52 protein-coding genes are annotated in these 55895 nt (G+C 39.6%); 29 read left to right on the top strand and 23 right to left on the bottom strand.

Annotated features, from left to right (window positions below; all coding sequences use genetic code 11):
* Positions 1 to 147 precede the first annotated feature (147 nt).
* The 6 genes from hemF to I6F48_RS18345 form a co-directional block, all read right to left on the bottom strand.
* Positions 148 to 1098, bottom strand: a complete 951-nt coding sequence (gene hemF, locus I6F48_RS18320; protein ID WP_197120017.1) for an oxygen-dependent coproporphyrinogen oxidase — start codon at positions 1096 to 1098, stop codon at positions 148 to 150.
* Position 1099: 1 nt separating this feature from the next.
* A complete protein-coding gene (locus tag I6F48_RS18325) occupies positions 1100 to 1663 on the bottom strand; it encodes an L-threonylcarbamoyladenylate synthase (RefSeq protein ID WP_004335153.1) in 564 nt (187 codons plus the stop codon).
* A 25-nt stretch (positions 1664 to 1688) separates the two neighbouring features.
* The gene (locus I6F48_RS18330; RefSeq protein ID WP_165729287.1) at positions 1689 to 2264 is read right to left on the bottom strand and encodes a DNA topoisomerase family protein; all 576 of its coding nucleotides are present in this window, start codon (positions 2262 to 2264) and stop codon (positions 1689 to 1691) included.
* A 114-nt stretch (positions 2265 to 2378) separates the two neighbouring features.
* Positions 2379 to 2855, bottom strand: coding sequence for a DUF494 family protein (locus tag I6F48_RS18335; protein ID WP_197120033.1), 477 nt, complete (start codon positions 2853 to 2855; stop codon positions 2379 to 2381).
* A gap of 8 nt (positions 2856 to 2863) precedes the next feature.
* Positions 2864 to 3955, bottom strand: coding sequence for a DNA-processing protein DprA (gene dprA, locus I6F48_RS18340; RefSeq protein WP_197120018.1), 1092 nt, complete (start codon positions 3953 to 3955; stop codon positions 2864 to 2866).
* 31 nt (positions 3956 to 3986) lie between these two features.
* On the bottom strand, positions 3987 to 5105 hold the full coding sequence (locus I6F48_RS18345; protein ID WP_197120019.1) for a LysM peptidoglycan-binding domain-containing protein: 1119 nt from the start codon (positions 5103 to 5105) through the stop codon (positions 3987 to 3989).
* A gap of 117 nt (positions 5106 to 5222) precedes the next feature.
* Here I6F48_RS18345 and def point away from each other — a divergent pair, with 117 nt between their 5' ends.
* From def to trkA, 4 genes are all read left to right on the top strand, one after another.
* The gene (gene def / locus I6F48_RS18350; RefSeq protein ID WP_007584168.1) at positions 5223 to 5726 is read left to right on the top strand and encodes a peptide deformylase; all 504 of its coding nucleotides are present in this window, start codon (positions 5223 to 5225) and stop codon (positions 5724 to 5726) included.
* Positions 5727 to 5750: 24 nt separating this feature from the next.
* Positions 5751 to 6704, top strand: a complete 954-nt coding sequence (gene fmt / locus I6F48_RS18355; RefSeq protein ID WP_197120020.1) for a methionyl-tRNA formyltransferase — start codon at positions 5751 to 5753, stop codon at positions 6702 to 6704.
* On the top strand, positions 6697 to 7992 hold the full coding sequence (gene rsmB / locus I6F48_RS18360) for a 16S rRNA (cytosine(967)-C(5))-methyltransferase RsmB (protein WP_197120021.1): 1296 nt from the start codon (positions 6697 to 6699) through the stop codon (positions 7990 to 7992). The genes fmt and rsmB overlap by 8 nt, the downstream gene beginning before the upstream one ends.
* Positions 7993 to 8078: 86 nt before the next feature.
* The gene (gene trkA, locus I6F48_RS18365; RefSeq protein WP_004335170.1) at positions 8079 to 9455 is read left to right on the top strand and encodes a Trk system potassium transporter TrkA; all 1377 of its coding nucleotides are present in this window, start codon (positions 8079 to 8081) and stop codon (positions 9453 to 9455) included.
* Positions 9456 to 9536: 81 nt separating this feature from the next.
* Here the strand turns inward: trkA and I6F48_RS18370 are convergent, their stop codons facing one another.
* The 8 genes from I6F48_RS18370 to I6F48_RS18405 all read right to left on the bottom strand — a co-directional run bounded on the left by I6F48_RS18370 (position 9537) and on the right by I6F48_RS18405 (position 17172).
* Positions 9537 to 9752, bottom strand: a complete 216-nt coding sequence (locus I6F48_RS18370; RefSeq protein ID WP_007584177.1) for an EF-hand domain-containing protein — start codon at positions 9750 to 9752, stop codon at positions 9537 to 9539.
* A gap of 77 nt (positions 9753 to 9829) precedes the next feature.
* Positions 9830 to 10042, bottom strand: coding sequence for a calmodulin (locus I6F48_RS18375; protein WP_004335174.1), 213 nt, complete (start codon positions 10040 to 10042; stop codon positions 9830 to 9832).
* A 139-nt stretch (positions 10043 to 10181) separates the two neighbouring features.
* Positions 10182 to 10394, bottom strand: coding sequence for an EF-hand domain-containing protein (locus I6F48_RS18380; RefSeq protein WP_004335175.1), 213 nt, complete (start codon positions 10392 to 10394; stop codon positions 10182 to 10184).
* A 464-nt stretch (positions 10395 to 10858) separates the two neighbouring features.
* Positions 10859 to 11518 (bottom strand): flagellar brake domain-containing protein, encoded by a 660-nt coding sequence (locus I6F48_RS18385; protein ID WP_165729282.1) that lies wholly within the window; start codon positions 11516 to 11518, stop codon positions 10859 to 10861.
* 44 nt (positions 11519 to 11562) lie between these two features.
* On the bottom strand, positions 11563 to 13014 hold the full coding sequence (locus tag I6F48_RS18390; protein WP_121953916.1) for a TrkH family potassium uptake protein: 1452 nt from the start codon (positions 13012 to 13014) through the stop codon (positions 11563 to 11565).
* 96 nt (positions 13015 to 13110) lie between these two features.
* Complete coding sequence (locus I6F48_RS18395; RefSeq protein WP_008171987.1) at positions 13111 to 13725, bottom strand: YigZ family protein; 615 nt, start codon at positions 13723 to 13725, stop codon at positions 13111 to 13113.
* An 88-nt stretch (positions 13726 to 13813) separates the two neighbouring features.
* Positions 13814 to 15136 carry a Xaa-Pro dipeptidase gene (pepQ, locus tag I6F48_RS18400; protein WP_024592280.1) on the bottom strand — a complete coding sequence of 441 codons (1323 nt, stop codon included), beginning with the start codon at positions 15134 to 15136 and terminating at the stop codon, positions 13814 to 13816.
* Positions 15137 to 15285: 149 nt separating this feature from the next.
* Positions 15286 to 17172 carry a transglycosylase SLT domain-containing protein gene (locus I6F48_RS18405; RefSeq protein WP_197120022.1) on the bottom strand — a complete coding sequence of 629 codons (1887 nt, stop codon included), beginning with the start codon at positions 17170 to 17172 and terminating at the stop codon, positions 15286 to 15288.
* 193 nt (positions 17173 to 17365) lie between these two features.
* Here I6F48_RS18405 and fadB point away from each other — a divergent pair, with 193 nt between their 5' ends.
* The 3 genes from fadB to tusA all read left to right on the top strand — a co-directional run bounded on the left by fadB (position 17366) and on the right by tusA (position 21256).
* Entirely contained in the window at positions 17366 to 19525 is a 2160-nt protein-coding gene (gene fadB / locus I6F48_RS18410; RefSeq protein ID WP_197120023.1) for a fatty acid oxidation complex subunit alpha FadB, read from the top strand.
* A gap of 4 nt (positions 19526 to 19529) precedes the next feature.
* Entirely contained in the window at positions 19530 to 20699 is a 1170-nt protein-coding gene (gene fadA / locus I6F48_RS18415) for an acetyl-CoA C-acyltransferase FadA (RefSeq protein WP_007584192.1), read from the top strand.
* A gap of 317 nt (positions 20700 to 21016) precedes the next feature.
* Positions 21017 to 21256 carry a sulfurtransferase TusA gene (gene tusA, locus I6F48_RS18420; RefSeq protein WP_197120024.1) on the top strand — a complete coding sequence of 80 codons (240 nt, stop codon included), beginning with the start codon at positions 21017 to 21019 and terminating at the stop codon, positions 21254 to 21256.
* A gap of 10 nt (positions 21257 to 21266) precedes the next feature.
* Here the strand turns inward: tusA and I6F48_RS18425 are convergent, their stop codons facing one another.
* The 8 genes from I6F48_RS18425 to dnaA all read right to left on the bottom strand — a co-directional run bounded on the left by I6F48_RS18425 (position 21267) and on the right by dnaA (position 31709).
* Positions 21267 to 21959, bottom strand: a complete 693-nt coding sequence (locus I6F48_RS18425) for a hypothetical protein (protein WP_197120025.1) — start codon at positions 21957 to 21959, stop codon at positions 21267 to 21269.
* A 54-nt stretch (positions 21960 to 22013) separates the two neighbouring features.
* A complete protein-coding gene (locus I6F48_RS18430) occupies positions 22014 to 22463 on the bottom strand; it encodes a hypothetical protein (RefSeq protein WP_197120026.1) in 450 nt (149 codons plus the stop codon).
* 74 nt (positions 22464 to 22537) lie between these two features.
* Complete coding sequence (gene glyS / locus I6F48_RS18435; protein WP_197120027.1) at positions 22538 to 24607, bottom strand: glycine--tRNA ligase subunit beta; 2070 nt, start codon at positions 24605 to 24607, stop codon at positions 22538 to 22540.
* A 2-nt stretch (positions 24608 to 24609) separates the two neighbouring features.
* The gene (gene glyQ, locus I6F48_RS18440; RefSeq protein WP_007584197.1) at positions 24610 to 25512 is read right to left on the bottom strand and encodes a glycine--tRNA ligase subunit alpha; all 903 of its coding nucleotides are present in this window, start codon (positions 25510 to 25512) and stop codon (positions 24610 to 24612) included.
* Between the two features lie 142 nt (positions 25513 to 25654).
* Positions 25655 to 28081, bottom strand: a complete 2427-nt coding sequence (gene gyrB, locus I6F48_RS18445; RefSeq protein ID WP_008172005.1) for a DNA topoisomerase (ATP-hydrolyzing) subunit B — start codon at positions 28079 to 28081, stop codon at positions 25655 to 25657.
* 12 nt (positions 28082 to 28093) lie between these two features.
* Positions 28094 to 29188 (bottom strand): DNA replication/repair protein RecF, encoded by a 1095-nt coding sequence (recF, locus tag I6F48_RS18450; RefSeq protein ID WP_008138030.1) that lies wholly within the window; start codon positions 29186 to 29188, stop codon positions 28094 to 28096.
* Positions 29189 to 29203: 15 nt separating this feature from the next.
* Positions 29204 to 30307: a DNA polymerase III subunit beta gene (dnaN, locus tag I6F48_RS18455; protein WP_010555149.1), complete on the bottom strand. Its 1104-nt coding sequence runs from the start codon at positions 30305 to 30307 to the stop codon at positions 29204 to 29206.
* A gap of 13 nt (positions 30308 to 30320) precedes the next feature.
* A complete protein-coding gene (gene dnaA / locus I6F48_RS18460; RefSeq protein WP_010555148.1) occupies positions 30321 to 31709 on the bottom strand; it encodes a chromosomal replication initiator protein DnaA in 1389 nt (462 codons plus the stop codon).
* 518 nt (positions 31710 to 32227) lie between these two features.
* On the opposite strand from dnaA, the gene rpmH reads away from it, so the two are divergent.
* The 20 genes from rpmH (at position 32228) to glmU (ending at position 51353) form a co-directional block, all read left to right on the top strand.
* Entirely contained in the window at positions 32228 to 32362 is a 135-nt protein-coding gene (rpmH, locus tag I6F48_RS18465; protein ID WP_004335215.1) for a 50S ribosomal protein L34, read from the top strand.
* Positions 32363 to 32369: 7 nt separating this feature from the next.
* Entirely contained in the window at positions 32370 to 32792 is a 423-nt protein-coding gene (rnpA, locus tag I6F48_RS18470) for a ribonuclease P protein component (protein ID WP_007584204.1), read from the top strand.
* A 129-nt stretch (positions 32793 to 32921) separates the two neighbouring features.
* Positions 32922 to 33197 carry a membrane protein insertion efficiency factor YidD gene (gene yidD, locus I6F48_RS18475; RefSeq protein WP_008138026.1) on the top strand — a complete coding sequence of 92 codons (276 nt, stop codon included), beginning with the start codon at positions 32922 to 32924 and terminating at the stop codon, positions 33195 to 33197.
* 8 nt (positions 33198 to 33205) lie between these two features.
* Positions 33206 to 34843 (top strand): membrane protein insertase YidC, encoded by a 1638-nt coding sequence (yidC, locus tag I6F48_RS18480; protein WP_165722847.1) that lies wholly within the window; start codon positions 33206 to 33208, stop codon positions 34841 to 34843.
* Between the two features lie 135 nt (positions 34844 to 34978).
* Positions 34979 to 36343, top strand: coding sequence for a tRNA uridine-5-carboxymethylaminomethyl(34) synthesis GTPase MnmE (gene mnmE / locus I6F48_RS18485; RefSeq protein WP_197120028.1), 1365 nt, complete (start codon positions 34979 to 34981; stop codon positions 36341 to 36343).
* Positions 36344 to 37448: 1105 nt separating this feature from the next.
* Complete coding sequence (gene mioC / locus I6F48_RS18490) at positions 37449 to 37898, top strand: FMN-binding protein MioC (protein WP_024591277.1); 450 nt, start codon at positions 37449 to 37451, stop codon at positions 37896 to 37898.
* Between the two features lie 428 nt (positions 37899 to 38326).
* Positions 38327 to 40216 (top strand): tRNA uridine-5-carboxymethylaminomethyl(34) synthesis enzyme MnmG, encoded by a 1890-nt coding sequence (gene mnmG, locus I6F48_RS18495; protein WP_197120029.1) that lies wholly within the window; start codon positions 38327 to 38329, stop codon positions 40214 to 40216.
* 15 nt (positions 40217 to 40231) lie between these two features.
* On the top strand, positions 40232 to 40852 hold the full coding sequence (gene rsmG / locus I6F48_RS18500; protein ID WP_007585988.1) for a 16S rRNA (guanine(527)-N(7))-methyltransferase RsmG: 621 nt from the start codon (positions 40232 to 40234) through the stop codon (positions 40850 to 40852).
* 14 nt (positions 40853 to 40866) lie between these two features.
* Positions 40867 to 41652 (top strand): ParA family protein, encoded by a 786-nt coding sequence (locus tag I6F48_RS18505; protein ID WP_004335235.1) that lies wholly within the window; start codon positions 40867 to 40869, stop codon positions 41650 to 41652.
* Positions 41653 to 41672: 20 nt separating this feature from the next.
* Positions 41673 to 42596 carry a ParB/RepB/Spo0J family partition protein gene (locus I6F48_RS18510; RefSeq protein WP_165729267.1) on the top strand — a complete coding sequence of 308 codons (924 nt, stop codon included), beginning with the start codon at positions 41673 to 41675 and terminating at the stop codon, positions 42594 to 42596.
* 142 nt (positions 42597 to 42738) lie between these two features.
* The gene (locus tag I6F48_RS18515; protein ID WP_165729265.1) at positions 42739 to 43119 is read left to right on the top strand and encodes an ATP synthase subunit I; all 381 of its coding nucleotides are present in this window, start codon (positions 42739 to 42741) and stop codon (positions 43117 to 43119) included.
* 15 nt (positions 43120 to 43134) lie between these two features.
* Positions 43135 to 43992, top strand: coding sequence for a F0F1 ATP synthase subunit A (gene atpB, locus I6F48_RS18520; protein WP_197120030.1), 858 nt, complete (start codon positions 43135 to 43137; stop codon positions 43990 to 43992).
* A gap of 69 nt (positions 43993 to 44061) precedes the next feature.
* Positions 44062 to 44307: a F0F1 ATP synthase subunit C gene (gene atpE / locus I6F48_RS18525; protein WP_442960991.1), complete on the top strand. Its 246-nt coding sequence runs from the start codon at positions 44062 to 44064 to the stop codon at positions 44305 to 44307.
* 41 nt (positions 44308 to 44348) lie between these two features.
* Positions 44349 to 44819 carry a F0F1 ATP synthase subunit B gene (atpF, locus tag I6F48_RS18530; RefSeq protein WP_004335264.1) on the top strand — a complete coding sequence of 157 codons (471 nt, stop codon included), beginning with the start codon at positions 44349 to 44351 and terminating at the stop codon, positions 44817 to 44819.
* A gap of 16 nt (positions 44820 to 44835) precedes the next feature.
* Positions 44836 to 45369 (top strand): F0F1 ATP synthase subunit delta, encoded by a 534-nt coding sequence (gene atpH / locus I6F48_RS18535; protein WP_197120031.1) that lies wholly within the window; start codon positions 44836 to 44838, stop codon positions 45367 to 45369.
* 14 nt (positions 45370 to 45383) lie between these two features.
* Positions 45384 to 46925: a F0F1 ATP synthase subunit alpha gene (atpA, locus tag I6F48_RS18540; RefSeq protein ID WP_007585976.1), complete on the top strand. Its 1542-nt coding sequence runs from the start codon at positions 45384 to 45386 to the stop codon at positions 46923 to 46925.
* 60 nt (positions 46926 to 46985) lie between these two features.
* The gene (gene atpG, locus I6F48_RS18545) at positions 46986 to 47846 is read left to right on the top strand and encodes a F0F1 ATP synthase subunit gamma (protein WP_007585974.1); all 861 of its coding nucleotides are present in this window, start codon (positions 46986 to 46988) and stop codon (positions 47844 to 47846) included.
* Positions 47847 to 47879: 33 nt separating this feature from the next.
* Positions 47880 to 49265: a F0F1 ATP synthase subunit beta gene (gene atpD, locus I6F48_RS18550; protein WP_007585971.1), complete on the top strand. Its 1386-nt coding sequence runs from the start codon at positions 47880 to 47882 to the stop codon at positions 49263 to 49265.
* A gap of 13 nt (positions 49266 to 49278) precedes the next feature.
* Entirely contained in the window at positions 49279 to 49701 is a 423-nt protein-coding gene (locus I6F48_RS18555; protein ID WP_165729264.1) for a F0F1 ATP synthase subunit epsilon, read from the top strand.
* 293 nt (positions 49702 to 49994) lie between these two features.
* Positions 49995 to 51353 carry a bifunctional UDP-N-acetylglucosamine diphosphorylase/glucosamine-1-phosphate N-acetyltransferase GlmU gene (gene glmU / locus I6F48_RS18560; protein WP_101163105.1) on the top strand — a complete coding sequence of 453 codons (1359 nt, stop codon included), beginning with the start codon at positions 49995 to 49997 and terminating at the stop codon, positions 51351 to 51353.
* Positions 51354 to 51380: 27 nt separating this feature from the next.
* Here glmU and I6F48_RS18565 read toward each other — a convergent pair whose 3' ends face one another.
* Positions 51381 to 52223, bottom strand: a complete 843-nt coding sequence (locus I6F48_RS18565; RefSeq protein ID WP_165740119.1) for a LytR/AlgR family response regulator transcription factor — start codon at positions 52221 to 52223, stop codon at positions 51381 to 51383.
* A 144-nt stretch (positions 52224 to 52367) separates the two neighbouring features.
* On the opposite strand from I6F48_RS18565, the gene I6F48_RS18570 reads away from it, so the two are divergent.
* Together I6F48_RS18570 and I6F48_RS18575 are read left to right on the top strand one after the other, a co-directional pair.
* Positions 52368 to 53597: an acyltransferase family protein gene (locus I6F48_RS18570; RefSeq protein WP_165729261.1), complete on the top strand. Its 1230-nt coding sequence runs from the start codon at positions 52368 to 52370 to the stop codon at positions 53595 to 53597.
* An 82-nt stretch (positions 53598 to 53679) separates the two neighbouring features.
* Positions 53680 to 55473 (top strand): choice-of-anchor I family protein, encoded by a 1794-nt coding sequence (locus tag I6F48_RS18575; RefSeq protein ID WP_197120032.1) that lies wholly within the window; start codon positions 53680 to 53682, stop codon positions 55471 to 55473.
* Positions 55474 to 55895 lie beyond the last annotated feature (422 nt).

Below are 55895 nucleotides of genomic sequence, written 5' to 3' on the forward strand. Positions count from 1 at the left end.
CACAGGGCGTGCATCTGTGAAAGTGTTATGGCAAGGATGGCTTAAGTTACAAGCCATCCTGGAAGGCTACGATTTAGCAAAATCTCTTGAGCCAGACTTGTGATCAAGAGACAGCTAATTAGCGCCATTTTGATTACTGTATAATTATTATAATTGCCATTCTCTGGCTATCAGCTCACTTGGCTGACTAGTTAACCACTCTTGCGGGCGTAAGTAATACTGATATAGATTAGCTTCTGGGCTACTTGGCTCTGGTTTATAATTATATTCCCAGCGTGCAAGTGGTGGCATAGACATTAATATAGACTCTGTACGCCCGCCACTTTGTAGCCCAAACAACGTTCCTCTATCCCATACTAGATTAAACTCAACGTAGCGTCCGCGACGATAAAGCTGAAAATCACGTTGTTGCTCTGTGTATTCATCATTTTTGCGACGTTCAATAATAGGTAAGTAAGCATCTAAAAAGCCATTACCCACCGATTGCATAAACGCAAAGCTCTTTTCAAAGCCAAGTTCGTTTAAGTCGTCAAAAAATAAACCGCCTACTCCGCGCGTCTCGTCTCTGTGCTTTAAATAAAAGTACTCGTCGCACCAGGTTTTATATTTTGGATAAACTTCGCTGCCAAATGGTGCGCAAATATCATGAGCAACTTGATGCCAATGTTGTACGTCTTCTAATACTGGGTAAAAAGGAGTGAGATCAAACCCACCACCAAACCACCATATTGGGTCTTCGCCTTCTTTTTCAGCTATAAAAAAGCGCACATTGGCATGACTTGTTGGTACATGAGGGTTTTTGGGATGAATAACTAACGACACACCACACGCATGAAAGCTTCGCCCTGCAAGCTCTGGCCTATGCGCTGTTGCAGAGCCTGGCATTGAAGCGCCAAATACGTGTGAGTAATTAACTCCGCCTTGCTCTATTACAGCGCCGTTTGTAGTTACACGTGTACGACCACCACCGCCTTCTGCACGTTGCCAGTTATCTTCAATAAATTTAGCGCTGCCATCTGCGGCCTCTAAACCTTGGCAAATAGTGTCTTGCAAAGCCATAAAGTATGCTTTTACTTGATCTAATAATTCGCTTTGCATATTAACCTCTAAATATTTTGCCAGTCATGGCGTCTTTTATTGTGCTTGGCTGAGTATTACCACCTAACGGTTCGTCAACGTAAAAACCAACTTGCTCTGCAAATTGCGCTTTAGCTTGCTCAATACTAATAACAGTTTCTTGCCCTGTTAAGTTTGCACTCGTTGATACTAGCGGCTTACCAAACTCTTGGCATAAACGCTTTACTGTTGGATGGTTTGTTACTCTTACTGCGATAGTATCAAACTGCCCAGTTAACCATTTAGGCGTATTTTTAGAAGCAGGCATAACCCATGTAATTGCAGCAGGCCAACTCGAAAAAATATCAGCGCGTTTATCCATTGGTATTTTTGCATCGTCTACGTATTTTAATAACTGCCCGTAATTATCAGCAATTAAAATAAGCCCTTTTTCAACTGGGCGCTGTTTAATAGCTAATAGTGCCTCAACGGCTTGTTGATTATCTGGATCGCAACCTAAACCATATACAGCTTCTGTTGGGTATAAAATAACTTCGCCTTGCGTTAAGCATGTTATTGCAGTGGGCGTATTTGAAAGGTCTGACAAAGTAGTCTCCAGATATAATTAAACGTTATTCAGTTGGGGTGAGCTTATGCATGCAGCTTTTTTGTGGGCATTGCAATAATGTGCCGTTTGCCATATTTCTCTCTATGACGATAGGCCAGTTACATTCAGGACACGGGTGTTCAACCGGTTTATTATTAAGTGTGTATTTACAACTTGGATAGCAATCACAAGAATAAAATACTTTACCAAATTTATTACTGCGCGCGACTAAATGACCTTTTTTGCATTTAGGGCAACTTGGCAAAGTGTCTTCGCTTTGTTTTTCTTCATTTTCGTTAGCAATGTAATGGCACTCTGGATATCCCGTACACCCAATAAACATACCGTAGCGGCCATTTTTAACCACCAGCGGTTTGCTGCACTCAGGACATGCTGAATCTTCAAGAACTTTAATTTCGTTACTATCGTGATGTGCCAACGGCCTAATAAAGTCGCATTGGGGATAACTTGCGCATCCTAAAAAAGGGCCTGATTTACTATTGCGGATCACTAACTCTGAACCACACTGTGGGCATATCTCGTATTCTTTTTCGAGGGCGTGCTTGTTCGCCGAGAAAAGCGAATGGTCGATTTTACTCATGGTGATCCTAATAGGTTAGTGAATTTTCGCCTAATATACCCAAACCACTTAAAGATACAAGCAATGCCGTGCTTATCCGTTTAAGTAATTTGAGTACAATTAAGATAATTATCTCTAATGAAGAAGTTCGCTGGGTTCATCAAAAATCAAATCTTCCATTTGCTCATACGCCTCCTCAGAGCCAGGAACATTAAATAAAATCATAAGTACAATCCATTTTAAATCCTCTAAACTTATGCTTGGTTTATCGAGTGAGGCTAAACAGTCCATTACCATTTCACGAGTCACATTGTTAATAACGCCTATTTGCTCTATAAACATTAAAAAGCCACGACACTCAGCACTGAGCCTTTGGCACTCGCTATCGGTAAATATACGCACGGCATATTTAGGGTTAGCTATTAAATAAGGAGATTCGTCACTGTGTTGTAAGTCGGCCAGTTGCTCTAACCAATCGAGAGCTTTAAATATCTCAGGCTTATTAAAACCCGCGCGTAATAACTCATCGGTTAGCTCATTTTGCTCGGCAAATATATCCGCTTCGCTATGAATGTAATTTTCAAAAAGATATAAAAGAATATCAAAGAATATCAAACATATTACCTTCCTGCGCTTAACTTAATATAACCATCTAGCACGCGCTCAATCTGATCGTCTAATTCTAAATCGAGCAACCTAGCGAGTACTTTGTCTATTGGCCACTGAGCACGACGTACAATGTCGTCTACGCTGGTTACTTCAAAACCAATACTATTTAAAACCTCACATTGAGAATTGGCTTGAATCGGTTGCTCTTTATTACCTAAGTTACTGTCGTAAGTAAAACTCACCTCATCAAGAATGTCGGCTACGTTTTCTACTAGCTTAGCGCCTTGCTTTATTAAAAAGTGACTTGCCTGCGCTAACGGGTTTTTAATAGAACCTGGTACTGCAAACACCTCTTTATTTTGCTCAAGCGCATAGCGTACTGTTATTAACGAACCGCTTTTAATTTCAGCCTCAACAATAAGCACTCCCAACGATAACCCAGAAATAATACGATTACGACGCGGAAAATTATGTGCATTAGCAGCTGTTCCGGGTAAAAACTCACTCACCAGCAGGCCGCTTTCTAATACTTGGTCCGTTAATAGTTTATGGCGTTTTGGATAGTAAATATCAACCCCAGTACCTAGCACAGCAATGGTTTTACCCGTACCAGCAAGAGAGCCTTTGTGCGCAGCACCATCTATCCCTCTTGCCATACCTGAGGTAACTGTAATACCAGCCAAAGTTAACTCGTATGCAAATTCTGATGCTATTTCAAGTCCGGTGGGTGTCGCATTACGACTTCCTACTATTGCAATTTGCGGCGTAGATAATAACGAGACATCACCTCTACAAAATAGTAATAAAGGCGCGCTGGCAATCTGTCGAAGATCCTCAGGATAGAGCGCATCAAAAATACAGACTACGGTAATGCCCTGCTGCGCAATTAATTGCTCATAATGATTTACTTGCTGCCAATTAGTGTTGAGTAAATTACTCGCTTGATTAGCAGTTAATCCAAGCTGTAAAAGCTTGTCATGGGGTAGGTCGAATAACGACCCAAGGGAATAATGTGTAGATAATGCTAAAAGGGTTTTTATACCCAACCCTTTACACATATAAAAGGCAAGCCAGTGGGCTAGCTTGCCAGATGACTGATCCATGCTCTCTCCTAGAGCACCGACTCGCTACTTCTTAATGAATAACTGCAATATCTCCAATGCGAATTGGGTGCTGGTTTTTAGTTATTAATGCATAACTTACTTTGTCATACACTTTAAAGACAATTAGCTCGCCAACTTTTTCTTTAGGCATAGTCCACGCTTTATTTTCTTCGTCAGACTCATCACCAAATAATTGGCTCACATCAGATAAAAGCTTCTCGTATTTACTAGAATCTTCTGGGTAACGAGGGCCACGAGGGCCATCAATAACCGTTGGCGATTGACGTTCTAGATCTAATACATGACCTTCTTCTATATTTTGTTCACTGCCTAAGTTTAGCACCACAACATCCATTGTGCTGAATTCTCTAACTTGGCGTGGAGAAGCAATAATATTACCTGTTACAGGCTCAGAAGGACGGTGTATATTAAAGTACGCAGGAAGCATTTGGCCTTCCATTGCTGGTATTAAAAAATCACCTTGTTGAATTTCTCGTTTAACCGACTCAACGCGTAACGACGACGGTACACCATTGTGTTCATCACCCGTTCTGAATGCACGTGCTATCCCCACAAAAGAAGCACGAGTTGCTAATACTTCACCGGTTAGATCTGTGTAAGGGTCACCTTTATGGTAAATGGCATATGCTTTATGTACTTGTAAGTCGCCTTTAGCATATAAAATGTGGCCTAACGTTTGTGTTTTAGTATTTTCGTTAGCACCTAAAATATAAGGCTTACCTTTAATATCATCACTGTTCATTGCTTGCTCGTAACTGATATAAGGTTTAATCATTTCAAGCGGCAAAGTAGTAATAGCATCACGCCCTTTTGGTGTAATCCTCCCTTGAGGAGATAACTTTCTATAGCCTTTATTGATCACTAAACGTGGGTTTCCATCTGCATCGTATATAAGCGCCAATGCATCACCGGGGTAAATTAGGTGCGGGTTGTCAATTTGTGGATTCATTTGCCAAAGTTCAGGCCAGAGCCAAGGCTCATCTAAGTAGATGCCAGAAATATCCCAAAGCGTATCGCCTTTTTTTACAACATACTGTTTTGGTGCATCTTTTTTTATTTTAAGTACATCAGCTACTGCGGGGAATGCAGCGCTTAATGTGAGCATGATTGCAAGTAATGGAGATTTCATTGAGCTTCCTTGTATTGTTTTTTCATTATTATTGCCCAAAACCTGTTAAAGGTGAACGCGAATGGCTAAAATAAGAGCATACAATACCCTAAATTAAGCACAAGTGAAAAGGTAACTATGGCTAGGTTAGAAGTTTTAAGATTTCCAGATGAACGTTTACGTACTATAGCAAAAGATGTTGCACAAGTTGACGACACAGTACGTCAAATTGTAAAAGACATGCTAGAGACAATGTACGATGAAAATGGCATTGGGCTTGCAGCCACGCAAGTAGATATTCATCAACGAATAGTCGTTATTGATGTATCAGAAGAGCGCGATGAGCCACTGGTATTAATTAACCCACAAATCATCAAAAAAGACGGCTCTACCGTTAGCGAAGAAGGCTGTTTATCAGTACCTAACTCGTACGCAAAAGTAGACCGCGCAGAAACAGTAACAGTCGCTGCACTTAACGAAAACGGTGAAGAATTTGTACTAGATGCAGATGAATTACTGGCTATTTGTATTCAACACGAATTAGATCACCTTCAAGGTAAGCTGTTCATTGATTACTTATCTCCATTAAAGCGCCAACGTATTCGTAAAAAGCTTGAAAAAGAAGCCAAGTTTGCAGACTAGTAATAAGCACCTTAGGAAAACTCAGTGACTCAACCATTACGCATTATATTTGCCGGTACGCCGGACTTTGCCGCACGTCATTTACAAGCGCTGATTCAAAGCGAACACCAAATAGTGGGTGTATATAGCCAGCCAGACCGCCCTGCGGGTCGTGGTAAAAAATTAAAAGCCAGTGAAGTTAAAGCGCTAGCGCTTGAGCACGACTTACCGGTTTTTCAGCCTCAATCATTAAAAAATGATGAAGCACTCGCTGAGCTAACAAGCTTAAACGCCGACATTATGATTGTTGTAGCGTATGGCTTAATTTTACCTAAAGCTATATTAGAAGCCCCACGGTTAGGTTGCTTAAATGTGCATGGTTCTATATTACCGCGCTGGCGCGGTGCTGCACCTATTCAACGCGCAATTTGGGCAGGCGATGAGCAAACTGGCGTAACAATAATGCAAATGAATGAAGGGCTAGATACCGGCGATATGCTACATATAAGCCGATGCCCTATTAGCACCACCGAAACCAGCGAAAGTTTATATACAAAACTTGCTGAGCTAGGCCCAGACGCGTTGATTGAAACCGTTAATAAATTAGCAAATGGCGAGATCACACCTGAACCTCAAAATGATGAACTTGCTAACTACGCTAAAAAGCTTTCTAAAGAGGAAGCTAATATCAACTGGTCAATGAGTGCGCTGCAAATTGAGCGAAACATTCGCTCTTTTAATCCATGGCCTGTGTGCTTTACCCAAATGGGTGGGCAAACAGTAAAGATTTATCAAGCGCAGGTTGTGCAGCAATTAGGTGATCCTGGGCAAATTTTGTCAAGCGACAAAAATGGTGTAGTAGTAGCATGTGGCGAACATGCTTTATGTATTACGCAATTACAACCGCAAGGTAAAAAACCAATGGCAATTAACGACTTTTTAAATGGTCGTAGTGACTGGGTTACTCCTGGCACAATATTAGGCGAAAACAATGAGTAATGTTCCAAACGTACGAGCGCTTGCCGCTGAAACTTTATATAACGTAGTTGATAAAGGCGCATCGCTTAATCAAGAACTTCCATTTGCAAGCCAAGGCTTGCCGCCTAAAGATAAAGCGCTGCTACAGCAAATTTGTTACGGCGTTTTACGCTACTTACCTAGCCTTGAAAATTACTGCCAACACTTAGTAGAGCAGCCATTAAAAGGTAAACGTAGAATATTTCAGTTTTTATTATACGTAGGTATTTATCAACTGCAGCATATGCGCGTACCACCGCATGCTGCCATTTCAGAAACGGTAAACGCACTGGCTCAACTGCGCGCTTTAGGATTAAAAGGGCTAATAAACGCCATTTTACGTAGTTTTCAGCGCCAACAAAGCGAACTTGAAGAAAAAGCAAAGCTGATCCCTGTGTGCTTATACAACCACCCAAATTGGTTTATCAAACAAGTTAAAGAAGCCTATCCAGATAGCTGGGAAGAGATACTTGCAGAAAACCAACAACAAGCACCTATGTGGTTACGTGTAAATCAATCGCAATTTAGTACACAAGAATACAGCGATATGCTTAGCGCTAACGACATTGAACATACCTTAAACCCAGACTTTATAGATGGGATTAAGCTTGCCAAACCACGCGATGTATTTTCATTGCCTGAGTTTGATACGGGTGCATGTTCAGTACAAGATGCAGCAGCCCAACTTGCAGCACGCTTTTTAGAACCTAAAGCAGATGACTACATTTTAGATGCCTGTGCAGCACCTGGCGGTAAAACATGTCATATATTAGAGCTTGCTGATGCAGAAGTACTTGCACTTGATAGCGACGCAACTCGCCTTGAACGTGTTAAGCAAAACTTAACGCGTATTGGCTTAGGTGCAGACCTACAATGTGGCGATGCTTCACAACCACATACTTGGTGGGACGAAAAGTTATTTGATCGTATTTTGCTTGATGTACCTTGTTCGGCTACTGGCGTAATTCGCCGTCACCCTGATATAAAATGGTTACGTCGCGCATCAGACATCGAAGACTTATCTAAATTACAAAGCGATATTCTTGATAGCATTTGGCCTCTGTTAAAACCAGGCGGCACATTGGTATATGCTACGTGTTCGGTTCTTCCACAAGAAAACCAACAGCAAGTTGCTAAGTTTTTAGCTAATAACGATGACGTAGAGCATATTCCGCTACACGAAAACGATACCGTAACAACTCCTGGTTTACAGTTATTACCCGGTGAAAGTGATGGATTTTATTACGCTAAACTAGTTAAAAAAGCCTAATAGTCGTACACTGAATAGTTAGCCATTTATGAAATATTAAATGGCTATTTTTTTAATTAAATTATGGTCAATACCACGGGTAAATAATGAAAATAATTATACTCGGTGCCGGGCAAGTTGGTGCTACGCTTGCTGAAAACTTAGTTGGCGAACAAAACGAAATTACCGTTGTTGATATAGACGGTAACCGATTACGTGAACTTCAAGATAAGTACGACTTACAAGGGGTTATGGGCCACAGTGCGCATCCTGATGTATTACGCCGTGCAGGCGCTGAAGATGCCGATATGATTATAGCGGTAACCAGCTCAGATGAAGTGAACATGGTTGCATGCCAAGTGGCATACAGTATTTTTAAAACCCCCACTAAAATTGCCCGCATTCGCTCAGAGCAATATTTAAAATACCGCGAAAAGCTATTTCAAAACGATGATTTACCAATCGATCATTACATTGCCCCAGAAGCACTGGTCACTAAGTATATTCGCCGTTTAATTGACTACCCTGGTGCTCTGCAAGTATTGCAGTTTGCCGATGGCATGCTCTCGTTAGTCGCCGTAAAAGCTTACTATGGTGGTTTATTAGTAGGTTATGCGTTATCAGCACTTAAAGAACATATTCCTAATGTAGAAACTCGTGTTGCCGCTATTTATCGCCAGGGTAAAGCAATCAAACCACTGGGTACCACCGTTATTGAAGCCGACGACGAAGTATTCTTTATTGCCGCAACAAAACATATACGCGCAGTAATGAACGAGCTACAAAAACTTGAGCGTTCGTACAAAAAAATTATGATCGCTGGTGGCGGTAACATTGGTGCAGGCCTTGCCCGCTCACTTGAAAAAAATCACACCGTTAAATTAATTGAGCGCAGTAAAGAACGTGCCGAGCAGCTCTCAGAAATGCTCGACAACACGGTCGTTTTTTGTGGTGATGCATCTGATCAAGAACTACTTTCAGAAGAACATATAGAACAAGTTGATGTATTTATTGCCGTAACCAACGACGATGAAGCAAATATTATGTCGGCCATGCTTGCAAAGCGTATGGGCGCACAGAAAACCATGGTGCTTATTCAACGTGGAGCTTACGTTGATTTAGTACAAGGCGGCGAAATAGATATTGCCATATCACCGCAACAAGCCACTATATCAGCGCTATTAACTCACGTACGACGTGGTGATATTGTTAATGTGTATTCACTGCGTAAAGGTGCGGCAGAAGCTATTGAAGCCGTTGCCCATGGTGATGAAAATACATCTAAAGTGGTTGGCCGTGCAATTGCCGATATAAAACTTCCAGCGGGTACCACTATTGGCGCAATAGTACGTAATGACGATGTACTGATAGCCCACGACGATACAATTATTATGTCGGGCGATCATGTCATCATGTTTTTAATCGACAAAAAACACATTACCGTTGTAGAAAAACTATTCCAAGTAAGTGCTATATTCCTTTAACTAGTTACTCTAATTAGTTAATTTAATACACAAAAAAGCCGCTGATTAAGGCGGCTTTAATGGAGTATGCTTAAATATTGATTACTGTACTTTTGAAAACTCTTCTTTAGAGATTTCACCATTACCATCAGTATCCAAATCATCAAAAATCTTTACAAGCTGAGGGTTAACCTTCGCTTCTTCCATTGTAATAGCACCGTTACCATCTGCATCAAAAGAGGCAAAATCTACTGCGGCATATGCTGCTGATGAAGATGCTAAAACGATAACTGCAAGTGTTGTATTTAATGTTTTCATAATAATATTCCTAGTAATATGGGAAGTCCTTTTCAAAGATCCCTGACTGTGAAAAATGTTTAATCTGAAAAGATTAATTAGTAATTAGCGAATTCTTCTTTAGAAAGCTCGCCGCTACCGTCGGTATCTAGCTCAATAAATTCAGCCATTAAATCTGTATCGACTGCCGCTTCGCTTGGGCTAATTGTGCCGCTACCATCGATATCAAGGCTGTCAAAATCTGATGCTGCAAATGCAGCGGAAGAAGATGCTAGTACTATAAGTGCTAATGCTTTATTTAAATGTTTCATAACTTAATCCTTCAATGTTCTATCAAAAAAATTGCTTCGTTTAACTTAAAACGTAATTTTTCACTTCCTTGTTATCCTCTTTCGTAAGCTCCCTTGCCTACTTAGGTGTCTTTGGCAACTCAGGATAAATACTTTTTAATTAAGCTTCTGAAAATTCTTCTTTTGATAACTCACCATTTTGGTCAGTATCAAGCTCAGAAAACATGCTCATTAGCTTTGCATCAACTGATGCTTCTGCTTGGCTAATTGTGCCACTGCCGTCTACATCCAGTGTGTCAAAATCTGTTGCAGCAAAAGCGGCTGAAGAAGATGCAATAGCGATAAGTGCTAAAGTTTTATTAATGCTTTTCATAATATGTATCCTTCAAATTTATGTGTGTGCGATTAAGTATTTCACTTTGAATCACGATTTCGTTCAGTACACTTAGACTATTACAACTTAGATGCCAACATTTAAAAGCTATTAATTTTCAATAAGTTAAATATAAAACGTACAACAAGAAGGCGTTTTTAGAATAGTTATTGTTGCCCTTTAGCAACACGTTTTAAAGAGATGACATTAAAGTCATTAAAAACATATAGTTATGTTTATATAAAAAGATACATTTTTAAGTGTACGGTTTTAAAAGGAGGGATTTTAAAGAATAATTGAGATAAATTTTAACGAGGAAGCTTTAATAACAAAAAATAAGCTGTAAAAAATAATACGTAATCAGTTGTTTTATTTAAATAATAATTTTAATTATGAAAGAGAAAAAAACATTTTATAAATACTGACGTAAAATGCCTTTTTGTTGCAAATAAGCGAAAACCTATTTATTCAACGGTAGGCTCAAGCGCAGAAGGGTCTATAAAATGCTCTTTCATAAAGGCTTTCATTTCATCCTCGCTTGCTAGTAGCTTAATTCCACAGTGCACACCTGCGGCATGCTCTTTAACACTGCAAATTTCACCTTCAAAATCTTTATCACTGCTATTAAGTACGACAGTGCATTGCATATCTTTAATACTTTCAACTTGCTGATCGCCTCTAATATCAAACATTACACCAGTGAGTGAAATGTCTTTAATAAGGCCTTCAAGTACCCTATCGTCACTTAGTTTTAGCTTTGCAGGTAATAAGGTAGGTATGCGTGTTTGTGAGCGTAGCGCAAATAACTGCACTTGCTTTGGAAAGTTTATAAACACGAGTTTAGCGGGATGAGAGGCTACCGACATAATTTGCTGGCGAAACGCAATAACTTGCCCACCACTACCTTCAATAAGCGCTCTTACAACAACCATTACGCCATCACGTAAATAGTCACTCGCCACAGGTAAACGCTTTGCATTGGGATAATTTAAAATAATAAACTGTTTATCGAGTAAACCAACTAATTCAGTTTTAACACGCTTACTGCTTGTAGGTGTTAATATTTCTAGGTCGACTAAGCTGCCTACACTTATATGCTTTAGCTTTTCTAAATTTGTTGGCATATCCCTTTCCCACTAACTTGTATTTTAAAATTCAAATGGCTCGTTTAACCACGCCAAAATGTAGGCGTAAATAGTACTAATAAAGTAAATATTTCTAAACGACCAAACACCATTGCAATGGTAAGCAACCATTTAGCACCATCGGTTATAGCGCCATAATGCGATGCTACATCACCCAGACCTGGACCTAAGTTATTTAAACAAGCCGCAGTGGCTGAGAACGCAGTTATGTTATCCATACCCGTGCCCATAAGCGCTAACATAATAATAATAAACACCAACGCATACGCAGAGAAAAATCCCCACACGGCCTCTACTACTTTGTCTGGCAACGCCTTTCGACCCAGCTTGATTGAATATATAGCCCGTGGGTGCACCAAACGATTAAGCTCACGCACACCCTGCAAGTACAGTAAGAACACGCGCACTACTTTCATACCACCACCAGTAGAGCCTGCACAACCACCAATAAAGCTCGAAAATATAAGTAAAATAGGTAAAAACAAAGGCCATGTTGAAAAGTTATCAGTAGCAAAGCCTGCTGTTGTACTCATAGAAACAGCTTGAAATAATGCCTGATCGAGGGTTTCATCGCCATTAGCAAATATTTCATTAGAGGAAAGTACGGTAAAACAAATAACCACCAGCGCTAATTGAATACACAAAAACACCTTAAACTCAGGGTCTCGAATATAAACTTGTACGTTTCGACTCGCCACTGCAGCGTAGTGCAGGGAGAAGTTAACAGCGGCAATAATTAAAAAGAACACACAAATAAAGTTAATTACAGGGCTGTCAAAGTGCCCCATGGAAGCATCGTAAGTAGAAAAACCACCTATCGCGACCGTTGAGAATGCATGACATATCGCATCAAACCACTCCATCCCTGCTGCCCAATAAGCCAGCATACAAGCAATAGTCAGCGACACATAAATATACCAAAGGTGCTTTGCTGTATCGGCAATTCGCGGGGTCATTTTGGAATCTTTTACAGGCCCAGGTATTTCAGCGCGATATAACTGCATACCACCAACACCTAGCATGGGGAGTATAGCGACAGCGAGTACGATTATACCCATACCGCCAAACCACTGGAGTTGCTGGCGATAAAACAACACCGACTTAGGTAAGTACTCAATACCGGTAAGTACTGTAGCGCCGGTGGTTGTTAAGCCAGAGAATGCTTCAAACACCGCATCGGCGAGCGATAAATTAGGTTCTTGTAAAAATATAAGCGGCAAGGACGCAAACGCCCCAAGTACCAGCCAAAACAAAACAACAATTAAAAAGCCTTCACGTGCTTTTAAGTCACCGTTTTCATGGCGGTTTGGGTAGTAAGCCATCATGCCAATAACAACACTAAAGATAAATGCTAAAACAAAAGGAACACCACCACCGTCTTTATATATTAAAGACACCAGTGCCGGAGGCACCATGGTAATACTAAACAGCGCAACAAGTTGGCCAAGAATTTTTATGATGGTACGAAATTGCATTTAGCTTGTCGCTTTTATTATTAGTAAATTCAGGCTGAGTAGTATCAACCAAATTAAATAGGGTCAGTATGCATTACATGCAATTTGTGTAGGTTATTACTCTTTAATAGTTAACTCAACTGCGCCGTGACTTAAATCAAAAATATCTTTGATTGCTTGCTGAGCTTCGCGGCTATCTATTGTAATCACCCATTCAATATTAGCAGTAAATTGCTTATCAATATTAAGCACTTGATACTTTGTTTTTAATAACTGCTCAATCGCACCTTGCATGCTGTACTCGCTACTCCCTGTAATTTCAACACTGGGAACTTTAAGTACCGTTTGCAATTTTACTAATGCATTATTTAATGAGCCACCATAAGCACGTACTAACCCGCCCGTGCCTAATTTTATGCCGCCAAAGTAACGTGTAACAACAGCTGTGATTTCGCCAAGGCCTGAACCCACCAGCACATTTAACATAGGTTTTCCTGCAGTGCCATTTGGTTCACCATCGTCCGAAAAACCATAAACATGGCTGCCACCGGGGTTGCCTGCCACATGTGCCCAGCAGTTATGACGCGCATCGCTATACTTTTCTTCAATGCTTTTAATAAATGCTTTAGCTGAATTTAAATCGGGGGTATGTGCAATGTGAACTATAAACGTACTTTTTTTAATTTCTTCTTGATGAAAAACGTCAGTAGCGGGATATTTATATTCAGACATATTTTAAACTTGTAAAAAGGGGGCCAAAAGGCCCCTTTAAATAATGTACGTATTTTAACGTGTATAAACTAATTAGTGTTAACTAGAATTAATCGAGCGCTAAATCTCGTGTCATATTCTCTAAGCTATCTTCGTGAACAATAATGTTATCTTCAATACGAATACCGCCAAATGGTTTAAATGACTCAACCTTTTCCCAATTAATAAATTGCTTATTATCGGTTTGCGCTAAATCACCAAGCAGTGAATCAATAAAATATAAGCCTGGCTCAATGGTAAACACTTGGTTTTTTTCAATCAGGCGAGTACAACGCAAAAATGGATGACCTTCAGGCGATGGTTGATGTGCGCCCTTTTCGTCACTCATAAAACCGCCCATATCATGTACTTGTAAACCAAGATGATGCCCTAGCCCATGTGGGAAGAAAGTAGAGGTAATTTTACGCTCAACAATTTCCTCAGCGGGTAGGTTAACAATTTTAAAGTCACTGAGTATTTGTGCGATACGGTTATGGCACTCAACATGTAAGTCACCATAAAGCATACCCGGCTTTAAACCTTTACCTAGTTCTATTTGTTGAACTGTCATAGCTTGTACAAGCTCAGCAAACTCACCCTGCTTTTTAAAATCATACGTACGAGTAATATCAGCAGCATAACCATTAAAGTTTGCACCAGCATCAATTAAAAATGAGTTATGAGTGTGTGGCGCTTTTGGATCAAAGTGCGTGTAGTGCAAAATAGCGCAGTTTTCGTTAAGCGCAACAATGTTGCCGTACGGCATTTCATTTTCGCTTTGACGTGTTGCCATTAAGTACGCTTGCTGAATATCGAACTCGCTACCACCATTAAAGAATGTGTCGCGTGCAGCTTTATGCCCATCTACTGCAATGCGGTTAGCGTTGCGTAAACATTCAAGTTCGTACTGCGTTTTATAAGCGCGGTGGTAATGAAAATAGTTAAGTACAGGCTCAGGGTTCATAATACTAAAACCAAGTGCTTGCGCTACTTCAATATATTCGCCCATGTAAGCGTATTTAGCTTTGTCGTATGGTAATAACTTTTCAACTTGATCAGGCTGAAGTAATAGCTCTATATCAAAGTACTCAGCCCAAAAGTCGCGAGGCTCGTCTGGTACTTTATGCCAAAAATCTACTGGACGATAAAATATTAGTTTTGGTTTGTCGCTGCCATTTACCACAATCCAGCAATGAGGATTATCAATAACCGGTAACCACGCTTTAAACTGTGGATTAACTTTAAATGGATAATACATATCATCTAAAAACTGGCGCTTAGCTTGGCCTGAATGAATTACTAATCCTTCTAACCCTTCGCTATTACAAATTGTACGAGTACGCTGTTGCAGTGTTGCAATATGTTCGGCGTATAAAACGGCTAATTTATCCATTGTTAATCCATCTGTTAAATTTAACTTGCTCTGAGTCTACCACTTAAACACTAAGCGCTCAAAAAAGGGGGATATTTAACATGTAAACATCCCCCTTATTAATACCTATACCTATCGTGTTAAGTTATTGGTCGATTGGTATCATATATTCAACCGCCCATTTTCATTTCGAGTAGCGGCGCTAATACATTACCTTCTCGGCCCATTCTTGTATGGTAAACCTGTCTGTACGCAAATACATTTTTTACGTAATCACGGGTTTCGCGATACGGAATAAGCTCTACCCATAACTCAGCCGGAATAGCGTCATCAGGTAACCAACGCTTTATACGGTGATAACCCGCATTATAAGAAGCTGTTGCCAGCACTTCATTGCCATGGTTTTTCTTTTTTAAGTATTGTAAGTAACTCGTACCCAACCTAATATTTGTTTTAGGTTGATATAAACGACTACTTGTCACACTGCCTTTATTTACATACTCAGCAGTACTAGGTAATAACTGCATTAAACCACGTGCATTAGCATGCGAGCGTGCATCTGGCGCAAAAGAGCTTTCGCGCCTTGCAATAGCAATACTCCAGGCAACATCTATCTTGCTACGTTTACTGTAGCGCTCAAAAACATCTTGAAACGCAAACGGAAAACGTTGCTCTACGTTATCCCACGCTTTAATTTTTGCTAAAGTAAAAATAGTACTGTCGTGCCAACCTAAATCGGTAGATAGTTGTGATGCTGCTAGCTTTTCTTCATCGCTAGACGTATCCGTTAAATAATTCCACTCACGGCGCGCCGACGTAAAGCGCTCAATATCGTAAAGTGCTTTTGCGCGCTTATAACCTGGTGCATTCCTTACTTTATCTACAAGTACCTTATCAACAGCTAAAGGTTGATTATTTAAATCAACAGGTAAACCCAAACGCGCAGCTGCTAAAAAGCCGTAATAATCACGATTAGCCGCTACGGTTTTCCAAATGTCGTCGGCTTTTTGTTGCTCACCACGTTTTGCATAGCTGTAAGCTAACCAATATTGTTGGCCAAGGCTTAAGTTTTCTTTACCTGTAAAAAACGCAGCGATACCTTCCCAATCTTGGGTTTTGAGCATATTGCCCAGTTGCCATTGAATAAGCTTGCTGTCTAGTCGCTCTTTTGGCACTTTATTTAGCCAAAAGCTCGCTTGTTTATGCCCGCTTGAAGCAAGCGACAATGCAAAAGTGTAATACACACCCGCTTTTTCCTCATCACTGTACTTAAATATTTTTTCTAACTTTTCCCACGCCTTCAAAGCAAGCTCTTTATCGCGCCATATTAAACGCTTAACACCATAAAGTGCTATTTGGCCTTCTTTAGCTGACTTATTTTTATATCTATATAATCCAGCTGCAGCGCTTGGATCTTTACGTACTTTTAAATATAAATCTGCTAAGTAGCTTTCATTTTTAGGTAACAGCGTTTTTAAATAAGGTAGTAAGCTTTGCGTACCGCCATCAGCAGCAAGTGTAACGCGCTTCCAAACGGTTTCTTCTTTCATGTAGCCTTTTTTACGCCACTGTGAAAATAAACTATCGCACTCATTTGGCTGCGACTTACCCACAGCCCATAGGTCGGTTACCTGATTAAATATTGCTTTTTCAGGTGCGCCCAAATCCAGCTGAAAATCTAAATAAGTACAGGTAAGCCCAGTATTAGACGTTTCACGGTAATTACGAATATAAGCTGCTTTTTTATTTTTCTTTTTTAAATACTCTAACCATGCTTTACGTACCGGCCACTCAAGCGGAGTATGTTGATATATGTTTAAATAGTCTTCTATCTCTGCTTGATACTTAATATTTGGATGGCGCTGCCAATATGTTTTTTCAACGTAAGGTTTCAGCGGATGATTTAAGCCACTAACCGCTTCTTTAAAGTCTTGGTAGCTTCCGTACCTTACTTTTTTTTCGGCATCTAAAAATGCATCGTTATCGATACTTGCCTCGGCAGAATAAAGAGGGAAAATGAATGCAGCTGCCGCAACACTTAATAAATATTTTTTCATAGTGTCCTTTAATAAAAAATTAAAGTAGTGAATAAAAACTTTTCAACCACCTTAGCACCAAACCAGCTATATTTTAACCAGTCGATTGTAACCGAGTTAAATTTTTCGTTGCATTTTTAATTTAAAGCAAGCACACTGATTGAAATGCAAACTCATCGTACCAGTCTTAGTTCGTCAACTAGGGAGAATAATAATGTTATATAAAAGCGATTCCTTTGAAGTTAGCTTCCTAAAGGAAAGCATCGCCGAGTTTAAGTTTTGTGTTGCAGGTTCTGTAAACACATTATCTCAAAAAACTCTTTCAGATTGCGCGGCAGCATTAAAAGAATTAGCCGCTAATACTGATATCAAAGGCATGATTTTTACCAGTGATAAAGAGCACTTTATTATTGGTGCCGATATCTTCGAATTTTTACCAACGTTTACTAAACCAGAAGCAGAATTAGTAACGTGGATCAAAAACGCAACAGACGTTTTTGATGCAATCGAAGATTTACCATTCCCAACCCTAACCGCTATAAACGGTATGGCACTTGGCGGTGGTTGTGAGTGGGCACTTGCTACCGATTATCGTATAGCAAGCGAAACTGCTAAAATGGGCCTACCAGAAGTTAAACTTGGCATAATGCCAGGGTTTGGTGGCACAGTGCGCTTACCACGTATCATTGGCGCCGATAACGCAATGATGTGGATTACCTCTGGCGCAGAAAATCGCGCAGCAGATGCCCTTAAAGTAGGTGCGTTTGACGCGGTAGTTAGTACTGACAAACTTTTAGAGTCAAGTGTATCAACGCTTGAACTTGCGATTGCTGGCAAGCTAGATTGGCAAGCAAAACGTAACGTAAAACTACAGCCACTTAAATTAAACCGTGTTGAGCAAGGCATGAGCTTTGCAATGGCAGAAGGTATGGTAATGGGTAAAACCAAAGGCCACTATCCTGCACCGGTTATGGCTGTACGTACTATTAAAGCAGCGGCAAACTGTACTCGCGATGAAGCAATGGCAATCGAAAATGCCAACTTTGCTAAATTAGCACGTACACCAGAAGCAGCAGCTCAAACAGGTATATTCCTAGCTGACCAATACATTAAAGGTAAAGCACGTAAATTTGCTAAGCACAGCGATGTAGAAATTAAACAAGCAGCTGTATTAGGTGCAGGTATTATGGGCGGCGGTATTGCATACCAGTCTGCTTATAAAGGCACACCTATTATAATGAAAGACATCCAACAAGATGCGCTTGATTTAGGTATGGGTGAAGCGTCTAAGTTATTAGGTGCAAAAGTTAAGCGTGGCCACATGCCAATGGAAAAAATGTTGGCAACTCTTAGCAAAATCAAACCAACACTTAACGATTCAGACCTACAAAGCGCCAACATTATTGTTGAAGCCGTTGTAGAAAACCCTAAAGTTAAGCAAGCAGTACTCGCTGATCTTGAAAAGAACATGCCAGAAGGCACTGTACTTACTTCAAACACATCGACTATTTGTATTGATTTACTAGCAGAAGCGCTAGATAAGCCAGAAAATTTCTGTGGTATGCACTTCTTTAACCCAGTGCCAAAAATGCCATTAGTAGAAATTATCCGTGGTGCAAAGACCTCAGATAAAACAATTAATGCAGTAGTTGATTACGCGCTTAAATTAGGTAAATCACCAATTGTTGTTAACGATTGCCCAGGCTTTTTTGTAAACCGTGTTTTATTCCCTTACTTTGCAGGTTTTAGCAAATTAGTGGTTGAAGGCGCTAACTTTACAAAAGTAGATAAAGTAATGGAAAACGTATTTGGCTGGCCTATGGGTCCGGCTTACTTACTTGATGTTGTAGGTATTGATACAGCGTTCCATTGTACTGGCGTAATGGCTGACGGTTTCCCTGAGCGTATGGCTCGTGCTGATAAAGACCCTGTGACTATTTTTGCCAACGAAAAACGTTTTGGTCAAAAGAACAAAGCCGGTTTTTACAAATACGAAACAGATCGTCGCGGTCGTCTTAAAAAGTCTCATGACGAGACAGCAGTTGAGCTATTAAGCCCAATTACAGACGCACCAAAAGAATTTGATAAACAAGAAATCATCGACCGTTGTATGATTCCAATGATTAACGAAGTGCTACTTTGTTTGCAAGAAGGCATTGTTGCCTCTCCGCAAGAAGCAGATATGGCATTAGTTTATGGTGTTGGTTTCCCTCCATTTAGAGGCGGCGCGTTCCGTTACTTAGATCAAACTGGTTTAGCTAACTTTGTTGCAGCAGCAGACAAATACGCTCACCTAGGTGCGATTTACCAAGTATCTGAGCAAACTCGCAAGTGGGCCGAAGAAGGTCGTGTTTTCTATAAGGTGGAAGGTTAATATCATGAATAATCCAGTAATTGTAGATTGTATCCGCACACCAATGGGTCGCTCTAAAAGTGGTGTATTCAAACATAAACGTGCTGAAGACTTAAGCGCACATTTAATGAAAGGCTTACTTGATCGCAACCCAGCAGTTGATCCAGCATCAATTGACGATATTTATTGGGGTTGTGTACAACAAACATTAGAGCAAGGCTTTAACGTAGCACGTAACGCAGCATTACTTGCCGGTATTCCACACAGCGTACCTGCTGTAACGGTTAACCGTTTATGTGGCTCGTCAATGCAAGCATTGCATGACGCAGCGCGCGCAATAATGACTGGCGCAGGCGACACTTACCTAATTGGTGGTGTTGAGCACATGGGCCACGTACCTATGACTCACGGCAACGACTTTCACCCAGGCTTAGCAACAACAATTGCACAAGCATCTGGCTCAATGGGCTTAACAGCAGAATACCTTGCAACGCTTCATGGCATTAGCCGTGAGCAACAAGATGAATTCGCTTATCGCTCACATCAACGTGCACAAGCTGCAACGGTTGAAGGCCGTTTCCGTCGCGAAATTTTAGCAATGGAAGGTCACGCAGCAGATGGTTCGCTTATATTAGTTGAAGACGACGAAGTAATTCGCCCAGAAACAACAGTAGAAGGCCTATCAAAGCTTCGCCCTGTGTTTAATCCTGCATCGGGTACGGTAACAGCCGGTACTTCTTCTGCACTTTCTGACGGCGCATCTGCAATGTTAGTAATGAGCGAAGAAAAAGCAAAAGAACTTGGCTTACCAATTCGTGCGCGCATTAAAGCAATGGCTGTGGCTGGTTGCGATCCATCAATTATGGGTTACGGCCCAGTACCAGCAAGTAAAAAAGCACTTGCACAAGCCGGTATTACAATTGATGACTTAGGCGTAGTAGAGCTTAACGAAGCCTTTGCAGCTCAATCATTACCTGTAATGAAAGATTTAGGGTTAATGGATGTTGTTGACGAAAAAGTGAATTTAAATGGCGGCGCAATCGCACTTGGTCACCCTCTGGGTTGTTCGGGTTCGCGTATTAGCACATCGCTTATTCACTTAATGGAAGACAAAAATGTACGATACGGTTTAGCAACTATGTGTATTGGTTTAGGCCAAGGCATTGCAACTGTATTTGAACGTGTTCAAGACTAATTAGTTTATACATGTAAAACCATCTTGGTGATTAAAAAGGCGAACTGATTTTATTCAGTTCGCCTTTTTTATTGGCTTCAATTAAGTGAAAACGACCCTTTATGAAGCAAGTATGTAACAGCGTAATTATGTGATCGGGCGTATTATTTAATAAAGCATTTTGAAGCTGCTAAAAGCGTTAAATAAAATGCTGATCTAGATCTAAGTAAAATAGTTAAATTACACTTAAAATTGCGTTAAACTTCCAAACTTATTAATTGCTATACCTAAGCACTCGCGTACACAGCAATCACTTTAATTAAACAGGCCAATTTATTATGAGCTTTGATAACTCCGATCACCAATTAGATGCCATAGGCCTACGCTGTCCAGAGCCAGTAATGATGGTGCGTGCTGCTATTCGTAAAATGAGTGATGGTGAAACGTTATTAATAACCGCTGATGACCCGTCAACAACTCGCGACATTCCGAGCTTTTGTACGTTCATGGATCACACGCTGGTGGCTAAAGATGCAGAAGAAGCACCGTATAGATATGTGGTTAAGAAAGGGCTGTAGTTCCATTACTCTATTTTAAAAGTTCTTTTAAATACTTTTTCGTTGATTCAAATATTTCTGTATTTAAAATATATTTTTTATTTGCTTTATCAATATAAGCTTCATTGACAGTTTGCCCATTGTCTAAATCACACCCCATATTGTGAACTTTACTTATAGCGTCGTTTAGAGAATCTAACTTAAGCCTGATGCTTTTATCATCAATTAAATGTTCTAAGTAATATCCAAGCTCACCTAATACTAATATCCTCTCTTGAGTTTTATTAAATAGATAGGATATTTCTTTTCTATACATAACTTTCAAATCTCGATATTTATCGGTATTAGAATCATTCTTGTTATAGTTGATATTGCTAGCTGTATATGATTGTCTTGCCTCAACCTGTTTATTAACTAACTTTTCTAAAGCATCTATATTCGCTAAAGTTTTATATATTTTTTCTCTTAAAAGCTTACTATCATAATCTTTTTTCCAATTTGGAATTGAGCAAAATAATAAATAAAGAGCAGCAAAACCACCTGCTATACTCCCAAAACTTGCTAAAAAGTTTAAAGCATTATTCATAATATTACCTAAGTTATACTCATTAAGTAGTAGAAAAATTAAAATAGTGAAAAACATTAGCAATATGATGGACAACCCAGCTGTTTCAATTACTAATAGCTTGCAATATCTATTCTGTGCTTTGTTATTATTCTTCATACAACGTCCTTGTCACAAATCCATAAGTTATCTCGGGCAACTTTAAACTTACAGCTATTTCTTATTAATTGTAACTTTTGGCTTGTCGTAGTCACTGTAATCAATACTTACTATGTACGTGCCTTTTATTGCTGGCGTATAGCTAAAATAATTATAAATGGTATTACAGTCGGCAAGCGCTGGTTGGCCGAGTGTTAGTTTTTGCCCTGCTGGTTGTGCGTCGCTGTAACCACAGTTGTAACCTTCGCTAAAATCGGCATCTGCTATTTTAAATTCGTACACTTTACCTGGGCTAGAAAACTTTACTTCAGCTTGATAAAGCGCAGTGCCTACTGGCATAAATTGATACTGAGGTTCAGCATCCCAAAGCGTAAAGTCGCCTCTTAGGTAAATTGTTTTATCTAGCTCTTGTTGTGGCAATACATCGTTAATCGAAATTTGACTAGTACAAGCAGTAAGTAAACCAGCAATTGCTAAGGTTAAAATTCGTTTCATAGAAATCATCAATGGGTATCCTTTGCGTACAGTGAAAACTAAAAAGCCAGCAAAACGCTGGCTTTTAAAATTGCTAATCGGTGTTATTTTTGTAAAACAGAAATATCTGCAATACCTAAAAACAACCCGCTTAACTGGCTTAATAGCGCAAGACGATTTTGCTTAACTGCTTCATCGTCGGCCATAACCATTACGTTGTCAAAAAAGTTATCAACACTTTCACGAATACCCGCCAATTGGCTTAATGCTTCTTGGTAGTTACCATCTGCGTAAAGTGGTGCAAGGTCAGTTGCAAATTTTGCTACTTGTGATGCCAATACTTTTTCGGCGTCGTCGCTTAATAAGCTCTCATCAACGTTACCTTGGCTGGTAATGTCGTTTTTAGCCAGAATATTACCTACACGCTTATTAGCTGCTGCAAGCGCTTCTGCTGCGTCTAATGTACGGAAGTGGCTTACGGCTTTAACACGGCGATCAAAATCAACAGGTTTAGTCGGACGACGTGCAAGCACTGCTTGAATTACGTCTACTTCAATACCTTCGTCTTGATACCAAGCACGGAAGCGCCCTAGCATAAATTCAAATACGTCAGTTGATACATTTAAGTTAGTTAACTTGTCGCCAAACAATGTTTGCGATTTAGCTACTAGGTCTAAAATATCAAGTGGTAGTTCTTTTTCTACCATAATGCGAAGTGCACCAATAGCAGCACGACGAAGAGCAAATGGGTCTTTGTCACCTTTAGGTGCCTGGCCTATACCAAAAATACCCACCAGCGTATCAAACTTATCAGCAATCGCTACTGCGCAGCTAATTAAATTTGTAGGTAAGTTGTCGCCTGCAAAGCGTGGCATGTACTGCTCGTTTTGCGCTACGGCTACATCTTCGGCTTCACCATCGTGGCGAGCGTAATGCATTCCCATTACACCTTGCACGTCGGTAAATTCCATTACCATTTCAGTCATTAGGTCAGTTTTACTTAATAAGCCTGCACGCTGTGCTAGTACTTTATCAGCACCTAATTGCTCAGCAATATAACCTGCAAGCTCACTAATGCGCTCAGACTTATCTTTAAGCGTACCAAGTTGCTTTTGGAACAATACGCTATCAAGCGATTCTAATCGGCTTTCTAGAGTTTTCTTTTTATCTGTTTCAAAGAAGAACTGTGCATCGGCTAAACGCGGGCGCACTACTTTTTCGTTACCAGAAATAACCACACTTGGATCTTTACTCTCGATGTTAGATACAAACAAAAATTTATTTAAAAGTTTGCCGTTTTGATCTAATAACGGGAAGTATTTTTGATCGTCTTTCATGGTATAGATTAACGCTTCGGCTGGTACATCTAAAAATGCTTCTTCAAATGTTGCCGTTAAAGTAACTGGCCACTCTACAAGTGATGTTACTTCTTCTAGTAGATCTTCATCCATAGCAACAATAGCGTTAACTGCTTTTGCAGCTTCTTCTATTTGTGTACGAATTTGCGCTTTACGTTGTTCGTAATCAGCAATAACGTAAGCAGATTTAAGTACGTCAAAAACGTCATCTGCATGGTTTATAATAATTTTTTCTGGGTGGTGAAAACGATGACCCTGAAGCTGGTTAGTTATTTTCTTACCAAGGATCTCACCTTCAAGTAACTCATCACCAAACAAAATAGTTACCGTATGCACTGGTCGAATAAATTGTGTTTTATTCGCGCCCCAACGCATTGGTTTAGGAATTGGTAATTTAGCCAACGCTTTAGTAATTGCACCTGTCATTAGCGTTTTAGTTTCTTGCCCTGCTACTTTAGCAATGTGCAATAACCATGCGCCTTTATCAGTCTCAAGTGTTTGTGCGTCTTTTACTTCAATACCACAACCACGTGCCCAACCCATTGCTGCTTTTGTTGGGTTACCGTCACCGTCAAATGCGGCTTTGGTTGCTGGGCCGCGTTTTTCAACTTCTTTGTCTTGTTGCTTAGCTTCAAGCGCTTTTACTTGTAAACCTAAACGACGAGGCGATGCATACCAGCTTACACCTTGATGTGCTAACTCTAGTGTTTCTAGCTCTGCAGTTAAGTTTGCAGCAAAAGCTTCTGCTAATTTACGCAGTGCTTTTGGTGGCAACTCTTCTGTGCCAATTTCTACTAATAAATTTTGTGCTGACATACTTACTTATCCTTACACAGCGGGAAACCAAGCGCTTCGCGTTTGTCATAGTAACTTTGTGCACACGCTTTTGATAACGCACGTACGCGTAAAATATAACGTTGACGTTCGGTTACCGAAATTGCGTGGCGTGCGTCTAGTAAGTTAAATGCGTGCGATGCTTTCATTACTTGCTCGTAAGCCGGTAGTGGTAAGTTTGCTTCAATTAACTTTTGGCTCTCTGCTTCACATTTATCAAACTGAGCAAATAAGTCTTCTACGTTTGCGTGTTCAAAATTGTAAGTAGACTGCTCTACTTCATTTTGATGGAACACATCGCCGTATGTTACACGCCCTAGTGGACCGTCTGCCCATACTAAGTCGTAAATACTATCTACGCCTTGAATGTACATTGCTAAACGCTCTAGGCCGTAAGTAATCTCACCTGTTACAGGTGAACATTCAATACCACCAACTTGTTGGAAGTAGGTAAACTGCGTTACTTCCATGCCGTTTAACCAAATTTCCCAACCTAGTCCCCACGCACCTAACGTAGGTGATTCCCAGTTGTCTTCTACAAAGCGAACTTCGTGAGTTAGTGTGTCGATACCCATTGCCGCTAAAGAGCCTAAATAAAGCTCTTGGATGTTATCTGGCGATGGCTTTAAAACTACCTGGAATTGGTAGTAGTGTTGTAAGCGATTTGGATTTTCACCGTAGCGACCATCGGTAGGACGACGACACGGTTGCACGTATGCACTCGCCATTGGCTCTGGACCAATAGACTTTAAAAAAGTTTGCGGGTGAAATGTCCCTGCGCCCACTTCCATATCAAGTGGTTGAATAATGACACAGCCTTGCTGCGCCCAATAATCCTGTAAAGCCAGGATCAAACCTTGAAAGGTTTTTACGTCATATTTTTGCATATTTGGCTTTTTACTATCTAAGAAGTAGCGTGAAAATTACCCTTAGTATACCGTGTGTACACTCAGGTTTTAAGCAGTTTGTGTAATTGAAGAAAATAAAAAAGGAGCCATTAGGCTCCTTTTTCTATGTAAGCAATATTTTTTACACGTCTAAGTTAACTACACGTAGTGCGTTCTTTTCAATAAACTCACGACGAGGCTCTACTTGGTCACCCATTAAGGTCGCAAATAATTGATCCGCGCCAACAGCATCTTCGATCGTTACTTGTAACATACGGCGAGCACTAGGATCCATTGTGGTCTCCCAAAGCTGGCTTGGGTTCATTTCGCCCAGTCCTTTATAGCGTTGAATATAGATCCCGCGCTTCGATTCTGTGATCAACCATTCCAAAGCATCCACAAAGTTATCAACAGGTTTTGTTTTCTCACCACGTTGAATATATGCACCTTCGCTAAGGATGTTTGCGATGTTAGTACCAGTCACAGCAATGCGTTGGTAGTCACGTGACGCAATAAAGTCATAATGAAGTACGTGTGCTTTATCTACACCGTGCTGACGAATATTCACAACCGGGTAATACATATTACGCTCAGCATCATGCTCTGTACCAGCATGGAAAATAGTCGCATCTTCATCACGTGCAATCAGGTCGTCAACCAACACTTTAGTCCAAGCAATTACTTTAGCTTCATCTGAAAGGTCATCAGTTTTCAATTCTGTTTGATAAATTAAGCGTTCCATTACCGTGTTAGGGTATTTACGCTTTAAACGCTCAATTACTTTAACTGTGTTTTGATAATCGTGAACGATTTCTTCTAGTGCTTCACCTTCAAGAGCAGGTGCATCTGTACTTGCATACAACGCTGCACCATTAAGAGCAAGCGATGTTAGGTATTCAACTAATGCAGGGTCATCTTTAATATAACGCTCTTGCTTACCTTTTTTCACTTTATAAAGTGGTGGTTGAGCAATGTAAATATAGCCGCGTTCTACAATTTCAGGCATTTGGCGATAGAAGAATGTTAATAGTAACGTACGAATGTGAGAACCATCCACGTCCGCATCGGTCATGATGATGATACGGTGGTAACGTAATTTCTCAGGGTTATATTCGTCACGACCAATACCACACCCTAATGCAGTAATTAGTGTTGCTACTTCTTGTGAAGATAACATTTTATCAAAACGTGCTTTTTCTACGTTTAAGATTTTACCTTTAAGCGGAAGAATAGCTTGGTTTTTACGGTTACGTCCCTGCTTGGCTGACCCGCCAGCAGAGTCCCCTTCCACTATATATAGTTCAGATTGGGCAGGATCTTTTTCTTGGCAATCAGCTAGCTTACCAGGTAAGCCTGCTAAGTCCATTGCACCTTTACGACGTGTCATTTCACGGGCTTTACGCGCCGCTTCACGAGCACGTGAGGCATCAATAATCTTACCTACAACAATTTTGGCATCAGTTGGGTTTTCTAATAAAAACTCAGTGAATTTTTCAGCCATTGCTTGTTCAACTGCAGACTTAACTTCACTTGAAACGAGCTTGTCTTTAGTTTGCGATGAGAACTTAGGATCAGGAACTTTAACACTAACAACAGCCGTTAAGCCTTCACGGGCATCATCACCGGTAGCATTGCTGGTTGTTTTAGCTTTTTTGTTAAAGCCTTCTTTTTCCATGTAGTTATTAAGTGTACGTGTTAGCGCTGATCTAAAACCGGCTAAGTGAGTACCACCATCACGTTGTGGAATATTATTTGTGAAACAGTAAATATTTTCTTGGTATGCATCATTCCACTGCATTGATACTTCAACGCTAATACCATCTTCTTCACGTTCGTGAGTAAAATGGAATACACCTTTATGTATAGGTGTTTTATTACGGTTTAAGTATTCAACGAAAGCTTGAATACCGCCTTCGTATTTAAAGTGGTCAGATTTATTTTCTTCACGTTCATCATTTAAAATGATGCTCACACCTGAATTTAGGAATGAAAGCTCGCGTAAACGCTTGGCTAAAATTTCGTAATGAAAATCTAAGTTTGTGAATGTTTCACCACTTGGCCAAAAACGTAGTTCTGTACCAGTCGTGTCCGATTCACCAATAACAGCTAGAGGTGCATCTGGAACACCCATAGTGTAAAACTGCTCATGAAGTTTACCTTCACGGCGAACTGTAAGTTTTAGCTTTTCTGAAAGTGCATTTACAACAGAAACACCAACACCGTGTAAGCCACCTGATACTTTATAAGAGTTATCATCAAACTTACCACCGGCATGAAGTACCGTCATAATAACTTCGGCTGCTGATACGCCTTCTTCTTCATGGATAGAAGTTGGAATACCACGACCGTTATCTCGTACTGAGACAGAACCGTCTAAGTGAATCGTTACGTAAATATCATCACAATGACCTGCTAAGGCTTCATCGATCGAGTTATCAACGACCTCAAACACCATGTGGTGTAAGCCTGTGCCATCATCGGTGTCCCCAATATACATTCCAGGACGCTTTCTTACTGCGTCTAATCCTTTAAGTACTTTAATACTCGACGAGTCATAATTCTCAGACATGGTTAATCCCACTTATCTTGTTATTAGGTTGCCATGTTTCACGTGGAACATTTGTAGTTCTCGTTGCATGGGTTCCACCACAGCAGAAATACTTTCAGACAAAATTGAAGAGATAAAAATTTGAGAACTGCAGTGAGCAAGTAATTGTCCCACTTTCTCTTTTGTATCTTCGCCTAACTCTGAAGGTAGATCATCTATTAGCAATATAGATTGCTTATCTGTCTCTGACTCAATTAAGCTATTTTGCGTAACTTTTAACGCATATAATAGTAACTTCAATTGACCGCGTGAGAATGTATTCTCCACGCTGTTGCCAGCGACACTAAAACTAAAATCGGCCTTATGAGGGCCTTTACTTGTAAACCCTTGGCGAGCATCTCGCTCAAAGTTTTGCTCTAACGCATCTGCAAGAGATTCGGTCTCTTTCCAACCTGCGTTAAAGGTCATTTCTAAATCACGTACAAGCGTTAATTCTGCACACATTTTATCAAAAAACTGCTGCTTAAACCTACTTATATACGCCAATCTTAATTTATTTATTTCTTCAGCCAGTCTAACAAATTCTTTGTCCCAAAACTTAATTTGGTCAAAATAATTCTTGGGCTTAGTTTTTAACAATGCATTACGTTGTTTAAGTACTTTATTGAACGATTGCCATAAAAAAAAGAACTCATGTTCCACGTGGAACAAACCTAAATCTAAAAACTTTCTGCGCTCTTTAGGCCCACCGAAAAATAAAGAATAGCTCTCTGGTGTAATAATTTGCACTGGCATGAGTTGAGCTAGTTCGGATATTTTACGGCTCGCCTTACCTTGAATTTTTAAATTAGTTTCACCCGTTTGGGTTTTACTAATACCAATTGGAATAGATAAGTCGTGTATTGTTTTGCGCCCGTGAATTACAAACTGCTCTTGCTGATGCGCGATAATACTTTTGTGTTTTGGAGTACGAAAAGATTTGCCGTGAGAAAGGTAATAGATAGCCTCTAAAAGGCTGGTTTTTCCGCTGCCGTTTTCACCATATATTATATTAACGCCGTTAACTGGTTCTAGCGTCAGCGCCTCAATATTACGAAAATATTTGAGGCTCAAATGACTTAAGCTCATTATGTATTTATAGTCTTATAAACGCATAGGCATAACAACGTACATTGCTTCTTCATCGCCTGCACCTTCAATTAATGCACTGCTGTTTGAGTCAGCTAATGTAAATAGTACGTCTTCTGTTTTTAATGTGTTTAGTACGTCTAATACGTAAGACACGTTAAACCCTATTTCTAGGTCAGCACCTTCGTAACTTACTTCAACAACTTCTTCAGCTTGTTCTTGCTCTGGGTTGTTGGCCGTAATTTTTAATAAACCGTTTGATAAGTTTAAGCGTACACCACGAAACTTTTCATTAGATAAAATAGACACTCGTTGGAACGCATTACGTAACCATTCTCGGTTAGCTGTAATTACTTTGTCGCCACCACGCGGTAATACACGACGGTAATCGGGAAAACGCCCATCAACCAGTTTACTTGTAAATGTAAACTCAATATCAATAATACGGATATGGTTAGCACCAAACTGAATTGTTACCAATTCATCGTCAGCTACCATAAGGCGCATAATTTCTTGCACACCTTTGCGAGGTATAATTAATTGACGTTGAGTATTAAGCGATTGCGTTAATTGCTTTTGCGCTATAGCTAAACGGTGACCATCTGTTGCTACTGTTTTTATATCGGTATTATCTACTTCAAACGACATACCATTTAAGTAATAACGTACGTCTTGATTTGCCATCGAAAAATGCGTGCTTTCGAGTAACTTACGAAGCTCTAAACGAGTTAGTTGAAATTCAACCTCTCCGTCCCACTCTTCTAAATTAGGAAAATCATCAGCCGATAAAGTCGTTAATGAAAAACGGCTTTTACCACTGGTTAAAAGTAATTGATGCTCTTGCAAGCTTAAAGTAATGTCTGAACCATCTGGTAGACTTTTACAAATATCGAGTAACTTTTTAGCGGGTAACGTTAGTTTTGTATCGGCAATATCATCACCTACAAATACGCCAGAAACTAATTCAATTTCAAGGTCAGTACCCGTCATTGAAAGTTGTCCGTTTTCTACCACTAACAAAACGTTAGATAAAATTGGCAACGTGTGTTTGCGCTCTATTGCACCCGACACTTGCACCAATGGCTTTAAAAATTGTTGTCTTGATATTGTTATTTGCATAATAAAGTCAGCCCTAAGATGACAATGTTCTTATTAAGTTTTGGTAATCTTCTTTAATTTCGTGGCTTTCGTCACGTAGTGATTTTATCTTACGACATGCATGTAATACGGTCGTATGATCGCGTCCACCAAATGCGTCACCAATCTCAGGTAAGCTGTGATTAGTTAATTCTTTAGATAATGCCATAGCTACTTGGCGCGGCCTCGCTATAGAGCGGCTGCGGCGCTTAGATAACAGGTCTGATATACGAATTCGATAGTACTCAGCAACAGTGCGCTGAATATTGTCTATGGTAACCAGTTTATCTTGCAAGGCAAGTAAATCGCGTAGCGCTTCTTTTACAAAATCAATTGAAATTGGACGACCCGTAAAATTAGCATTAGCGATTACACGGTTAAGTGCACCCTCTAGCTCACGAACATTTGAACGTAATTTTTTGGCAATAAAAAAAGCAACTTCGTGTGGTAAGTTAATCTTACTTTGCTGGGCTTTTTTCATTAAAATAGCAACGCGTGTTTCAAGCTCTGGTGGCTCAATCGCAATTGTTAATCCCCAACCAAAACGCGATTTTAGCCTGTCTTCGACCCCTTCAATCTCTTTAGGGTAACGGTCAGAGGTTAAAATAATTTGTTGGTTGCCTTCAAGCAATGCATTAAAGGTATGAAAAAATTCTTCTTGTGAACGCTCTTTGTTAGCAAAAAATTGAATATCATCAATCATTAATGCATCAACACTGCGGTAATAACGCTTAAATTCTTCTATCGCATTATTTTGAAGTGCCTTTACCATGTCTTGAACAAAGCGTTCTGAATGCATGTAAACAATTTTAGCATCTGGCTTATTTGCCATAATGCCATTACCTACTGCATGTAATAAGTGAGTTTTACCTAAACCAGTGCCACCGTATATAAATACAGGGTTAAAAGCAGAGCCAGGATTGTCGGCAACCTGTGTGGCCGCAGCTTTTGCTAGTTGGTTTGATTTACCTTCAACAAAGCTATCAAAAGTATAGTTTTCTTTAATGTTAGATTTGTAACCTGACTTAGGTGCAGGTTCAACAACTGGCTTTTGCTCGCGAGGCTGTTGTTTTGCTGAAGCGTGTGCACTTGGTGCCGATTGAGTTTCTATAACCGGTGCAGCTTGTGCATTTAATAAAGGTTTACTACCTACATCAAAACGTAGTTTTGGTGCTTCAACACCACAAATCTCTACTAGTAATTCGTTAATTCTATTTAGGTACTTTTCTCTCACCCAATCAAGCACAAAGCGATTAGGTGCATAAATCGTCAAGGTATCTTCGGTACTTTCTGCTTGTAGCGGTCTTACCCACATACTGAATTGCTGCGAAGGCAGCTCATCTTGCAATACATATAAACAACTTTGCCAAACCGACAGATACACAGTTAAACTCCCAGAGATATAATTTTTATTCCCGCACATCATTAATGATTATAAATCATACATTTATTGCGTTCAAATGGTCCAATAAGCGACCCAAGACCGCGTATTATGAAGACACTTTATCCACAAGTAAAAGATTGATTTTTATAAAATTGTTGATATCGATGTATAAAATCATTAACAAGCTGATTTAAAACAGTTTTTATTTTAGATCCTGAGAGGAGATCATAACAAAATAACACCAAGATCGCGAACCAAATTTACGATCCAATTTACTTTTCCCCCGCTTTTATTCACTTTTTATACAGGGGCTGTGGAAAACTTCTTATTTATGATGATCCTAACAGATCGCCTTATATGATCTCTTATATAGTAGTAGGTGGGTTATATACCCTTAACGTAATTATGATTGACTTTACATTACTTACTCTATAATATCTCGCGCTCGCAATGGCACCTATGCCAGGATCGCGACCTGTATAGGATGTTTTAACTTTAACCGATCGGATGAGATTGTTATGAAAAGAACTTTTCAACCTAGCGTTTTAAAACGCAAACGTGCACACGGCTTCCGTGCTCGCATGGCAACTGTAAATGGCCGTAAAGTATTAGCACGTCGCCGCGCTAAAGGCCGCAAAGTTCTTTCTGCTTAATTTATAAGTGGAAGACTTTAGCTTTGGCAGGGAGTTACGTCTGTTAACTCCCTCGCATTACTCTCGCATATTTAATGAACCCGCTCGGGCTGCAACTCCTTTCTTTACTCTATTAGCTAAACCAAATGACCAAGAAAAACCTCGGTTAGGTCTTACTGTTGCTAAAAAACGTGTAAAAAAGGCATGCCAACGAAACCGTATTAAACGTCTCGCTCGCGAAAGTTTTCGTTTAAATCAACACAGCATCGATAATATTGATATTGTGCTTATGGTTAAAAATGGTATTGATGAGCAGTCTAATGAAGAAATAACCAAACAACTTACTAAATTATGGCGAAAAATTAACGAACGCTGTAAACCAGGTGCACCTAAACCGCCACCTTTTAAAAAACGCCCAAACAAATCAGCTAAATCTAACAAACAAACCTAATTGCAATAGAATTGCAGGGTTAATTAATGTATCTTTAGCTCACCTTTTAATCATGCATTTAAATTTTCTAATTGAGTCTTTAAATACATGATATCTATCTCACTAAACTTAAGTAGGGGCATAAACATCATGAGGTTACTTAAACCACTTGTTGCTTTACCAACTTTTTGTTTAGTGTTATTTATCCGCGGTTATCAAAAGTGGATTAGCCCGCTGTTAGGTCCGCATTGTCGTTTTAATCCAACCTGTTCTAGTTATGCTATTCAAGCAATTAAATTGCATGGATCGGTAAAAGGTAGTTGGTTAGCTTTAAAACGCATATTAAAATGCCATCCTTTACATTCAGGCGGAGACGACCCCGTTCCTGAAAAATTAACCCATATTAACCACCAACACGAGAAATAAGAGCTGTTATGGAATCGCAACGCACGTTTTTATTAATTGGCCTAATGCTAGTGTCGTTTTTATTGTTCCAAGAATGGGATAATGATTACAACAAGCCTAAAGTCGATCCAAGTGCCACAACACAAACACTACAAGCAAATTCACCAGAGTCGGATGATTATATTCCTTCATCGTCAGATTCAGAGTTACCTGCTTCAGCAACTTTAGCTAAGCGTTCAGTTATTGAAATTACAACTGACGTTTTTAAAGTTAAAATTGACACCAAAGGCGGTGACATTGTTGAAACAGACCTTCTTCAATACGAAGAGACAAAAGGCAGTGAAACGCCTTATATGCTTCTTGGTCAGCTTGATGGTGGCAAACAATACTTTTCACAAAGTGGCTTAATTGGCTTAAATGGCCCTGACGCATCAGCTAACGGTCGCCCTACTTACAATACCGAACAAAAGTCATATACCTTAACGGGTGATGAGCTTCGCGTTCCACTTCAGTTTACTGATAGTAATGGTGTTAGTTTTACTAAAACGTATGTATTCAAAAAAGGTCAGTATGACGTAGGCTTAGAATACAAAATTAACAACACTACCAGCGCACCTCTTCAAGTACAGCTATACACGCAAATTAAGCGTACCGTACAAGAAAAAGGTAGCATGGTTGATCAAAACTATTTAGGTGCAGCATACGGTACTGATGAAGAAAAATACGAAAAGTATAGTTTTTCAGATATGGCTGATAAAAACCTAAATAAAAGCACACAAGGTGGTTACGTTGCCTTTATTCAACATTACTTTGTAAGTGCTTGGGTTCCAATGCAGGACCAATCAAATACACTTTATAGCTTAATTACAAAAAGTAATGCCGCTATTATTGGTGCTAAAGATCCCGCTGTAAATATTCAAGCTGGTAGTGAGCAAATACTAACTGCTACTTATTATATGGGTCCGAAAGAGTCAGATATTCTTGAAGCGATTCACCCAGACCTAGACCTAACCGTAGATTACGGTTGGTTATTTTTTATCTCGCAACCTTTATTTGTATTGCTAAAATGGCTACACAGCATTTTAGGTAACTGGGGTGTAGCAATTATTGCCATCACTATTATCGTTAAATCGTTAATGTACCCACTTACTAAAGCGCAATACACTTCAATGGCAAAAATGCGTGCCCTACAGCCTAAAATGGCAGCTCTTAAAGAAAAGTTTGGTGATGACCGTCAAAAGTTCGGCCAAGCAACTATGGAAATGTACAAAAAAGAAAAAGTTAACCCAATGGGTGGCTGTTTCCCTATTTTGCTACAAATGCCAATTTTCTTAGCCTTGTTCTACGTATTCTTAGAGTCTACTGAACTTCGCCATGCTGAATTCATTTTTTGGTTAACTGACCTTTCTGCGAAAGACCCATACTACGTATTACCAATATTATTTGGTGCGAGTATGTTTGTGACGCAAAAGCTACAACCTATGACGGTTACTGATCCAATGCAGCAAAAAATGATGACCTTTATGCCGGTTATTTTCTCTGTATTCTTCTTATGGTTCCCATCTGGTTTAGTTCTTTACTGGTTAGTGTCTAACCTTATTTCTATTGTCCAGATGTTAATCATCTACCGTGGCATGGAAAAGAAAGGAATTAAAGTAAGAGGCTAACTAAGCTCCTACTTATATAAAGGCGACTTCGGTCGCCTTTTTTATTGCCTGTTTTTCACCACAGCTATTCGCTACAAATAAATCGATAGGTTACAATACGGGCATAAAGTTACTCATCGTTGGCAAATTAATAGCATGATCAATCAAGATACAATTGCAGCACAAGCAACAGCACCTGGACGTGGTGGTGTTGGTATTATTCGCGTTTCAGGTAGCCTTGCTAAAAGTGTCGCCGAAAAAGTAGTAGGTAAAATACCTAAAGTTCGCTACGCCGATTATGTGCCATTTAAAAGCCTTGCTGGCGAGCAACTTGATCAAGGTATTGCCATTTACTTTGCAGGTCCTAACTCATTTACTGGTGAAGACGTACTTGAATTACAAGGCCACGGCGGTCCTGTAGTACTGGATATGTTACTTAAAGAAATTAGTAAAATAGAGGGCGTTCGTTTAGCAAAGCCTGGTGAGTTCTCAGAGCGCGCATTTATGAACGACAAGCTTGATTTAACACAAGCAGAAGCCATCGCCGACTTAATTAATGCCACTAGCGAGCAAGCCGCTAAAAGCGCCCTACAGTCTCTCCAAGGTGAATTTTCTAAGCACATAGAAACACTCGTAGAAAAAGTAATTCACTTACGCATGTATGTAGAAGCGGCAATAGATTTTCCTGATGAAGAAATTGATTTTTTATCAGATGGTAAAGTGTCAGGCGACTTAGACGCGATTATTACTCAGCTTAACACTGTAACCAACCAAGCCAAGCAAGGCAGTATCATGCGCGAAGGTATGCGTGTTGTTATTGCAGGTCGCCCTAATGCGGGTAAATCAAGCCTGCTTAACGCTCTAGCCGGTCGTGAAGCCGCAATCGTAACAGAAATAGCCGGTACCACTCGCGACGTACTACGAGAGCATATACATATAGATGGTATGCCACTGCATATTATAGATACCGCAGGCCTTCGTGAAAGCCCTGACCGCGTAGAACAAATAGGTATTGAGCGTGCATGGGATGAAATAAACCAAGCCGACCGCGTTTTATTTATGCTTGATGGCACTGATACTATAGATACTGACCCGCACAAAATTTGGCCTGAATTTATGGCAAAATTACCAGAAGGTATGGGGGTTACGGTCATCAGAAATAAAGCTGATTTATCGGGCGACATAGTAGGAATGGAGCAAGAACAACAATACCCGGTCATCAGCTTAAGTGCTAAAAATGCTGACGGTATTGAACTTGTTCGCGAGCATTTAAAAGCTTGTATAGGCTTTCAAGGTGCAACAGAAGGTGGCTTTATGGCGCGCCGTCGTCATTTGGATGCACTAGAAAGTGCTGCGTATCATTTAGAAACGGGTAAAACACAGTTAGAAATGCACATTGCTGGTGAAATACTCGCTGAAGAACTGCGTTTAACACAGCTGTATTTGAATGAAATAACCGGTGAATTTACCTCAGACGACTTACTTGGCAAAATATTTAGCTCGTTTTGTATTGGTAAATAAACACCCTATTACAGATATATTTTTATTATAAGAGCACTTAGGTGCTCTTTTTTTATGTAAAATATTCTGCTGTAAAATATGTATTTATACACCTGATGCCTGCAAATTACTGCCAATAAAATCATATCCAAAACTACCTTTGTTACGTGCTAAGAGAGGTCAGATTATATAGAGTAGGCAATACTGAGAGTGCTTATTGAGGAATTAATAGCACAAATTACACCTATTATTAAGGCTAAAACCGATGCCTTTTCAAACAACCGCACGCTTTAATAGCGTTATATGTCATACAAAAAGTAGTTATAAATGGCTTCCTTATACTTACTTTAGCTCACAAAAATGCACTAAAACACACCTCATACACGCAAAAAATGATGCTATTCGCTCAATTAAAGAGCTAAAAAACACTGATTAATACTCTAAAAAGCTTACTTTTGACAACATATAATTTGATGATCACTGTGATTTTTAAATAAAATAACTCAACTGCTAAGTATTCAAAACTTTTGATCTGCTTACTCCACCAGCAAAATTAATAAAAATAGCAGCTCTAAATTCGCATAAAATTAAAAATACCGAGATCACTTATCCACAATACCTAATTTTCAGCTCAAATAAATACCAAAACTAGGTAAATCAGCCGCAAAAACCTCATGATCAATTGAAATTTATCTATTTATGAACTTATTTTTAATTAATTTCATTAGATCTCCTTTATTAGATCATTTTTAAAAATTATTTTCGATCTAAATTTAAGGTTATCAACAGGCTTTATATCCACATTATGATCAACATGTATTTTTAATTGAGATATTTACAATTTAATTCCTTACTGACAAGTAATATCAATAACTTAGCGAATATAAAACAACCTAAAAAAACAGTTTAAGCAGAGCTTTCCCCACTGTTATCAACAACTTGATCAGAAGATTACATTTAAAGATAATTTGTTAAACACTATATTATCAACAACTTAAAGACACAATTTTGAATGAGTGTAAAATTACCGCAAAAATAGTTATACAAAAAAGCACTCTTAACTTTACTGTTATCCTCACTCAGTTATCATAGGCGGCAATTAAAACCAATGTGATCACTAATATTCATGAGTTCAGTAAATCTTATTGTCGGCAGCCAAATGGGATCAGCCGAGTATGTTGCAGAGCAATTAAGCGACGCGCTTAATAACCTTGGTATTACTACGCAACTACATGATCAACCTGAATTTAGCGATATTGATCAGCAAAATACCATTTGGTTAATCTGCACATCAACTTATGGTGCAGGTGATTACCCTGAAAATCTTATTAGTTTTGTTGAAGATGTAACTCAAGCAGATGATTTATCTGAATTAAAATATTCAGTAATCGCTTTAGGCGACACTAGTTATGACACTTATAACCTAGCAGGACGTAATATAGATGCCTTATTAACTCAAAAAGGCGCTATAAAAGTAGCAGAACGTTTAGAGCTTAATATTCTCGATGAAGCACTACCAGAAGACACTGCATTAACATGGTTAGACTCTTGGATAGCTCAAACAGGCATAAAATAGATAGATCAAGTAAAAAGTTATATATAAAGTTACCCACAATTTACTAATAATTTAATAGGTTTTGTGGATAAAGATTGAATAAACTGCGTTTTAAAGCATGCTTATCCATTGGATAAGATCCAACTGATTCAACCCTGTGCATAAAGTGCCTTTTTGATCAGAGCTTATTTGCTGGATGATCCGATCATATTAACACCTTTAGATCTGATCTAATTTCATGTTTTAAATGAAGATCTAAACCTTATCAACAGAAAAGTCGATCAGTAGTAGTAATAGTAATAAAAGATCTCTTTAAAAGATCCTTTATATTATTAGAGATCACATACTTAGATCTTGCCCTTTGTTTAATCATTTATCTTCTGCCAATTTCTAGGTAGAATACGCTCCCTTTTGAAGTTTACCGGTTTGATTTAAGTAGGATCCCATTAATGATTTTTCACGAAAATTTTGACGTTATCGTAGTAGGTGGTGGACATGCTGGCACTGAAGCCGCATTAGCAGCTGCCCGTATGGGGATGAATACCCTGCTACTGACTCACAATATGGATACCCTTGGTCAAATGTCTTGCAACCCAGCAATTGGTGGGATTGGCAAAGGTCATTTGGTAAAAGAGATCGACGCGCTTGGTGGTGCAATGGCACAGGCCATTGATAAAGGCGGGATCCAATTTCGTACACTAAATTCTTCAAAAGGACCTGCTGTTCGTGCTACTCGAGCACAAGCAGATCGCGCTTTATACAAAGCGGCTATTCAAACAACATTACAAAACCAAGATAACCTTAAGATTTTTCAACAATCATGTGATGATCTTATTGTTGAAAACGATCGTGTTACTGGCGTAGTAACTCAAATGGGTTTACGTTTTAGTGCACCAAGTGTTGTTTTAACCGTGGGTACTTTTTTAGGCGGCTTAATTCATATTGGTTTAGAAAATTATAAAGGCGGTCGTGCAGGCGATCCTCCTTCAATCGCTTTAGCTGATCGCTTACGTGAACATCCATTTAGAGTTGATCGTTTAAAAACAGGTACACCTCCACGTATTGATGCACGTACTGTTGATTTTACAAAAATGGAAGCACAGCCAGGTGATACACCAACTCCTGTGTTTTCGTTTATGGGTAAACAATCAGATCACCCACAACAGATACCGTGTTACATAACTTACACAAACGAAAAAACACATGATGTTATTCGTAAAAACTTACATCGCTCACCTATGTACTCAGGTGTTATTGAAGGTATTGGTCCACGATACTGCCCTTCAATTGAAGATAAAATTGTTCGTTTTGCAGATAAAGATAAACATCAAATATTTGTTGAGCCTGAAGGTTTAACATCATACGAATTATACCCAAATGGTATTTCGACTAGTTTACCGTTTGATGTACAACTTGAAATTGTGCAATCGATTACAGGTTTTGAAAATGCACATATTTGTCGACCTGGTTACGCAATTGAATATGATTACTTTGATCCACGTGATTTAAAACAATCTTTAGAAACTAAATTTATTGAAGGTTTATTTTTTGCGGGTCAAATTAACGGTACTACCGGCTATGAAGAAGCGGGTGCACAAGGTTTAATTGCAGGCATGAATGCGGCGCTAAAAGTGCAAGGTAAAGACTCTTGGACACCACGTCGTGATGAAGCTTACGTGGGTGTATTAATCGACGACTTAGCAACTCTCGGTACAAAAGAACCGTACCGCATGTTTACCAGCCGTGCCGAATACCGTTTATTACTTCGTGAAGATAATGCTGATATTCGTTTAACTGAAAAAGGCCGTGAGCTAGGTTTGGTTAATGACGAGCGCTGGCAGGCATTTAACGAAAAAATGGAAGTAATCGAAAAAGAGAAGCAACGTATTAAAGATACGTGGATCCATAAAGATCACGTTGTTGTAGATCAAGTAAACGCATTACTGAAAACACCGCTTACGCGTGAAGCAAGTTTAGAAGAATTATTGCGTCGTCCTGAGATTCGTTATAACGATCTTATGGCTATTGACGGATTAGGATCTGAATTTACAAATAAAGCAGCGCTTGAACAAGTTGAGATCCATACTAAATACGCAGGTTATATTGCGCGTCAACAAGATGAGATCAACAAACAGCTTCGTCACGAGCAAACAATTTTACCAAAAGAGTTTGATTATAAAACCGTATCTGGTTTATCAAATGAGGTAGTTGCTAAGCTTATTGAATCACGTCCTGACACTATTGGCCAAGCATCGCGTATTTCTGGTATCACCCCAGCGGCGATTTCGCTATTATTAGTGTATCTGAAGAAGCAAGGCTTATTACGCAAATCTGCGTAACGATAAGGGTACATAGTGTTACAGCAACAATTAACTACATTGTTAGCGCAAACTGATATTGCGCTAACAGAAAAACAACAGCAACAGCTAGTTCGTTACGTCGAGTTATTAAATAAGTGGAATAAAGCTTATAACTTAACTTCTGTACGCTTACCTGAAGAAATGATGATTAAGCATATTATGGATAGCTTAGTTGTTGCGCCTCACTTACCCGGTCATCATTATATTGATGTTGGAACGGGTCCTGGATTACCGGGTATCGTATTAGCAATTGCATTACCTAATACACATTTTGTGTTATTAGATAGCTTAGGTAAACGTGTACGATTTTTAATGCATGTTAAACATGAGCTTGGTCTTGATAATGTAACCCCGGTTCAGTCAAGAGTTGAAGAATATCAACCAAGTGTTAAATTAGACGGCGTACTAAGTCGTGCTTTTGCTTCATTACAAGATATGGTTGACTGGTGTTCGCACTTAATCGATCATTCGGGTAAATTTATAGCACTTAAAGGCGTGTTCCCTAGCGAAGAGCTAGAGTCACTACCTGCAGGCGTTAAGTTTGAGCAAAAAATTGCATTAGAAGTACCTAATTTGGATGCACAACGACATTTAATTATTCTTTCTAAAGACTAGGGATCAGAGACACAGTGGCAAAAGTCATCGCATTAGCAAATCAAAAAGGTGGAGTGGGTAAAACTACAACCGCTGTTAACCTCGCTGCGTCTATGGCTGCAACGAAACGTAAAGTGCTGTTAATTGATCTCGATCCGCAAGGTAATGCGACTATGGGTAGTGGCGTAGATAAGTATGGCGACGTGCCAACTATTTACGACCTACTTATTGAAGATAAACCTATAGAAGACGTTATCATTAAAGAAACGTCTGGCGAATACCATATGATTGCTGCAAACGGTGATGTAACCGCTGCAGAAGTTAAATTGATGGAATTATTTGCCCGTGAAGTGCGTTTACGTAATGCACTTGAAAAAATTCAGGACCAGTACGAATTTATTTTTATCGACTGTCCACCCTCTCTAAATATGTTAACTGTTAATGCAATGGCCGCAGCTGATTCTATTTTAGTGCCAATGCAGTGTGAGTATTATGCACTTGAAGGGTTAACCGCATTAATGGATACGATTACGCAGCTTGCTAAGTTAGTGAATCCTAGCTTACAAATTGAAGGCATACTTCGTACTATGTACGACCCGCGTAACCGTTTGGCAAATGATGTATCAGAACAATTAAAACAACATTTTGGCGATAAAGTATACCGTACGGTGATCCCGCGTAATGTTCGTTTAGCTGAAGCACCTAGTTTTGGTACTCCTGCTATGTACTATGACCGGGCATCAAGTGGCGCTAAAGCATATTTAGCACTCGCTGGTGAAATGTTACGCAGAAAAGAAAAAACAGCGTCCGTTGTCGCCTAACTTTGAGGTAAAAAAATAACATGTCTGCTAAAAAACGAGGTTTAGGCCGAGGACTCGATGCACTTTTAAGTTCGTCAAAGCCTGCACCAAGCCCAAGCAAGGAACAAGACACATCAAACGTTTCTGAGGCTGTGCAAAATGCTGCGGCTAATAATAGTGAATTACAAAAACTCCCAATAGAGTTTTTACACTCGGGTAAATACCAACCTCGTAAAGACATGTCTGAAGAGGCGTTAGAAGAGCTTGCTAGTTCTATTCGCTCACAAGGTATTATTCAACCCATTGTTGTGCGCCCTATTGCACACAATAGCTTCGAAATTATTGCTGGTGAGCGTCGTTGGCGCGCTGCGCAAATAGCTAAGCTTGAAACAGTGCCTTGTATTATTAAAGATGTACCTGATGAAGCTGCCGTTGCGATTGCACTGATAGAAAATATTCAGCGTGAAGATTTAAATGCTATGGAAGAAGCGGTTGCACTTAATCGTTTACTTATAGAATTTGAACTAACACATCAGCAAGTAGCCGATGCCGTTGGTAAATCACGTACAACAGTAACTAATTTACTGCGTTTAAATAATTTAAATAACGATGTAAAAATTCTGTTAGAACATGGCGATATCGAAATGGGCCATGCTCGTTGTCTGTTAGCTCTTGAAGGTGAAGCGCAGTCAGATGCTGCTCGTTTAGCGGTTGCTAAAGCACTAACCGTTCGAGAAACTGAAAAGCTCGTACGTTCTATCTTAGAGCCTGTACCTGCTAAAGAAGTAACCGAAAAAGATCCTGATGTTAAGCAGTTAGAGCAACAACTCGCTGAAAACCTAGGTGCCAAAGTAGAGATTAACTACAATAAAAAAGGCAAAGGTAAGCTTGTTATTTCTTATACTAATTTAGATGAACTTGACGGCATTTTAAATCGTATCAATCACGACAATACCCACCATTAATTTATTACATGTCTGAAAAGGGACATTTGTAGCTATTTCGTGTTACAAAGCGTCTACTCAAGTTGCAAAACTGGCAGGATTAAGTATAATTTCGCCAGTTTTCACACCCTAACAATTAGAACGCAATAAAGGTTAACTAAACGTGACTGACAAGTTAGCAAGTCCATATCGACTTGCCGTATTAAAGTTAATTTGCCTTCAGGGTGTTGTAGCATTAGTTGCTGCTGTAATTATTTTTTTTAGTTCGGGAGTCAATGCAGGGCTTTCATCACTTGTTGGTGGAGCTGTAGCAGTACTTCCGCACTTTGTATTTGCGCTTTATGCATTCAGATATATGGGTGCAAGCCGAGCAAATCAAGCGTATGCCTCGTTGAAACGCGGCAACGGATTAAAGTTTATGCTAACAATCGTATTGTTTGCGCTAGTACTGAAGCATTTTCCGGTAATTTTATTACCTTTTTTTAGTACTTATATACTGGCGCTATTTACTGGATTGTTCGCCCCCGTTTTTTTTAAACATTAACTTTTGGGATATAACATGGCAGCAGAAGAAGTTACTCTATCTGGCCATATCCAGCACCATTTGACCAATGCTAAGATGTGTTCGACCGATACAGGTCTCGCCTTCAACAAAGCATGTACGGATAGTGGTTTCTGGACATGGCATATAGATACCCTCGCATGGTCTATCGGATTAGGTCTATTATTTTTATGGATCTTCCGTAGTGCCGCTAAAAAATCAACACTAGGTGTACCTGGTAAGTTTCAGTGTTTTATTGAAATAATCGTAGAATTCGTTGGTGACAACGTACGCGATACTTTCCATGGTAGAAGCAAGCTTATTGCACCATTAGCCTTAACGATTTTCGTTTGGGTGTTCTTAATGAACTTAATGGATTTAATCCCAGTTGACTTTTTACCAGCATTTGCAGGTTTCGTTGGTGAAACTGCATTTGGTATGGATTCACACGATGTGTACATGAAAATTGTACCTACTACTGATATCAATATGACTTCAGCGCTAGCGCTAGGTGTATTTATTTTGATGATTGGTTACTCAATCAAAATAAAAGGCATTGGCGGGTTTATTAAAGAGTTAACGCTTCATCCGTTCAGCTCAAATAACATGTTTGTTCAAATTATTTTGATACCATTTAACTTATTACTTGAACTGATTGCACTCGTTTCTAAACCGTTTTCATTAGCATTACGTTTGTTTGGTAACTTATATGCGGGTGAGTTGATTTTCATCTTGATCGGCGCTATCGGTTTTATGCAATTACCATTGCATTTTGTTTGGGCAGTATTCCACATCTTAGTTATTACATTACAAGCATTCTTATTTATGATGCTAACGATTGTATACCTAAGCATGGCAAGCTCAGATAATCACTAATTTACAACTTTAATTTTTATAACTTTTAATATTTAACTTTAATTTACAATTGAAACTTTGGAGAAAAAAATGGAACAAGTATTATCAATGCCTGAAGCAATTAAGTACATCGCAGTAGCTTTACTAATTGGTTTTGGTGCAATCGGCACAGCAATCGGTTTTGGTAACATGGGCGGTAAATTCCTTGAAGCATGTGCGCGTCAACCTGAGCTTGCACCTTCGCTACAAGTTAAAATGTTTATCCTTGCTGGTCTAATCGATGCTGTAGCAATGATTGGTGTTGGTATCGCTATGGTATTGTTGTTCGTACTTTAATTTTATTTTTTGAACAGCTTACTATTTAAGGAGGAGCGGTTGTGAATTTAAACGCCACTCTTATCGGTGAATTGATTGCGTTTACGGTGTTCGTATTATTTTGTATGAAATACGTATGGCCACCACTAAACGGTGCAATTGAAGCTCGCCAGAAAAAAATCGAAGATGGTTTAGCTGCCTCTGATAGAGCCGAAAAAGACTTAGAACTTGCGCAAAAGAAAGCTGCTGAACAGCTTAAAGATGCAAAAGCTCAAGCGGCTGATATCATTGATCAAGCTAAAAAGCGTGCAGTGCTAATTGTTGACGAAGAAACACTTCGTGGTCAGCAAGAGCGTGAAAGTATCATTGCTCAAGGGCACTCTGAAGTTGAGTCTGAACGTAATCGCATAACAGAAGAGCTACGTAAGCAAGTAGCAACTCTGGCAGTGATTGGTGCAGAACGTATTTTAGAGCGTGAAATTAATCAAGCCGCACATAGTGACATCGTTGAAAAACTTGTCGCTGAGCTGTAATTAGGAGGGTATGAGCATGTCTAATTTGACTACTATCGCTCGCCCATACGCTAAAGCGGCTTTTGAACTTGCCGTTGAGAAAGGCACTCTTGAAAGCTGGAACGATATGTTGTTCTTTGCAGGCCACGTAGCCAGCAATGAACAAGCATCATCTGCTTTAGCAGGTATGCCTACAGCTACTGCACAAGCTGAATTATTTATTCAACTTTGTGCTGAGCAGCTCAACGAACAAGGTCAGAACCTAGTTAAGGTGATGGCTGAAAATGGACGTTTGACAGCTCTACCTGAAGTTGCACAGTTATTTGCTGAATTTAAAGCAGAATACGATAAAGAAATCGAAGTAGATGTGATTTCTGCAACTCCTCTTGTTGCTGCGCAACAAGAGTCATTGGTAGCGGCACTTGAAAAACGTTTCGCACGCAAAGTTAAGCTGAATTGTAGTGAAGACGCGTCAGTGGTTGGTGGACTTATTATTAGGTCTGGCGACACTGTAATCGACGGTACTATTCGCGGTAAATTAAACCGCTTAGCTACAACACTACAATCGTAATTGGGAAAAAGAGCATGCAACTTAATTCCACTGAAATTTCAGATCTGATCAAACAACGTATTGAGAAGTTCGAAGTTGTAAGTGAAGCTCGTAACGAAGGTACTATTGTATCTGTTACTGACGGTATCATCCGCATCCACGGTCTTGCTGACTGTATGCAAGGTGAAATGATTGAGCTTCCTGGCAGCCGTTATGCTATCGCACTAAACCTTGAGCGCGACTCAATTGGTGCAGTAGTAATGGGTCCGTACGCTGACCTTACTGAAGGCGTAAAAGTATATACAACTGGTCGTATTTTAGAAGTTCCTGTTGGTCCTGGTTTACTTGGTCGTGTTGTAAACACACTAGGTGCTCCAATCGATGGTAAAGGCGCTCTAGATAACGACGGGTTTGAACCTGTAGAAAAAATTGCACCAGGTGTAATCGAGCGTAAATCTGTAGATGAGCCAGTTCAAACTGGTTATAAATCTATTGATGCGATGATTCCAGTTGGTCGTGGTCAACGTGAACTTATCATTGGGGATCGCCAAACAGGTAAAACTGCACTAGCAATCGATGCAATCATCAATCAAAAAGACACAGGCGTTAAGTGTGTGTACGTTGCGATTGGTCAAAAAGCATCTACTATTGCAAACGTAGTTCGTAAATTAGAAGAGCATGGTGCACTAGCAAATACTATCGTAGTTGTTGCATCTGCTTCTGAATCTGCGGCACTTCAGTACTTAGCACCGTTCGCGGGCTGTACTATGGGTGAATACTTCCGTGACCGTGGTGAAAACGCATTAATCGTATATGATGATTTGTCTAAGCAAGCAGTTGCTTACCGTCAAATTTCATTACTACTTAAGCGTCCACCAGGGCGTGAAGCATACCCAGGTGACGTATTCTACCTTCACTCTCGTCTTTTAGAGCGTGCATCGCGTGTAAACGCAGATTACGTTGAAAAGTTCACTAATGGTGAAGTGAAAGGTAAAACTGGTTCATTGACGGCATTGCCAATCATTGAAACTCAAGGCGGCGACGTTTCTGCGTTCGTACCGACTAACGTTATCTCTATCACCGATGGTCAGATCTTCTTAGAAACTGACTTATTCAACTCAGGTATCCGTCCGGCAGTAAATGCTGGTATCTCGGTATCGCGTGTTGGTGGTGCTGCACAAACTAAAATCGTTAAGAAACTAGGTGGCGGTATTCGTCTAGCCCTAGCTCAGTACCGTGAATTAGCTGCGTTCTCGCAGTTCGCGTCTGACCTTGATGATGCAACTCGTGCTCAACTTGAGCATGGTGAGCGTGTAACAGAGCTAATGAAGCAGAAACAGTACGCGCCAATGTCTGTTGCTGATATGTCTTTGTCGTTATTTGCTGCTGAAAAAGGCTTCCTTCAAGACATCGAAATCGCGAAAATCGGTGACTTTGAAGCAGCTTTACTTTCGTATGCAAATAGCACATACGCAGAGCTTGTGGCTCAAATCAATGAAACTGGTAACTTGAATGCCGAGATCGAAGCGCAGCTTAAAGAACTTCTAACGAAGTTCAAGTCTACGCAAACTTGGTAATTTAGTTATTAATGGTGCGCTTTAGGAAACTAAAGCACACCTTGATTCGGAGAGAGAGTCATGGCCAGCGGAAAAGAGATTAAAAGCAAGATCGGGAGTATTAAAAATACTCAAAAGATCACTAGCGCAATGGAAATGGTTGCTGCGTCTAAAATGAAAAGGGCGCAAGAACGCGTTGCTTCAAGCCGTCCATACGCTGACAAATTACGTGAAGTAATTGGTCGTGTTGCTCAAGCAAATCTTGATTTTACTCACCCGTTCTTAAAAGATCGTGAAGTGAAACGAGTTGGTTATATTGTTATCTCTACAGACCGTGGTCTGTGTGGCGGTCTAAACTCAAACGAGTTTAAGAAAGTTGCACTTGATGTTAAAGCGTGGAAAGAAAAAGGTGTTGATGCTGAATTTGCTACTTTAGGTAGTAAAGCAGCTGGCTTCTTTCAACGTTTTGGTGGTCAACTACTCGCTAAAAAAGCGGGCCTAGGAGATAAACCTTCAGTACAAGACGTTATTGGTCCTGTAAAAGTTATGCTTGATGCATTTTCTGAAGGCAAAATAGACCGTTTATTCTTGGTATATAACAAATTCGTTAATACCATGAGGCAAGAGCCAATTATAGATCAGTTACTCCCTTTGCCAAAAGCTGAAGAAGAAGTATCTGCTCACACATGGGATTACTTATACGAGCCAAATCCAGAGGCTATTTTAGAGTCTTTGTTAGTACGCTTTATTGAGTCTCAAGCATACCAAGGTGTGGTAGAAAATGCTGCCTCTGAACAGGCTGCTCGTATGGTTGCAATGAAAGCTGCAACTGATAACGCAGGTGACCTTATGGACGAGCTACAGCTTGTTTATAACAAGGCTCGCCAAGCAGCAATCACACAAGAAATTAGTGAGATTTGTTCTGGCTCAGCAGCAGTTTAATGCTTCGGGTAAAGATTAACGAGAGGAATAGACATGAGTTTAGGTAAGGTCGTCCAAATTATCGGCGCCGTTGTGGATATTGAATTTCCACAAGATAGCGTGCCAGCGGTATACCACGCACTAAGAGTAACAGATGGCGATTTAGCTGGTTTGACTCTAGAAGTTCAACAACAGCTAGGTGGCGGTGTAGTGCGTACTATCGCTATGGGTACTACTGATGGTTTACGTCGTAGTGCTTTAGTTATGAATACAGGTGAATCGATTCAAGTTCCAGTTGGTAAAGCAACACTTGGTCGTATCATGAACGTACTTGGTGAGCCAATCGATGAAGCGGGTCCAATCGGCGAAGAAGACCGTATGTCTATTCACCGTGCAGCACCTTCATACGAAGAGCAATCAAGTTCAGTTGAACTTTTAGAAACTGGTATCAAGGTTATCGACCTTGTATGTCCGTTTGCTAAAGGTGGTAAAGTTGGTTTATTCGGTGGTGCCGGTGTTGGTAAAACTGTAAACATGATGGAACTTATCCGTAACATCGCAATCGAGCATAGCGGCTACTCAGTATTCGCAGGTGTTGGTGAGCGTACACGTGAGGGTAACGATTTCTACCATGAGATGAACGATTCAAACGTACTTGATAAAGTATCGCTTGTATACGGTCAGATGAACGAGCCTCCTGGTAACCGTTTACGCGTAGCGTTAACTGGTCTTACTATGGCTGAAAAGTTCCGTGATGAAGGTCGCGATGTACTTTTCTTCGTAGATAACATCTACCGTTATACTCTTGCTGGTACAGAAGTATCTGCACTACTTGGTCGTATGCCATCAGCGGTAGGTTACCAGCCTACACTTGCTGAAGAAATGGGTGTGCTTCAAGAGCGTATCGCTTCTACTAAGACGGGTTCAATTACATCAATCCAAGCGGTATACGTACCTGCGGATGATTTAACGGATCCATCTCCAGCAACTACCTTTGCTCACTTAGACGCAACAGTAGTACTTTCACGTGATATCGCGTCACTTGGTATCTACCCAGCGGTAGACCCACTTGATTCATCTTCACGTCAACTTGACCCACAAGTAATTGGTCAAGAGCACTACGATACAGCACGTGGCGTTCAAACAGTTCTTCAGCGTTATAAAGAACTTAAAGACATCATTGCAATCCTAGGTATGGACGAGCTTTCTGACGAAGATAAGCAACTTGTATCTCGTGCACGTAAAATCCAACGTTTCCTATCTCAGCCATTCTTCGTGGCAGAGGTGTTTACAGGCGCGTCTGGTAAATACGTATCACTAAAAGATACAATTTCTGGCTTTAAAGGCATCTTAAACGGTGAATTTGATGATATGCCAGAGCAAGCGTTCTACATGGTTGGCTCTATCGAAGAAGCTCAAGAAAAAGCCAAAGGCATGTAACTAGGAGGGTAGTATGACAGCTATGACTGTACATCTTGACGTAGTAAGCGCTGAGCAGAGTTTGTTCTCTGGTCTTGTTGAATCGATTCAAGTATCTGGTAGTGAAGGCGAGCTGGGTGTAAACCTAGGCCATGCTCCACTACTAACTGCCCTTAAACCTGGTATGGTACGTTTAGTTAAGCAATTTGGTCACGAAGATGTGATATATGTTGCTGGCGGTACATTAGAAGTTCAACCAAATCACATCACGATTCTTGCAGATACTGCGGTTCGTGGTGAAGATTTAGATGAAGATTCTGTACAAAAAGCTAAACGTGAAGCTGAAGAACATATGGCGAATTCGTCAGCTGTTGAGTTTGATTATCAGCAAGCGGCTACGCGACTGGCAGAAGCAGTTGCTCAGTTACGCGTAATTCAGCAATTACGTTACAAGTAAGCCTACCCGGTTTGTAAAAAGCCCACTTTAAGTGGGCTTTTTTGTGCCTGTTACTTTTGTATTTACACTAAATACCTTAGTCCGATTATTATCTACACTTTTACACTTTTACACTTATATCCTGCCGGAATCCTCGCTACAATAACGTCATCCAATTAAGTGTGTTTTTTCAGTCAAGATTCAGTACTAATAAACTAACCTACTGAGTATTTGCACAAGAAGTGATTTACGTAATCTTCTGATCAAACATAAGACTTATTTAGCTAAAACAACGAAAAAAGGAAATTGTTTTAATGGCTCTAACAACTATTATTCTTGCTGCGGGTAAAGGTACTCGTATGCGCTCTGCTTTACCTAAAGTTTTGCACAAAGTTGCAGGTAAACCAATGGTGCAGCACGTTATTGATAATGCGATGGCATTAGGTGCAACGACTACAAACCTAGTTTACGGACACGGCGGCGAACTATTACAACAACAACTTGCCGATAACAATGTAAATTGGGTACTTCAAGCTGAACAACTTGGTACTGGCCACGCAGTAGCGCAAGCCAACTCTCATGTTAATGATGAAGACACGGTATTAATTTTATACGGTGATGTACCACTAACAAAGCAATCAACACTAGAGCGTTTATTAGCCGCAACACCTAAAAATGGTTTAGCTGTATTAACGGTAAATTTAGTAAACCCAAATGGCTATGGTCGAATGCTTCGTGCCGGTGGTAAGTTAGTTGGTATTGTTGAGCAAAAAGATTCAAGCCCAGAACAGTTACTTATTAACGAAGTAAATACAGGCATTATGGCTGTTAACGGTAAGCTATTAAAAACATGGTTAGGTAACTTATCTAACAATAATGCACAAGGCGAGTACTACTTAACAGATATCGTTGCAATGGCTCACAGTGAAGGCGTAGAAATCACTTCAGCTCAGCCAGACCATGCAATGGAAGTTGAAGGCGCAAATAACCGCGTACAACTTGCAGGCTTAGAGCGCGCTTATCAAGCATGGCAAGCAGAAGAGTTAATGTTAAATGGTGCAACACTTGCTGATCCTGCGCGTATTGATGTGCGAGGAACAGTTACCACCGGTGAAGATGTACTTATCGACGTAAACGTTATTTTTGAAGGCACAGTCACGCTTGGTAACAACGTACAAATTGGCCCTAACTGTGTCCTTAAAAATTGTAGCATTGGCGATAACGTTATTATTAAAGCTAATACACTGATTGAAGATGCCACAGTTGCAGATAAGTGTACGCTTGGTCCTTATGCTCGCCTTCGCCCAGGCGCTGTAATGGAAGAAGACTCACACATTGGTAACTTTGTTGAGATGAAAAAAACCCGACTAGGTAAAGGCTCTAAAGCCAACCACTTAAGTTATTTAGGTGATGCTGAAATTGGCGAAAAAGTGAATATTGGCGCTGGCACTATTACCTGTAACTACGATGGTGTTAACAAAGCAAAAACTATTATTGGCGATAATGCCTTTATTGGTTCTAATTCATCACTCGTTGCTCCAGTAAATATAGGTGCAACTGCAACAATTGGTGCAGGCTCTGTGATCACCAGTACCGTTGAAGATGACCAATTAGCAATTGCACGCTCTAAACAGCGTAATTTAACGGGTTGGAAACGCCCAGTTAAAAAATAACAATAGAGGCTACTTAGGTAGCCTTTTTTATTTTAGCTGAAGTTTAAATTGCTCTTTATAGCGTCTAGACAAGTTAAGTACTTTACCTGTTGTTAGTTTTATTTCACTGTCGCCACTGGGTAGTGGTGTAATGGACTCCACTTTATCGAGTTTTACGCCATGGCTGCGGTGAATTCTACAAAACCCCTGCACTTCAAGTTGTTTACTTAATGCTGTAAGCGTTGCCCTTAACGGATATATACGTGAGCCTATATGTAGGTTTACATAATTACCCGATGATTCAAGCCAATCAACATCCTCTATTTTTATAATGAATTCTTTTCCGAGCTTTTTAACTAATAGGCGGTTTATGGTCGATGTTGTTTGCTGCTCACTTTCTTCAATTGAAGAGGCTTCACCTAGTAACTGCTGCACCACATATTGATATACTTTGATAAGTACGATGAAAAACACAAAGCTTATAGCGTCTTTCTGGTATTCATAAATAAGCTCAAACCAGCTAAGTCCAAAGTTGTAAGACCCATCATTCAACAAATATATGAATTTACGAACCCCTACCATAATACCAACGTGTAACACGCTAAATATAATAGAGACACCAAAGTACATACCTAATGAGGCCGTAATATTTTGCCAATTAAAAGATAAGTGTCTTAAAAACCAAATTAAAATAGGGAATATAAGCAAAGTACTCAAGGCACTTGAATACTCCCAAACAAATGGCTCCCACATTAAAAAAGTTAAAGCCCCTTCTCTTTGGGCTTCCATTATTTGGGTTGTAGCGTTTACTGTATTATTAATTAATACGTAAGCACACAGTAATAATGATGCGTAAATGCTTTGAAAACGTTGAAAGTGCTGTAGGTTCATAAATGTATGCTTATTGCTGACGTGGCACGCTTATCCCTGTATACCACCTTTTATCACTATTGCTTGTAATATAAGCACTTATAGATAGTTTTAGCGAGATCTTTAGGTATGAATAACGCATAACATACATAAAGTAGTAAAAGCATGAGCACTCAAGTACAACAACCTTCATTAGTTAATTCGCGTAAATATTATCTTGATTGGCTTAGGGTAATCGCATTTGCGTCGCTAATTTTTTATCACATTGGCATGTTGTATAGCGAAAACTGGGGGTTTCATTTTAAGAGTAATTATACATCACAGTATGTTGAATATTTAATGTTGGTGTTTTCACCTTGGCGCATGTTGCTCATTTGGTTTATATCGGGCGTAGCACTGCGTTTTATGATTGATAAAGTAAGCAGCTTTAAGTCTTGGTTACATTTCACCTTATACCGCTCTATTTTTTTACTATTACCCTTGCTGGTGGGGTTATGGTTAATAGTGCCTTTACAGCTGTTTGCAGAAATGTCACAGCAAGGTGTTATTGATATTAGCTATTGGCAATTTTATTTAGCTTTTATAGAGACTAACAATACGCTTTTTATTAATTATCAGTCTGGAGTGTGGCCGAATGTGGATGTAAATCACTTATGGTATTTGCGCTCGTTGTGGCAATTTATGCTGATCATTATTGTTTTAACTCTTTTTGCACGCTTGCCCTTTATTGCGCCTTTAAAAACATTTGCTAAGGGGGGTATGTCATTTGGGCTTTTAATTACCTTGCTCACTATTGCCGTACTATTTACAAGCCATTACTTAACTGGCGATTCAATCAGAGAGACTAACGGCTTAATACTGTTACTCGCAGGATACATACTTGCTAAAAACACTTACTTTTGGAACTGCTTAAATAAAAACTTGGTATTACTGGCTTTGAGTTTTACGGTTTTGTTTGTACTTATAATATTAAGTTATCAGAAGGTGTTTACTCTTCCTCATTTTATTTTAAGCGCTAGCTACAATATTCAACGTGTTGTAGGTATATTTTTTGTACTTGCGCTCGCTCGTCGATTTTTAAATTTTAATACTTACTATTTAAAACAGCTCAATGTATGGGTGTTTCCCTTTTATTTATTGCATCAAAGCATTTTGATTGTTTTGTGTTTTTTACTACAGCCTTTAAGTTTAGGGCCTGTTGCTGAACCATTCATCATTATTACAGGGACTTGGTCTTTTTGCGGTGTTATTACATGGGGTATTACACGTATTGATGTACTTAGACCTTTGCTAGGGGTTGCAATTAAACGAAATTATTCCCCGACTGTAAAAACGATTGGCTATACGGCCGCTTTAATTTTAATAACTCCGCTAGCGTATAAGCTAATTACTTAGGCTAAGGGCTGTATTAAAACTGCCATAATCTTGTCATGCCTGTGTGTTGATATTTAGTAAATACAATACTAAGGAAAATTACATGTTTAAAAAATCAATTATTGCGCTGTCACTTATATCTGTTCTCACTGGTTGCTCACTTGATGGTGACGATGGTCAAAACGGCTCTCAAGGATTACAGGGAGAACAAGGCACAGATGGAACTAATGGGTTAAATGGTATAAATGCCAATTCAGCATTAAATATTAACCTTGTGGGTAGAGGTGTATTAAATGCACAAAGCCCAGAAGGTGCAGCTGAAATAGTTGCATATCAAGCATCTAAAAAATGGATTTACGCTATTAACAGTTCAGGTGATGACGCTGTTGTTAATATTTTACCCGCCGACACCTTTGATACTGCCGCACTCGTTAAAGATAACGAAGGGGTTATAAACGCCACAAATTTAACGTCCATTATTACGTTGTCTTTAAACGAGTTCACCCAAGGCGATGCAAACAGCATTGCTATTGATGAAAATAACAATCTACTTGCAGTGGCAATGGCTGCTGAAAGCACGGGTGATACAGGTCAAATTGCTTTTTACGATATAAGCGGCGACTCACCTGTATTTATTAAAAATGTTACAGTCGGATTTTTACCAGACATGGTGACGTTCACCCATGATGGCGCAAAAGCAGTGGTTGCTAACGAAGGTGAACCAAGTGATGACTACAGCGTAGATCCTGAAGGTTCTATTAGTATTATCGATATAACAAATAATGTAATAGCCGATACAGCAATAAATATTGATTTTAAAGCCTATAACAACAAACAAACCGAACTAGAAGCGCAAGGGGTAGTTTTTGCAAACCCAAATGGTCGTACTATTAACGGTAATCTAATAAATACCACCGTAGCTATGGATTTAGAGCCCGAGTACGTTAGCATTTCTAAAGATAACAAATATGCTTATGTATCTATTCAAGAAAACAATGCACTTGCAATAGTTAACCTACAAGACAACAGTCTTGAGCTAAAGGGCTTAGGCTTTAAAGATTGGTCAAGCTTACAACTTGATGCCTCAGATAAAGACGGCGGCGTGAATTTTAAATCATACCCAGGGCTCTATGGTATGTACCAGCCCGACACTATCTCAAGCTTTAGTTGGAAAGGCGCTAACTTTATAGTCACTGCCAACGAAGGTGACGCAAGAGAATACTTTTTTGATACAACGGATGAAGCAGACTGTATAGCAAAGGGCGGACTTGATTACGATAAAGACGATGGCTGCTTAGCTTATATAGATGAAAGCCGCGTTGAAGACTTAACTCTTGCTACTAATTTTGATTACTTAAATAATGACGATGATGATATTGGTCGCTTAAAAGTAACAACAATAAAAGGCGATACCAATAACGACGGACAATACGAATCGCTTTACGGCTATGGCGCACGTTCTTTTACTATTTGGGATAGCAATGGGCTGGTGGTTTTTGATTCAGGTGACGATATAGCACGTATAACAGCATCGGTGCATGGTGAATCATTTAACAATAATGAAGATGAAAACAAAGGTGACTCACGTTCAGATGATAAAGGCGCAGAGCCTGAAGCGCTGACTATTGGTAAAATTGACGATCGTACATTTGCTTTTGTTGGATTAGAACGTATGGGCGGTATTATGGTTTACGACATTACTAATCCATACAATGTGCAATTTGAAGACTACTTCTATAATAGAGGCTTAATTAAAGGAGCGAATATTACAGGCGATTTAGCACCTGAAGGAATGGTATTCGTTTCAGCAGAGCAAAGTGCAACAGGAAATCCACTCTTAATTGTTGGAAATGAAATATCAGGCTCTATTGCCGTATGGGAAATAGCATCTAAATAAATCTTTAATTTTAAATAAAACTGTGTGTTGTTTGTTTAACATACAGCTTAGTTTAAACCTTACTAATACATCATCAATTGATACATAAATTATGAGTGTTTTTTAAACTAAAAGTATCCTGCAGCCCTTTATTTGTATAGCTTTCATACTAAATTCATTTAATTGTCAAAAAGCTGAAATAAAACATTGACCCCCGCTCGAATCTCCCTATAATGCGACCCCACTGAGACAGGAAACGCCAACGCATAGCGAGGCACGAACTACTCAGAGAGTTAAGTAAAACTTCGGTTTTAAATCTTCCAAAAAGAAAGTTTAAAACTAAGTGTTGACTCGAAAAATAAAGGGTGTATTATTCGCATCCCTTGAGACGCTAAAGCGACTCAAAACGTTCTTTAACAATATAAAGCAATCATCTGTGTGGG

The sequence above is a fragment of the Pseudoalteromonas sp. SWYJ118 genome (assembly GCF_015864505.1).
GTDB lineage: Bacteria > Pseudomonadota > Gammaproteobacteria > Enterobacterales > Alteromonadaceae > Pseudoalteromonas > Pseudoalteromonas arctica.

Coding starts and splice junctions, on each gene's coding strand:
- hemF (WP_197120017.1), bottom strand. CDS start 1,098: ATGCAAAGCGAATTATTAGATCAAGTAAAAGCATACTTTATGGCTTTG.
- I6F48_RS18330 (WP_165729287.1), bottom strand. CDS start 2,264: ATGAGTAAAATCGACCATTCGCTTTTCTCGGCGAACAAGCACGCCCTC.
- dprA (WP_197120018.1), bottom strand. CDS start 3,955: ATGGATCAGTCATCTGGCAAGCTAGCCCACTGGCTTGCCTTTTATATG.
- I6F48_RS18345 (WP_197120019.1), bottom strand. CDS start 5,105: ATGAAATCTCCATTACTTGCAATCATGCTCACATTAAGCGCTGCATTC.
- def (WP_007584168.1), top strand. CDS start 5,223: ATGGCTAGGTTAGAAGTTTTAAGATTTCCAGATGAACGTTTACGTACT.
- rsmB (WP_197120021.1), top strand. CDS start 6,697: ATGAGTAATGTTCCAAACGTACGAGCGCTTGCCGCTGAAACTTTATAT.
- trkA (WP_004335170.1), top strand. CDS start 8,079: ATGAAAATAATTATACTCGGTGCCGGGCAAGTTGGTGCTACGCTTGCT.
- I6F48_RS18370 (WP_007584177.1), bottom strand. CDS start 9,752: ATGAAAACATTAAATACAACACTTGCAGTTATCGTTTTAGCATCTTCA.
- I6F48_RS18375 (WP_004335174.1), bottom strand. CDS start 10,042: ATGAAACATTTAAATAAAGCATTAGCACTTATAGTACTAGCATCTTCT.
- I6F48_RS18380 (WP_004335175.1), bottom strand. CDS start 10,394: ATGAAAAGCATTAATAAAACTTTAGCACTTATCGCTATTGCATCTTCT.
- I6F48_RS18385 (WP_165729282.1), bottom strand. CDS start 11,518: ATGCCAACAAATTTAGAAAAGCTAAAGCATATAAGTGTAGGCAGCTTA.
- I6F48_RS18390 (WP_121953916.1), bottom strand. CDS start 13,014: ATGCAATTTCGTACCATCATAAAAATTCTTGGCCAACTTGTTGCGCTG.
- I6F48_RS18395 (WP_008171987.1), bottom strand. CDS start 13,725: ATGTCTGAATATAAATATCCCGCTACTGACGTTTTTCATCAAGAAGAA.
- pepQ (WP_024592280.1), bottom strand. CDS start 15,136: ATGGATAAATTAGCCGTTTTATACGCCGAACATATTGCAACACTGCAA.
- I6F48_RS18405 (WP_197120022.1), bottom strand. CDS start 17,172: ATGAAAAAATATTTATTAAGTGTTGCGGCAGCTGCATTCATTTTCCCT.
- fadB (WP_197120023.1), top strand. CDS start 17,366: ATGTTATATAAAAGCGATTCCTTTGAAGTTAGCTTCCTAAAGGAAAGC.
- fadA (WP_007584192.1), top strand. CDS start 19,530: ATGAATAATCCAGTAATTGTAGATTGTATCCGCACACCAATGGGTCGC.
- tusA (WP_197120024.1), top strand. CDS start 21,017: ATGAGCTTTGATAACTCCGATCACCAATTAGATGCCATAGGCCTACGC.
- I6F48_RS18425 (WP_197120025.1), bottom strand. CDS start 21,959: ATGAAGAATAATAACAAAGCACAGAATAGATATTGCAAGCTATTAGTA.
- I6F48_RS18430 (WP_197120026.1), bottom strand. CDS start 22,463: ATGATTTCTATGAAACGAATTTTAACCTTAGCAATTGCTGGTTTACTT.
- glyS (WP_197120027.1), bottom strand. CDS start 24,607: ATGTCAGCACAAAATTTATTAGTAGAAATTGGCACAGAAGAGTTGCCA.
- glyQ (WP_007584197.1), bottom strand. CDS start 25,512: ATGCAAAAATATGACGTAAAAACCTTTCAAGGTTTGATCCTGGCTTTA.
- gyrB (WP_008172005.1), bottom strand. CDS start 28,081: ATGTCTGAGAATTATGACTCGTCGAGTATTAAAGTACTTAAAGGATTA.
- recF (WP_008138030.1), bottom strand. CDS start 29,188: ATGAGCTTAAGTCATTTGAGCCTCAAATATTTTCGTAATATTGAGGCG.
- dnaN (WP_010555149.1), bottom strand. CDS start 30,307: ATGCAAATAACAATATCAAGACAACAATTTTTAAAGCCATTGGTGCAA.
- rpmH (WP_004335215.1), top strand. CDS start 32,228: ATGAAAAGAACTTTTCAACCTAGCGTTTTAAAACGCAAACGTGCACAC.
- yidD (WP_008138026.1), top strand. CDS start 32,922: ATGAGGTTACTTAAACCACTTGTTGCTTTACCAACTTTTTGTTTAGTG.
- yidC (WP_165722847.1), top strand. CDS start 33,206: ATGGAATCGCAACGCACGTTTTTATTAATTGGCCTAATGCTAGTGTCG.
- mnmE (WP_197120028.1), top strand. CDS start 34,979: ATGATCAATCAAGATACAATTGCAGCACAAGCAACAGCACCTGGACGT.
- mioC (WP_024591277.1), top strand. CDS start 37,449: ATGAGTTCAGTAAATCTTATTGTCGGCAGCCAAATGGGATCAGCCGAG.
- mnmG (WP_197120029.1), top strand. CDS start 38,327: ATGATTTTTCACGAAAATTTTGACGTTATCGTAGTAGGTGGTGGACAT.
- I6F48_RS18510 (WP_165729267.1), top strand. CDS start 41,673: ATGTCTGCTAAAAAACGAGGTTTAGGCCGAGGACTCGATGCACTTTTA.
- atpB (WP_197120030.1), top strand. CDS start 43,135: ATGGCAGCAGAAGAAGTTACTCTATCTGGCCATATCCAGCACCATTTG.
- atpE (WP_442960991.1), top strand. CDS start 44,062: ATGGAACAAGTATTATCAATGCCTGAAGCAATTAAGTACATCGCAGTA.
- atpH (WP_197120031.1), top strand. CDS start 44,836: ATGTCTAATTTGACTACTATCGCTCGCCCATACGCTAAAGCGGCTTTT.
- atpA (WP_007585976.1), top strand. CDS start 45,384: ATGCAACTTAATTCCACTGAAATTTCAGATCTGATCAAACAACGTATT.
- atpG (WP_007585974.1), top strand. CDS start 46,986: ATGGCCAGCGGAAAAGAGATTAAAAGCAAGATCGGGAGTATTAAAAAT.
- atpD (WP_007585971.1), top strand. CDS start 47,880: ATGAGTTTAGGTAAGGTCGTCCAAATTATCGGCGCCGTTGTGGATATT.
- I6F48_RS18555 (WP_165729264.1), top strand. CDS start 49,279: ATGACAGCTATGACTGTACATCTTGACGTAGTAAGCGCTGAGCAGAGT.
- glmU (WP_101163105.1), top strand. CDS start 49,995: ATGGCTCTAACAACTATTATTCTTGCTGCGGGTAAAGGTACTCGTATG.
- I6F48_RS18565 (WP_165740119.1), bottom strand. CDS start 52,223: ATGAACCTACAGCACTTTCAACGTTTTCAAAGCATTTACGCATCATTA.
- I6F48_RS18570 (WP_165729261.1), top strand. CDS start 52,368: ATGAGCACTCAAGTACAACAACCTTCATTAGTTAATTCGCGTAAATAT.
- I6F48_RS18575 (WP_197120032.1), top strand. CDS start 53,680: ATGTTTAAAAAATCAATTATTGCGCTGTCACTTATATCTGTTCTCACT.